Here is a 57,671-nt window from a genome sequence, read left to right as displayed (position 1 = left end):
TAAAAGTTAACGATTGTTTCATAGAGCACTCTCCTTTTTGACGAAAAATGTCGAAATTTTAGTTTTTTTCATTATAGCATATGTTATTAGAAAATAAAGAAAAATAAAAATGGGAATAATTTCTTAATGCACTTAAAATACCGTATTAAGTGGATTAAATTATATAAATCCCCAAATTTCATAAAATCAATTAATAAAAATACACAGATATTTTAAAATTAAACATTCGTACATTGAAATTTCAATAAATAATTATCATTTTTTCCTAGAAGACTCCTTCCTCAAGGAACTCCAATGAGAAATGAATCGTGTCACTATTAGTTGAAACAGAAGTGCAAGAACTTCCAAAAACAAATTCTTACATTGAAATGGCTGTAGAACTATAAGATTTTGCCATTTTGTCAGATGGAATGACCTAGAAAATTCCGAATTTTTTCGATCATTAGAAGAGAAGTTAGCGAAAGCACAACTTATTCTTTCTAGACGAACGAAAGAATCTTCTCGCTGGAATAAATAGCGAGTAAAAGTAGCTAGAATTCATGAACATATAGAAAATACTAGAAGATATTACTTGCACAAAATCTCAACTGATAACACTAAAAATCATGATGTTATCGATATAAAGGATTTGTAAGTATTGAATATATTAAAGAATCATAGGTTAGCAAAAGCAATTAGTGAGGTATCATGGTCATAGTTTCGAGCCATGTTAGAATACAAACCCAAGTGGTACGGCAAACAAGTCATTGTCGTATTGAAAACATTTGCTTCGATCTAATTATGATCTTGTTGTGGGCATCAAAACAAAGACGTTTAAACTCTATGATACTGCCCTACTTGTCGTACACACCATGATAGGGAGATTAACGCAAGTATCAATCTAAAGAATGAAGCGATAAGGCCTCTAACCGTAAGGACTATGGAGATATCCTAAATGAATTGAAAGTGAGGATAGTTTAAAACTACTTTCTACTTTATCCCTCTCAAAATAATTAAATTCAATGAATAAAATTTAATTATAGAAAAATAATAATAAAAAAACGGACTATTATACATATTAAGAGGTGAACTCATGTCCTTAATTGAAGAAACCTTAGAAACTAAGACAGATAAAACCATTGAAAAGATCCAAACGAGTAACTTACAAAAACTTAAAGATATATTAGATAACATCTTTGATATTAGTGCAGATTTGATTGAACATCCTTTGCAATTAAAAACAAACACGAATATTTTATTATATTATTTTGAAGGCCTTACAGATGGTGTTGCATTAAAAAGCAATGTTGTTACACCATTATTACAAAACGTAAATGAAGACAGTCAAATATTTAATTCTAATATTATTGCTACTCATACCAAAATAGTATATACATGGAATGAAATTAAAGAAGGATTACTTGAGGGTCAATGTGTACTGTTTATGGAGGGAGAAAAGCGGTCACTTCTAATAAATACAAAAGGCTGGGCAGAGCGATCCATTCAAGAACCGATTTCAGAAGTTACTATTAAAGGCTCACATGATGGTTTTATTGAGAATGCCACAAAAAATATAGGCCTAATTCGTCGATATATTCCTTCTACAGAGTTAAAAATCAAAAAGCTGACGATTGGAGAACGAGCCACTTCTTCAGTCTATTTAATTTACTTAGGTGATGTAGCAAACGCAGATGTAGTCCAAGAAATAGAAACTAGAATCTGTAATATTAAAACGGATGCGGTATTGGGTATTGGAGAACTATCTAATTATACAAAAGATCAAAATTGGACTCCTTTTCCACAGTCTTATTTAAGCGAACGTCCGGACGCCATTTCAAATCATATACTTGATGGGAAAGTAGCAGTATTAGTTGATAGATCTCCTGGCGCGATGATTGTCCCAATGAATTTAATTGGATTTTTTCAGACTCCAGATGACTATAATATACATTGGCTCATTGCATCGTTTTTTCGTTTATTACGATTTGCAGGATTTATTATAGCGATTTTTTTACCCGCAATTTATATTGCTATCGTCTCTTTTCACTTTGAAATCATTCCTATAGATTTATACACTTCTATCGCAACGTCAAGAGTCAAAGTCCCTTTCTCTCCCCTACTGGAAGCATTTATAATGGAAATTACACTAGAAATGCTACGTGAAGCTGGTATTCGCTTACCACAACCAATTGGACAAACCATTGGGATTGTTGGAGGGATTGTAATTGGGCAGGCGGCTGTTCAAGCTGGTCTTGTTAGTAACGTTATGGTTATTATCGTATCTATTACAGCCATTGCTTCATTTATTGTTTCTAATTATGATTTATCAAGTTCTATACGCCTTATTCGTTTTCCAATGATGTTATTGGCTTACTTTTATGGCATTGTAGGTATTGTTAGTGGATTAATGCTCTTATTTGCTCATTTTGTTTCACTAACTTCCTATGGTTCACCATACGGATTGCCAATCGCGCCATTTCGGCTTCAAGAGTTAAAAGATTCTTTTGTAAGGTTTCCTATTTCGATGATTAGCACCCGATCGAGTACTGGACAGCCGAAACAAGAAAAGAAAAAAGAAGGTGGTTCGCATGGGGAATCTTAAATTCAAAAATATAACTTTATTCGAATTTATTATTTTCATCCATTCGCTGCAACTTGCATCTGGTATGTTAATTATGCCAAGCCCACTTGCTACTACCGCTGGCACAGATGGCTGGATTTCTATCATTCTAGGTTGGATAACTACTTCGATAATTGGCTTATTTATTATATTAATGTTACAAAAAAATCCTAACAAAAACTTCTCACAGATTTTAAAAACATACTTTGGTAAATGGCTTGGGACAATTTTTCTTCTTTTATACGCCTTTTATCTATTTTTTGCTGGCTTTAATACTTTATTAAAGGCAACTGATATTGTAAAAGTGTGGATATTCCCTTCCATTCCCACTTATCAAATCACCATATTATTATTATTGCCTTTTATTATTTTAGCCCTAAGTGGGTTAAGGGCTCTTACTAGTTATTCTATGCTTGTTTTCTTCTTCACTACTTGGATGCCATTACTTCTTCTTTTTTCATTAAAGAGTATGTATGCTCCTTTACACCTACTACCGATTTTTAAAGATGGTATATACCCTATTGTAAAAGCAACGAAAGAAACCATTACCCCTTATGCTGGTTTAGAAATTGCATATTTTATTTATCCGTTCTTACAAAAAAAACAACAAGCTATTAAGGGACTACTAATTGCGAATACTGGAACCATGTTTTTCTACCTATATGTGACTATTCTTTCTTATATATACTTTAGTCCAGAGGGGATAAAAGACGTAATTTGGCCAGTATTTCATCTGTTAAAAGGGGTTCGTTTTTCTTTCATAGAACGATTAGAAATTATATATATTGCTTACTATTTAATTGTATTTTCCACTACAATATATCCATATTTATTTTTCAGTTTTGATTCTGTGACCATTTCACTTCAAAAAAACGCTCGCAATTGGGCGCTGTTTGGTTTTATGGTATTAATAGTAGGCTTATTTATTTTTCTAAACCCCAATGTGGATCAATATTTGTTTATATATTCTCTTATGGATATCTTAAATGTCGTTTTCTTTATTCTATTACCCATCTTATTTTTCGCTTACAGTATTCTTTTTACTTGGATTACTAGGAGGAAACAACTTTGATTCGAAAATGGATATGGATTGTAATTTGTTGTGTATATATAATTGGTTGTGGTCAGAGAATTCCTCTTGAGAAGGTTTCATTAATCCTGTTAATTGGCTTGGATAGAACCCCTAATGGAGACATAAAAGTTGGAACAAGCATACCACTCTTTCATCATAAACAGTCAAAAAGTACTATAGAACATTGGACACAAGCATCAACTGTATATACTGGATTCAGTAAGATAGATACGAAGTTAACAGGCTTCATGACAGCTTCCAAAGCTGAAATCATTTTAATTGGGAAAAAATTAGCGCAAGAAGCAAATTGGTTGCAGGAGCTTGATTCTTCTTACCGTGATCCTTACGCTACCATTAATGCTAAAGTAGTACTTGTAGATGGACCTGCAGAAGAAGTTTTTAAAATTCATAAGCCTAGTAAACCATCACTTTCATCTTATATAAATGGTGTAATTGAATCGTCAATTCAAAATAACCAATCCGTCTCTTCTACAATTCAACAATTAATGAGAGAACAAAATGAAGAAGGAATGACGCAAGCCGTTCCAATTATCAAAAAAACAAATAATGAAATTGACACGATAGGAATTGCACTTTTAGATCGACAAGGAAAATTTTTAACTCGTATCCCTAAAAAAGATGTTAAGTTCTTCAATCTTATAAATAAGTCAAAAAATACAGGCCGGATGATACTACACCTTGCGCTTCCTCCTAAAAAATCCAACAAAAAAACAAACACTTCCATCTTCGTACAGAATGCGACAAGGAAGATAGATGTTAATTTTAAAAACGGGAAGTTTGTATTTAATCTAGATATAAACGCTAATGTAGCCTTAGTAGAAAAAAACAATGCGAATTTAATTAAAGAGCATTATGATAACAAAAAAAACATAAATAATTTAGAAAACGCTATCGGAAAAGAAATTAATAAGGAATTACAAAATATGTTGGATGAAATACAGCAGAATAAAATTGATCCAATCGGATTATCCCTATATGCTAGAGCATTTCAATATAAAGAGTGGAAAAAAGTAAAAAATGATTGGTTGCAAGCGTTAGCAGAGGCTAAAATAAATGTAAAGACACACGTCAAAATAAAAGATACTGGGACCATTAGAAATTAAAGGTCCTGTTGCTACGAAAATTTGAAACCAACGAGCTTTTCTTGGAGAGTGGATGCAATCGAAATGGGATTATCATACATACTTGTCGATCTAAAATTTTGTAGTACCCCCAAAACCATAATTTTCTTTTTTGGAAAATCTGAAACTTGATGATAGTATTCATAATGATGAATACTATCTTATGAAAAGAGTAATAAAATTAGAAGAACACAAGTCCGGACAACATATGGTTTATTTTAAATATGCCCCTAGTGACCGAGAAAAATTTCTTTTGGAAAAAATATTGGAGCATAGCATATGGAGCTATGAAAATGAATCCCAGCGACTTAAGGATTGTTTAAAAACCTGTAACCTATTATTTGTTAGTGGCAAAAAATAATCTTATAGGAGAGGCTAGATAAAAGTATCTTACAATGAATAAATCCATATGTAAAAAATATACAGGAATGGTGCTAATGAGAAAAAAAACTAAATATCAAACTTGGATTCGAATGAAAAGACTGATTGTATTTTTAATAAGTTCAATAATTCTTTTATTTATAACGTTATCTCCTATTACTTTCTATCTGCGAATCCTATCAGGGGTTATAGCAATACCTTTTATTTATATAACGTTTATACTTTCTTATTCTACTTACCAATTCGCAACATTCGGAGAGAATTATCAATCCAAAATACATGATTTAATTGTTAAAAAAGTGAATTGGGATGGAAAAGGAAAAATACTAGATATAGAAACAGGTAGTGGATCATTGATTATTAAGCTTGCAATGGCTTTTCCTAAATCCTTTTTAACTGGAATTGATTATTGGGGGGAAAATTGGGAATATTCACGGGATCAATGCCAACAGAATGCTGAAATAGAAGGTGTGTCTGGTAGGATTAATTTTCTAAAAGCAAGTGCCGCCGAGCTCCCCTTACAGGATAATGAATTTGATATAGTTGTAAGTTGCCTAACATTTCATGAAGTAAAAGATACGAAAAATAAAATCGAAGTAATTAAAGAGGCTTTAAGGGTATTAAAACCTGGTGGCGAATTTATCTTCTTAGATTTATTTATGGATGAAAAAATATTTGGGGATACAGAAGAGTTCTTAAATGACCTAGAGAATCTCGATATCTGTAAATTGAATAGCTGCAAGCTTGCTGAAGAAATGAAATTACCAAGGCTATTATTAAATAAAAAAGTATTGGGGAATGCAATGATTTTGAGTGGCAGAAAATAGAAGTGTACTAATTGCTTGCTAAAATAGCGAAGATTTCTTTAAATAAAGGTAATTGGTGTATTTAACAACGTGAAGTAACTCTATATTTTTTAATTATTAAGTGACCTTAGACTTATTTAAGTAATCAAACATAAATTCTTTAAAATAGTGTAGCGAAGCACTTTACATAAAAGTTAATTTTTTTTCATATTTTTTTCCGAAGCAATAGTGATACCTCATTGCTATCAAGTTACGGTTTTTTAAGACTTCTTAAGCAAAAGATTTATTTCTCTATGATTAGTAATTTTGAGAAATCAGTTTACTTTTCTTAAGTTGATAGGTATGGAATCACCATATCAACAAAGGCAATTGTACGTTAATACATATTTTAGGAACAGGTTAATTAACTCACTGTTCACTATCCATCTGGTATTGTTAAATATATTAAACCACCTCCTGATATTCGCGAGGTGGTTTATGTCTATTTATTCACAATTCTATTATATGAATTAACGGTTAATACATAGTAAAGAAGGTAGATCACGCCATATGTTGTCACAGCATACATAAATGAAATGATATCATGCTGTATGTCCATGCTAAATTGTAAGGATACAGACATTGTTAACATGCCTGCATTTAGTATTCCAATAATTAACGGAAGAAGAAATACAAATAACGTTTGTTTTGCTATCGTAGTTCGTATTTCTTTTCTATTTACACCAATTTTTCGTAAAATTTCATAACGATTTTTATCTGAATGTGCTTCTGTTAGCTGTTTGAAGTAAATAACACTTCCTGTTGCCACTAGTAAAACTAATGCTAAAGAGCTAACTACAAAGATTTTCATTCCTGTAAGTGCCTTTATTTTTTTATACTCTTCATAGAACGTACGCATATGCGTATCCTGCCCAGCTAATTTTATTACTATCTTAGAAGTTTCTTCTGTTGTTTTCTCATCTTCCACTTTATAAGCTTTATATGTGATTGGACTGACTTGTTTTGCAACAAGATTAAACATCGCATCGTCAACGACAATATATAAAAGCTCCGTTCCAGAGGCTAGTTGTATCGATTTTTTTTCGAGTTTCTCGAGTTTAAAAGTATAATTCCCCTCAGATAGCTGAATATTCACTTGTTGTCCCGTGAAATTAGAAACTGGTTGGTTAAAAAGGTATTTTTTAAATGCGATAGCTTGCTCACTAGCTAGTTTTGGTATATCCCCTAATTTTAGAACTTTGTTCATTTTATGAAATCCATTTTCTGAGATCAAGTTAACGGAAAGATCATCTTTATCTTCGAATGGTGCTGAAGTACTCCCTTTCACTTGAATAACCGGGATATCTAATTGTGCTATAATCGGATGATCTTTGTCTTTTGAAATAACCCGTTTGATTTGATTGTCAGATGTTTCGTCTTTTGAAAGATGAATATAGCTAAAAGGAGCTGTTCTATGAGCATCTTTTTCAGTAATCGAGTATTCAGAGAAACTTGCCATGAGATATGGCAGCGCTACTGTAATTAGTAATGCGATAACTGTAAGCATAAGGGCATTTCCTTTTATACGATACAACAAGTGAGATATTCCAATGATGTTAATTCCTTTATAGTAGTTCGGTTTATTGTTTTGTGCACGTTTTAGCAAATACACAGTTAAAGAACGAAATAATAAATACGTTCCAATCGCAACAAGAGGCATAGAGAGCATTGCTGCCCCGTTAAACATAAGCCAATAACTACTTACGAGTAAAATAATCGAAACTACGGCGGAAACGATAGATGCTTTCGGTACTTTCTCCCCTTTTTTATCTGCTTGGAATAATTCAATTAATTTAAAGCGATAAATTAAAAGATACGATTGAAGAGATGTAAAAATTGTAATGACCGTAAATGTAATAGTGGTAGTCATAATTGCTTCCATTGGAATACTAAAACTTACATCGACCGGAGCCCCTACGAGCTTAAGAAGCAACATGATAAACAATCTGGATAATATGATGCCTAATACGAGCCCGCATATTAAAGTGATAGCCCCAATAATTACATTTTCAAAAAACAGCATTCTTGCGATGTTTTTTTTCTCACACCAAGTAGGGAGTACATACCTAATTCTTTTTTTCGTTTTCTCGTGAAAAATACATTAGAATATCCGATGAAAACTGCTACGAATCCTATTAAAGCGAAAGAGGTTTGTGACATTGTACCTTCTATATTATTAACGGCATTTTTAATTTCTGGTGTATACAATAATGAGTTGAAAGTATAGCAAATCACGACACTAATCACCATAGAGAAAATGTAGAGAAGGTAATTGTTTAAATTGCCTTTAATATTTTTTTTCGCTAAACTAAATAACGTCACTTGTACCACCTCCAAGAATGGACAAAACATCTAATATCTTTTTGAAAAAATCTTTGCGGGAAGAATTCCCCTTTACGAGTTCGGTAAACAGCGTACCATCTTTAATAAATAAAACGCGTTTACAATAGCTAGCAGCAAAAGCATCATGTGTTACCATGAGGATGGTTGCGTTATCTTCTTGGCTTAAATTTTGTAAGCTCTCCAATAAGTCTGCTGCCGATTTTGAATCGAGTGCACCAGTCGGCTCGTCAGCTAATATTAAGCTGGGTTTAGACACCATTGCACGTGAAGTAGCTGTACGCTGTTTCTGTCCCCCTGAGATTTGATACGGGTATTTGTCTAAAATAGAACGAATACCAAAGCGCTCTGAAATCTCATTAACTCTGTTTTCTATTTCTCGTACATCCATTTTTGCCAGTGCAAGTGGCAACAATATATTATCTTTCACTGTTAACGTATCTAATAAATTATAATCTTGAAAAATGAAACCGAGTTTATCCCGCCTGAATGCAGATAATTGTTCTTCTTTCATATTTAGTATGCTCGTTCCATCAATCAAAATCTCACCGGATGTCGGCAGATCTATGGTCGCCAAAATATTTAAAAGTGTGGACTTTCCGGCACCTGAAGGTCCCATAATCCCAACAAACTCACCTTCTCGAACAGTTAAATCAATATCATGTAATGCAGTAACCGTATTTCCTTTTGCTCCATACATTTTTTTAATTTGTTTTGCGTCAACTATTAATTTCATATATATTTCCTCCATTAAAGAAGTTATTTTTTCTTTCAGGCTTTATTCTATATGATGTAACCCTTCAATAACCTTACAGTTCTGTCACCTTACAACAAATATCCCCTTTTTCTTAATTTTTCCCACTATAATGTGATATAGACGATTATGCCATCGTAATTTAATGTAGCAGTATGAACACATAACATATAACACAAATTATCATTAATATAAGATTTTGGGGGAATAACCATGAAAATTATGATTATAGAAGACGAAAAAACGATTAGAGATATGTTAGGAGAGACAATAGAAAAATGGGGATTTACTACAGTAAAAGTTGAAGATTTCGACCAAGTATTATCAATTTTTCTTAAAAATAGCCCTCACCTTGTACTAATGGATATTAATTTACCATCATTTGATGGATTTTACTGGTGTAATAAAATTAGAGAAACTTCAAAAGCACCGATTATTTTTCTTTCATCTCGTAATACACCAATGGATATGGTAATGGCGATGAATATGGGCGGTGATGATTTTATTAATAAACCGTTCCACACAGATGTGTTAATGGCAAAGGTTAATGCGCTCCTTCGTAGGACATATACGTATATAGAAGACATAGAAGTGCAAGTTATTGAGCATGATGGAATTGTGCTGAACCTTTAATCCTACAATCTGTCTTATGGGAATGAAACGATTACAATAACAAAAAATGAATTTATTATTTTAAAGCTTCTCATGCAAAATAAAGGAACAGTTGTAAGCCGAACAAAGATAATGCGCAGTCTTTGGGCTGATGAAAGATTCGTGGACGAAAACACCTTAACCGTTAACATTACACGGATACGCAAGAAAATTACTGACCTCGGTAAGAAAGGCTTTATTACTACTAAGAAAGGATACGGGTATATCATTTTATGAGCTTTTTTCAATATTTAAAAGATAAACGATTCTTTTTCATACTGTACTTCATATTAATGTTGTTTGTTTCATTAATTATGGTTATAAATGATAGTCGGAATCTTGTGATTAAAAATCTGTTCTATACTCACGTTATTTGTTTCCTTTCCGTAAGTCTGTATATTACTATTGGATATTATTATTGGAGATCTTTTTACCTGGAGCTAAATAATCTAATAGAGAATCGACAGGAAGACTTTCCTATAGAATTGATTGAACCACAAAATTATCAACAAGCTTTATATGTCAAAATGATAAAAATAGTACAGGATAATCATTCTAAGCAACTTCAAAAGTTGATTCACGAGAAAGTGGATCACCAAGATTTTATTATGTCCTGGGTTCACGAGGTAAAGCTTCCAATTTCCGCAAGTAATTTACTCATCGAGAACAGTACGGGAAAAACAGTAGATTTTCTTATAGATAAGTTTGAAGATGAGTTGAACAAAATTGATAATTATGTGGAACAGGCTCTTTACTATTCACGGATTGACTCGTTTTCTAAAGACTATTTCATTACAGACGTACAGTTGAATCCAATCATTAAACAAAGTGTAAAAAAATATGCCAAAATCTTTATCACGAAACGAATTCACTTTCATATGGCGGAAGTGCAGAAATTCGTTCAAAGTGATAGTAAATGGCTTGCATTTATCATCGACCAAATTACTGCAAATGCTTTAAAGTATGTAAATGAAGGTGGAGAGATTTTTTTCCGTTTTGAGGAGGATCATGAAGAAAAACGCTTGCTTATTCAAGATACAGGCATTGGGATAAAGCAAGAAGACATACATCGTGTGTTCGAAAGAGGATTCACCGGTTCTAATGGAAGAACACATACAAAATCTACTGGGATGGGACTATATCTTGTAAAACAAATGGTTTTGAAATTGGGACATGATATTTCTATTCAATCACAAGAAGGAAAATATACAAGGGTTACCATCCATTTCCCAAAAATAAGAAATTACTATCATTTCCTGTGAAGAGTAGAGCAGGAATACTGTTAGTATACTTTTAAAAATTATTAAAGTATTTCTATGTGTATAAAGAGTTACCCCATAGAGAAAGACATCCAAAAGTTATCAATGGTTCTAATTCGCCTTTTTAATCACCTACAGCAAAACGGGCGAAAATCTCATCGATATGAGAAAAAAATTGTCTTTAATATATTAGGTGCCGTTTCCGCTTGTACCATGTCTGATAATCGAGCGGAAATTTAATTAATGTGTAATTAGTTTTAACATATACTAATTACACATTAATTAATAAGGAAACAAAGAATAATTCCCTTCTATTAAACCGGAAAAACTTCAATTTTTGTTGGCTGTGAAAACCTACGTTCTAATTCTCTTTTAATCATATTAACAGCAAAAACCTCTGAGGAGGCATAAACTCTAGTTACCTTTTTTATAGCAGTATTACCCGTGACTAAAATATAACTTACCGAATACGATGAAATCATATATTCACCCTTTCAATGTAACATGTTGTTATAATATATGATCCTTATCTTAACTCTATGAAAGAAATGTAAATTAATATAAAATTTCCTTTTTAATTCATAGCATATACTTAACTAAATATTAATGAAAAAAGGCCTCTTTTCTCGTTGAAAAGAGGCCTTTTACCGTATCATATTAAGGTTTTTCGGGTACTAGTAATAGTAAGCAATGTACTGGGATACAATTTATTTACTATGCAATTAAGTATAGCATGTATATATCATAAAAGGCTGTGTCAAATTTACGAATAAATATAGTATCAAAATACTTATAGCTAACCAAGTTCTGAAGTTAAACTATTTTCATACTTCTGCAGTTGACTAAAATTTAAATGAAACTTTAAATTGAAATTAATTATCCATTGTTCTTATCTCTTCGGGAGTATCTTTGTATTTTTTATTTTCTTTCAACAATCTATAAAAATCACTTTTTAATATATTTTTTTCGCGTTCTAGTTTCTTTTGATGGTTAGTTAATTCATTTATACGCTTCGCACTTTCTTGTATATTTAAATACATGCTCATAATCAACCTCCCAATAAATTATGCTTAAATATATGAGGTTTTTATACAAAAAATACGGGGGAATTTTTCTATAAAGAGAGCTTTTCTTTGGTAGTCATTATAACCTTGCTATCTGGAGTTTATGTGGAAACATAAAAACTTCATAGGAAGATCATCTTTACTTCATATCAGCTTCAGGAGCATGCGATGATTTATGTGCATAATAACACTAAAAAGAAAGAGGTAATCCAGATGTCACTTGAAACAAACATTATTCTTTCTTTATTAGATATACAACTATGAATTGCTTATTATCGGGATAATAGTCGCATACAAGTAAAATAAATTCAGCATCATACTCAAATAAGTACGCAAGTGTAAATAAAGAAAATTAGACATTTATACATATTTTGTATATAAATTAACCAGTTCCTTATATGTTAAGGAACTGGTTGTTGACTTATTAGAAAAAGTTATATTTTATTAATTAGTTCTTGGATCTTTAGTTTTCGTTATTGGAAGTTAAAAGTGCCTATGTTTTAAAGTTCTGTGAAGAGTTTTTTCCATTTTCGTGCTATTTCACTATCTGTATTTATACCCTTAGAATCTATGAAGGTTTCGCATTGCCAGATCTCAGCCCCAATTAAATGCAAACCAGTAAACTTTTCAATAAACTCAATAAAATTATCTGCTACATAAGTGACTGAATCTTCTTCATGATCCCAGTAAACAACAGCTGCATCTTCGTTATTAGAATTCAAATCTAAAGCAAGATAATCACCGTTGGGGACGGTATAGAATGCTAATTTTTGTCGTAAGTTTTCACCATAATTATCTCCTACATCCTTTAAGCTATCTGCCACTTCTGCTAAGTCCTCAATCGAATCTAAATTCCAACATAATTCACCTGCAAAGATATCATCAAATTCGGCTGGTATAGAAAGTTCATCTGGAAAGGACCATCTAAGCTCTACTTGCTTTGAAAATTTCACTAAAACTTCTTTGAAGCTAATAGAAAGAGGATAACCTAATTGTTGTTCTGTTAATTTAATTTCTTCTTCTGTTGCTGATTTTTCAACAACGAAAGATTCAATATCCCCTTTATTTTTTCTATTTGATGAAACGTTTCGTTCCAGTTATTAATCCAATTTCGACTGTTCAACATATCCAGTCTTCTCTTTTTATGTATTTATAAGATTAGATTATCATGGTAAAGCTTATTTGTATTAAAGTTTTTTTATGAATACTCTATTCATTTCTAGTTCACATAACGTCTCATTATCGGTAGCAAGGAAAAAGGAGAAACCCTACTCTTACAAGGGAACCTCCTTTTTTTGTTCTATCAATCTATGCAATTTTCAATACCTTCCAATTATAGTACGGTTTTAGGTTTCTGGTTTGTTACTAGCGGTACCCATTAAATAGCAAGTGTAGAGATTGCTTGTTTGTAGATTAAATGTTGTTTACCATGAACCATCATTAGGACGGTAAATTTATCTCTTGCAAGAATCTTCCCACGTACTGGAACGCCATTCTTTAAAATTACTGTAACTCCCCCTCTTTTCTCTTTCAATTGTTCATACATATCTTCTTGTAAATTAAACATGAAATGCGTACCCCTTGTTTCTTTGTATTTACTTTTCTTCTAATACCTGCTGCTTTTCACTGTTGGATATTTGTGATTCCCATTCACTCTCTATTTTTCTAAACCATTTTCCTATTTTGCTTAGATAATATCTTTTTATTTCACCATTAGGAATCCAAATTTCACGTTCCTGTATTTGATTCATCACTTCATGAAGAATCTCATCATGTTCATACTTTCTAGGTTTTCTATAATGTGTTTTTACAAACTGTGTATATTCTCTACGTAACCAATTAGAAATATGTTGTCTTTGTCTTTGCTTGAGATGTGACCATTTTTTATTTGTTTGAAGTGTTTTTCCATTTACTTTTATGTGGTTTTTCATCGACACTCATCCCCTTTTACTAGCAAAACGAATATATCACTATCGTATCACATTTAATTCGAAATACTGCTCTATATACATATTTCGCAAGAAATCTATCCAAAATATATACAATATATTCTCCATTTAGGTGATTAAGTCTACACAAGATTAAATTATGTGAAATTATTATTTTAACTATAAAAAAAGCCCCTTGAAAGGAGCACTTATTTTACAAGGTACTGTTCTATTTCTTTTATTAATAGCTCTGCACCTTCTGGACTTAATGAGATTTTACCCTTTGCTAATGCTATGTTACAATTTGACACTTCTCCTGTTAATGCACAACCATGACCAGGCTGATACTTCTGTAAAATGATGTCTTCCCCTTCTACAAAAATTTCTAATGGTGATTTTTCTTTAATCCCAAGCGTATTTCTAAGTTCCTTTGGAAGTACTACACGTCCTAATTCATCTACTTTTCTAGTCATTCCGGTTGCTTTCATCTATTATCTTTCCCCATTTCATTATTAATTTGTACCCAAGTTATTCTTTACTATTGTAACAGGATTTCTCCATATATGAGAAACATAATAATCCCAAAACTAACAATCATAAACAGAAATTCTTTAAATCTTTGCTGAAAGGAAATACGTCCTTCTTCCTCTTTTCGCAATACTGCGTAAAATAACTATTCTTTTATGGATTAAGGCATGAATTTCCTGTCAAGGAGTTACTTCAACTCGTTAATATTACTCGTATATCCACATAAAACATATGTGCATAATTAGACAATCATTATTAAAACCCTTTCACATTCGAAATTTATTTTAATTAAATACATGTACATAAATAAACGCTGTGCATAATCACTATACATTATGCACAGTAACTATCCCGTATCCTTCCCAATGTTTCATTCGCATAATTTTTGTTCTAAAACATAAAAAAGAGTATTTCACACAATAAAAGATTAGATATATTTAGGATCATTATTATTTTTTAAAATTTAATTATCATTTATCGTTTATTGATGCCCTTTTTGAGGCGACATCAGCTGTGTTTGTAACAGGACTTGCAGTAGTTGATACAGGGAGTACATTTACTGTATTTGGACAAATTGTTTTACTTATCCTTATCCAGCTTAGTGGTTGGGTGTTTATGACAAGTGGAATTTTGATGTTTCTTATTTTAGGGAGAAAAATTGGGATAAAGAAGAGACTGTTACTTCCGGAGTCCATTAATTCTTTGTCTTTGCAAGGGATTATAAGATTAGTACAGCAAATTATTTTGATTAAACTTGTGATTGAATTAGTTGGAGCAATTGTTTTAGCGATTCGCTGGTCATATGAAATGCCTTGGCCAAAAGCAATATATTATGGGTTATTCAATACGATTTCAGCATTTAATAATGCAGGGTTTGGATTAGAATCAGACAGTTTAAGTAAGTCGGTAGGAGATCCTGTAGTCAATATAATAATTACGTTCCTATTTATAAGTGGTGGAATTGGTTTTATTGTAATTTTAGATGTGATTAAGAAAAGGATATTCATATATTTCTCACTGCATACCAAACTAGTTTTAGTAGCCACACTGTTTCTTAACATCATAAGTTCCATTATTATTTTATTTTTAGAATACAATAACCCTGCAACATTAGGCAAATGACCATGAGTTCTCAAGTCTATATAATTGCATTAATGTTTATCGGGGCATCCTCTGGATCAACTGGTGGTGGCATTAAAGTAACAACAGCATTCCTGCTTTTATTATCCATTACAGCAATCATAAGAAATAGAGAGGATATTCATATATTTAAAAGAAGAATTCAAAAAAATTTAGTGAATCGAGCAATCGCCATTGCTACGACAGCTATTATGTTTATCATATTTTTCTTATTAACAATTACTTAAAAAAGTGCAGAATTCTTACAAATTTAATTCGAAACAGTTTCTGCATTTGGTACGGTTGAACTAAGTGCAGGGTTAACAGGTGATCTTACTCCTGTAGGACGTATTTTAATTACATTGATGATGTTTATTGGTCGATTAGGACCATTAACGATGGCATTAGCGCTTGCTATGGCTAAAAATGAGCATAATAAAATTCGTTATGCGGAAGAGAAAATCCTAATTGGTTAAATCAAAATCATTTCCGTACTCCAGATAAACAAAGCAAAGAGGTAGTTTAAGTAGTTATTTAGCTATTTGAACTACCTCTTGTTATAAATTTGTGAGTGGCTCTTAAAAGAAGGAACCGTTGCCGTACCCCACGTACAGTTGAAGATGGAGTTTGTTCAGTAAAAATAAAAAGGAATAATTTGTATACCTCAATTATGGGAAGGGATGCGGCCTCCAATCACGTCATTGGAATTATGTTTTCATTTGAAAGCTTAGACTGCTTTAAAATTAGGAGAAACTGCTTTAAGGCAAGAAGAAGTATACCCTTTTATATTCCTTTTACAACAACAAGGAATAATTGTTAATTCTCTCCATAATCATTGGCTTTTTATGAATCCATTACTTATGTTTGTACATTTTAGTTCAATTGCCCCCCTGTCATTTGCAAAAAAAGTATCTTATACTTTTCAACAAGTTATAAAATGAAGAAAATATAGCCCTTTAAAGATAGAAATTTGTTATTTTATATATAATCTTTTTTAGGTATTATTGTGGAGAAATACATGTAATTAGATAAAGAAGTACGATGATATATAATATTAGAAACCAAATACTTATACTTAAACATTATGAATAACCTTTTCCTCTAAAATACTCTACACGCTTATCTACCCGTCTTTTCTTTTTATATTCTGTAGTCATAAGCAATGCGCCCAACACTAACAAACTATTACTTATAATAATCCAAAACATAGATACATGTTGCGTTGTTAATAAACCGGGAATAATTGCAACACACATATAAAAGATCCGATGAAAGAATACAGCTATACAAACTAATAATATAGTTAATAAAATCAAGAAAAAAGAAATAAATATTTCCCTATTAAAAAAATCCCACTGAGATTCTACATAAAAATAAGCTGTAGCTTGTATTCCACATACTAAAAAACCTAGTATATGACCAAAAACATGAATTTTATATCTATCTTGTCTCCTTCCCAATTTCCAAGCTGAATTTATAAGAGTACCCGTTAAAACTCCAATTAATATAAATAATCCTATGTACCATAATTGCCTACCAATAGAAATATCAACACCATAAAAGCTATAGATCATAAAGGTTATGCACAGTCCTATCATTGTAATAGACAAAAAAATATCATATTTTTTATATAAAAATTTCTTTTGCAAAAACAATGAGCTTATTAACATGCAAATACATGATACTAAAGCAATATAAATAAAAACTTTCAAATCTCTCCCTCCTAAATGGTAAATTTCATTATAATCTTTAACTTAAGTCTTATATTCATTCACATATAACTACCGTACCATAACCAACTAATTCTAATTACAATTTTGTATTACTCATCTTTTATTAAAAAATATGTTATAATAGATACCCATCACTATCTACCTAAAGGGATTGTATCCTTTTAAAAGACTCCTTATATAAGGAGTCTTTTTATGTTTACTTTTTATTTTATAATAAGATTGAAAAGACTACATTTAAAAATACGAGTTCAAGTTGCTGTATTAACTAAATTTCATACCAAAAAAACCAATTCTATTATAGAAGAACTGGTTTTTTTGAGTATAATGAATAGAACTGTATCTAAGCTCTTAAGGAATTTAATCTTATATAACTAATTTACCATGAATAAAAATAAAATTCAAAAATAAATCCGTGTTTTTTTACTTATAGCAACAATAAAATATGAAATTTTGCATATTTTCTAATTAATCACCAGAAATAGGAATGGATGAGTTATAATAATATAAATGAAATTCCCTTTCAGTTTCCGATGAACTATACTTTAGTCTGGTGTTGGTACGAAGTCTTTTAAAAGATTTCGTACTTTTTTTCACTTTAAAATCTTTGAAACAAAAAGATCCATATCTCCCTCTCCTCTATATTATTTAGAGTAAGATTTCAATAAGAACCTTCACAAAATAACGTATATCATAGAAGTTCTTATTATAAATAATTTATATTAATGATAAGGAGAATTAAATGCATAAATTTATAATTATTATATTAAGTCTTTTGTTAGGTTTTGTTACTTTCATGATTCCAGTTATATCAGAATGGATACAAAACTCAGTATTTTGGTTAATAGTAATTATTTTGTTATCTTATTCTTATAAAAACAAAAATAATAATAACCAATCTAAATAAAAATATTAGAAAGATCTCAATAAAACATAGAAGATATGATAAAGAGTGTTAGAGGAAAAGATTTTATAAAAAGTATGAAATTGTTCTTTATAATTGATTAAATATATTAAAAAACCAATTCTGGTGTGAAGAATTGGTTTTTTTGAAACAAGGAAATATTTACTTGTACATAATCATTATATCAAATTAACCATACTATTGTTATAAAATCCTGAAAATCAGGTTTTATTATGGTAAGATTATGGAGTTATATCTTACATAAATTTGTCTACCATTAATAAAAATCTAAAAAATAGACATTTGATCTTTTTTTACAACAGATAAATAGATAAAATTCCCTTTCAGTTTTCTATGAACTGCACTTTAGTCTGTTATTAGTACGAAGTCTTTTAAAAGACTTCGTACTTTTTATAATGAATGGAAGCTTTGAAAGTGGCAGTCTTGCTCCATTCATTAGAACAAACGTAGAAATTGTTAATACAAATAGTCATTCTGGCATCTATAGTGCAAGCTTAATGGGAGGGGAAGCTAATGCTCAGCTTATATAAACAATCCCTATACCTCCTTGAATTTCTTATTTCACTTGCCAAAATAGGGGGAGCTCAAAGTCCACCTATTACTATTAATCTTGCTTACCTTTATGATTCTCTTTTTTTGGAACAAGGCTTAATTATGAGGATTCCATCAAATCATCTTCCAAATGGTAATCCAAGTAATTGGTTAGAGCTTTATCAAATTGTTTCTCCGTCTCCACCTTTAGCAAATAAAGTTATGTTATTTATTTACAAAGAAGGACAAGCTGGGAGTTCCAGGGTACTTATAGACGATGTATCTTTACAATAATGTTACAACTTTATGGAACGGAGCAACAGAAGTTACAGGGGCAACGGGAGACACTAGTTCAAGGATAGCAAACTATTTATATGTTTATGATACAACTAATCAATTAATTTCAGTAGGAAGTGCCGTTATCTTCAATACAACTGGACCTAAAACAGGATCAGCATTGACACATGTAGCAGGTACTGAAAATATTATAATTAATATAGCCGGAACATATGTAGCTGAATTTAATTTAACAGCAGTACAGGCAAATCAATTTTCTTTTGCACTAAATGGTACACCAATTCTAGGGGGACGATATGGTACATCTATAAACCGTATTCAAACCACAGGTAATGTTGCTTTCACAGTTACAACTGTCCCATCTACACTAACTTTGGTTAACAATACCTCTACAACAGGAACTGTAACCCTTTTAAATAATGGAGAAGGAGCTTTAACTGCAGTGTCTGCTAGTATAAGCATTTTTCAGATAGGATAAACAATCCATTTTTTATTAGGAGCATATTAGCAATCCCTTCTTTTTAGAATCACTTATAAAAATAAATTCAATTCAGAATATTATTTGATTTATTTTTATTTAGGGATCCCGCCGATCCAGTGACATAAAAACCATTCTAAGACATTTTGGGGATTTTAATCCTTGATTTTCATAAGCTAAGGTTTTTCTATGCTATAAAAAAGATGAAAATTTTGGATTCTTTTATATCAAAAATGTTCATTTTTGTTACGTGAGAGAGTTACAAAAAAAGACAGCATATATATTAGATAAGTGTAATATATATGCTGTCTTTTTAAAAATATGAGTTTATATTAGTATTCAATTCATTAGTTAAATTTATTATTTTTTACACTTCCATAATGATTGGGAGAAGCATTGGACGACGTCCCGTTTCAGTATATAAGAATGGACTTAACACTTCTACAAGTGTTTGTTTGATTTGTGCCCAATTTATCACTCCCTCATTTAGTAAATTAGATATACATTCATATACAATATTCTCTATTTTTTTCATCAGTTCTTCTGAACCTCGCATATATACAAACCCTCTTGTAACAATTGCGGGAGAAGAGACTAATTGCTTTTGTTTACTATCTAAATTCAGACTTATAATGATAATACCTTCTTCAGATAGTATCCTACGATCACGTAATACAATATTTCCAATATCACCTATACCGCTTCCATCAACATATATAGCTTGAGAAGGAATCGTTCTACTACTGATTCTTGCTTCTCTTTTCGAAATTTCTAATATTTCTCCATTATCCATAACAAAACAGTTTTCTAAGGGAACACCACATTCACCAGCTAATTCCACATGCTTTTTTAACATACGATATTCTCCATGAATGGGCATGAAGTATTTCGGTTTTAAAAGTGAGAGCATTAATTTTTGTTCTTCCTGTGCACCATGACCAGATGTATGAATATCACTTATTTTGTGATGGATTACATTTGCACCTACTCGGTATAATTGATTAACAATCCTGTTAACACTTAATACATTTCCAGGAATCGGAGAGGAAGAGAGCACAACAGTATCTCCAGGGATAATTTGAATGTAGCGATGATTTCCATTTCCGATTCGAGATAAAGCTGCCATTGGTTCCCCTTGACTACCTGTACATATAACGGTTATTTGATGACTTGGAATATGATTTATTTCATTTATTCCAACAAATGTTCCCTCCGGAGCTTGGATATACCCTAAGTCTTTTCCTATTTGAATTGTTTTTTCCATACTTCTTCCTACAACTACAATTTTACGATTATATAAAATAGAAGCTTCTACAACTTGTTGTAATCTGTGAACATTAGATGCAAAAGTTGCAAATAAGATACGTCCTTGTGCTTCTGAAAAAATCTCATTTATGGATTGCCCAACCTTTTTCTCTGACATCGAGAAACCAGGAACCTCACTATTTGTACTGTCGGAAAGTAAACACAATACACCTTCCCTGCCAATTTCAGCAATCTTGTGTAGGTTTGCCTCTGTACCAACAGGTGTAAAATCAATTTTAAAATCACCAGTATGTACAATATTTCCGTTTGGAGTCGTTACTACTACGCCAAACGCGTCAGGAATACTATGTGTAGTTCTGTAGAACCGAACTTTCGTGTGTTGAAAGTAAATCTCTGTTTCATCTAGAATATTTTTTATTTCAACATGACGAATATTATGTTCCTCTAACTTGTTTTTAATGAGTGCTGCGGCTAATTTCCCAGCATATATTGGTACTTGTATGCACTTAAATAAAAAAGGAACTCCACCAATATGATCTTCATGTCCATGTGTAATGAACAGACCTTTTATCTTATCTTTATTTCTTTCTAAATATGTATAATCGGGTATAACATAGTCAATCCCCAATAATTCTGTTTCAGGAAATTTAAACCCAGAATCAATAATAAGAATCTCATTGTTGTATTCAACAACATACATGTTTTTTCCGATCTCTCCAAGTCCCCCTAAAGCAAAAACCTTTGTTTTTCCAACTTCTAATTTCTCCATGTTCCAACTCCTTTATATCTAATTATAAAAATTCCTGATTTAAAAAGAACAGTCTTTAAAATCAGGAATAGTATGAACTTTATATGTTATTTCACAATAAGTACGGGGCACTGTACCCTTTTTGCAACTTTATGGCTTACACTTCCTAGTACCATTTCTTGTAAAGCATTAAGTCCTCGACTACCTAACACGACTAAATCAAAAATTTCTCTATTCGCATAATCTACAATTGTTGGTCCAGGTTCTCCATGTAAGATTTCATAAGATACACCATTCGATACCAATTTCTCTTCAATGGGTAAGAGTCTCTTACGTCGTGACAAATCTAATTCTTCTTTTCCTTGTGCATGAAGAACTTCGTTCTTTGCTTTTGAAGAATCAACCACAAATACAATTTCAACTTTACAATCATTTATTAAAGAAGCGATTTTGACTACCTCTTGTGTTGCACGTAGAGAATGTTCAGAGCCATCAACAGCTAATAGTATTTTTTTATACATGATTTTCACTCCTAATACTAGATTAATGAGATGAAGCTTTTCTATTTGGATTATTATATACAGCTAATTTTTCTACGAGTTTTTTACTAGAAGAATTTAAATTCTGTATAGTAACGATATTGCTGTTTTCACGATATTTAATAACTACCTTATCGATAGCCCCGACTGCTGAATCATCCCAAACATGGGTATTTGAGAAGTCAATAATAATACTCCTGTTTTTAACATTGAAATCAAATGCCTCTACAAAGCTTTCTACTGATGCAAAGAATAATTGACCTTCTACATCAAATGTTATAAAGGAGTCAATTTGTCGTGTAACTACTTGTATCTTTGAAATTTTAGCAACAAAGAATATTGCACTTAATAAAACGCCAGCAATTACACCTTTTGATAAATCATGCGTTGCAACCACGATAATAACTGTTACTAACATAACTGCTGCATCACTTTTTGGCGCTTTTACTAAATAAGAAAAAGAAGACCAATCAAATGTACCAATGGAAACCATAATCATAATACCTACTAGAACAGGCATTGGGATTTGGACAACTAAATCTCCTAATACAATAATAAGAAACATTAAAAACAATCCTGCAATTAGCGTAGATAATCTACCACGTCCACCTGATTTTACATTGATTACAGACTGCCCAATCATTGCACAACCTGCCATACCGCCAAAGAAACCATTGATAATATTGGCGATTCCTTGTCCTCTTGATTCTTGATTCTTATTGCTATCAGTTCCTGTCATATCATCTACGATGGATGCTGTTAATAAAGATTCTAATAGCCCTACAATTGCTAAAGCGATTGAATATGGGAAAATAATTTGTAGCGTATCAAACGTAAATGGAACGTCTGGAATAAAGAATGATGGTAATGTTCTTGTAATTGCTCCTAAGTCACCGACTGTTCGTAAGTCTAGGTGCATAAAAATCGCTACAGCTGTCAATAATACGATAGCTATTAATGGAGCTGGAATGGATTTAATGAATCTAGGTACGATATAAACAATTGCTAATGTAATTGCAACAAATACATATGTTAGATTGGAAATGCCGATAAAGTGTGGTACTTGAGCCATAAAAATTAAAATTGCTAACGCATTAACAAAACCAATCATGACCGCACGCGGAATAAATTTCATTAATCTTGCTACTTTACATACACCAAAAATAATTTGTATAACACCTGTCAAAATTGTGGCCGCTAATAAATAATTTAGCCCATGTTCTTTAACTAAAGGAACCATAAGTAATGCCATTGCACCAGTTGCCGCTGAAATCATTCCAGGACGTCCACCTACAAAGGCAATACTTACTGCAATACAAAAAGATGCATATAACCCTACCATTGGATCTACACCTGCAATAATGGAAAATGCAATCGCCTCCGGGATTAATGCTAGTGCAACTACAATCCCCGCAAGGATATCTGCTCTAACATTAGAAAACCATTCTATTTTTAATTTTTCTACCACTGTTTTATACACCTCATATCATATATTTTGTGGCTTTTAAGTCTCATAAAAGCCGTGTTCACGATTTAATAAAAACAGTCTAACATTTATCATCCCAAAAAGGAACCTTTTTGAAACTAATTTTCCGACGCCAAGTTATGGTATGATAAAAGAAACATCTTAACTGTTAGGAGAGCATGTATGTTAATCGGATATATGAGACCATATCAAGATGATCTAAAATGCGAGGAACAAATAAAAAACTTAGAAAAAGTAAATTGCAAAAAAATCATTTCAGAGGAACATTCATCAGCAAAAAAAAGAACACAACTTAAAAGTATGGTAAGCAATCTAAATCCAGGTGATAAGATAATCGTTACAAAACTTTTTACATTGGCTGATTCAACACGCCATCTAGTAGAGTTAATAGAACTGATTGATTTGAAAAACGCTTATTTTCAATCTCTTGATGAGGGAATTGATACGAGTAATTCAGCTGGATATCGATTTGGTGATATTGTAAAGCACCTGGTTAATTTTCAAAGTGATGTGATAAGCGAGAAGACAAAAAAGGGGTTATATGAGGCGAAGCAAAAAGGAGTCACTCCCGGCCGACCAAGAAAGCCTGATGAAAATGTAAAACATGCGATTGTTATGTATCAAAGTGGAGAATATAGTCTTGCTCAAATAAAAGATGAAACAGGAATTAGCAAATCCACGTTATACAGATATTTAGAAAATTAAACATTAATTATATTTGGCATTGAACCTAATTAAATCTAAAAAATTATGTAGGAATGTAGATACTCACTATGAAAATCAGGAGTATTTAAAGTATTCTAAGAAGAAAAATCGAGTGAAAAGTTACGTTAAATACTTGATATCTTAACTAAGTAAACAATGTATTTAACGTATTCAAAGTAGTGATGTCTTTGCAATGAGAAGGTATTGAATAACCTTGCTTGGATAAACCGTACCTCTTGAGAGTGCTTTAAGGTGTATTAGTTGCCTTGAGGGCAACTAATGGTTGTAGAATTCGATACTGCGAGGATTGTTGTCAAGTACGTTGTTTACATGTATTCAATGTAAAACCCTTATTAAATCAAAATTTATTACTCTTAAGTATAGATAATACACGTATCTCGGCTGAACCCCAGATACAGCAATAGACATATAAAAACGCTATCCTTTCCTATGCTTCTGCAGAAAGAATAGCGTTTTTTAACTTTAAAGTAGATTTCGTTTTGTTAGCTTGATAGCAATGTATCACTACCTCATTTAAACAAACTTTCCTTTTCCACACTGAACGCACACCTTTTAGGATCATACTATCCGTATTTCCAAGTTTAGAAGATCACTTGCAAAATTCTGTTTTTTTAACCAGAACCCAATCATAAGGGGACTGGAAAAAAATTCATTTGAAGAAAGTATAAAAAAACAATTTAATTTTATATACTTTCACATAACTGAATTTTCCCACTATCCATCTTGTAAACCTTATCACATAACACTTGAATATCTTCTGAATTATGGCTTGATAATAATATTGTAACACCTTGATTCTTTTGTTTTTTTAATAAATTACGAATCTCATGTATACCTTGTTCATCTAAGCCATTCATCGGTTCATCTAATATCAATAATTTAGGTTTCTCCATAATGGCCTGCGCAATTCCTAATCTTTGTTTCATTCCCAAAGAATACTTCTTCACAGGTTTAGAATCGTTAGGATCTAAACCTACTAAATGTATATATTCTTTAATCTCTGCATCTGATAACTTATTATTAATTGATGCTAATAATTTTAAATTTTTAAATCCTGAATAACTTGGTAAAAATCCTGGTATATCTAACAATAAACCAAGATTTTTAGGAAATTTTCCTTTTCCAATACTTTCTCCAAATACAATTAACTGTCCTTTATTTGGAGAAAGTAAGCCACTAATTGTTTTAAAAAGAATACTTTTACCTGATCCGTTTCTTCCAACGACACCATATATTTTCCCTTCCTCAAGTTCTAAATTAATATTATTTAAAATATATTCATTATTGAATTTTTTATACAGCTCTTTGATAATAACAACATTGTTCATATTTATCCATCTCCTCCTTGACTTATTAAAATTTTTTCGAGGCGCTTCGTATAGACTGCTGTAATTATTATTAAGGTTACATTAATAGCAATAAATAGGTAAATATAAGACCATTGTAGAGTAAAGTTCCGAGCATCATGCATTGTTAAAAATCCGTGGGTAAAAGGAAGCCAATTTTTCAGATATGGATAAGTACTACCTATTGTAATTGACAAATACACTCCCATCATGTTTACTGCAAATGCAGCTGTAGGATTTTTTAAGAACAAGGATATACAGAAATTAACTAACACAATAAAAAAAGTACCTAATACTAGCAATAAAAATTGATGAATTAACAGGGATAATGAATTATATTTATTTAGTAGTATTAACAATGATGTACCTTCAAAGCTGGTATGTGATCCATGAAAAAAATTGAGTAGTATACTTTGTTCAACAAACCCAATTGTGTAGTATATAAAAATTAGAACAAAGCTAGAAATTATTAAACTGGATATCCAGATAGGAAAACTCCTTATCCTTGATAGTTTGTATATGATATGTTCTTTAAGTTCTTTATTTAGTAAAAAACCAATTAAAATAATAATAGGAACCTGATGAAACAACCAGGTCAAAAATCCTACTCTTATATTTTTGGGTCCATAAAAAAATAAAATAAGATGATTTATGGAAGACGTCTCTTTATCATATCCATAAAAATTAATGGACAAATAAAAATGCAGAGCAAAAATTAAACATATTCCCAACAGAAATTTAAATGAAAAGAAACTTATTACGATGCTTTTTATAATTTTTACAACCCTCATCTGTTTCTCCAATCAAAATCAATTCTATTGACCCTTAATTTACCAATTAATACTACAATTATAATTAATACTATCCAGTATGAATAAGAAAAGTACAAATAACTAGATAGCCCATTTGTTTTGAATATAGAGTTTAATGGTAACGCATTATAAAAAGCAGTAAACTTGTACAAAACAGAAAGTCTACTAAGATAAATAACAATACCAATAGTGTTATACCCTAAAGCAATTACTAGACTTATGATAGGATTTCTAAAATAGAGACTACTAATAAAAATAATTACCCCCAATGTAAACAAGTATAAAAATACTAAAGTTATATTGTGTACTATGAGAGTTAACGGAGATAACTTATTTAATACATCTTCTCCATAAGCCTGTACAGAATAAGCACTCCAGCCAGCATCAAATTTTAGCGTTGTGATTGCTTGAAGAATATATACACATAACAGGCTTACGACATATATAAAAGCCATAATTAAAATTGTAAACAGAGTTTGACAATACCACTGTAATCGATGTTTTAATCTTATTAAAACATAGTTTGAAAAAGCAGAAGAAGCTATGTAATAGTAAATAACTACTGTAAATAAATTACCTAAGATGTATGATAAAAGAAAAAAATCATTAAAATTAAATATTATCCAGTCATAAAATGTTTTATCAAGAGGATTATCAATAAATTTTAAAAACTGTATCAAACTGATTAAAATGTTAATAAACACAAAAAAATATACATATCTTTTGTGAAATGAAATTTTAATTAATCTTAATGAAAGAAATGGGTTAAACATGATCTTCCCCTTTCTTTAAAGCTCCAAACAGAAAAAGACCTATACCTATAAGGAAGATAATAATATAGGAAATCAAAACGGTAGATAGCTGTAAATCATTGTAATAATCCCAATCAAATAATATACCCAAATGGAAGAATTTATTAACTTGTACAAGAATTGTTCCAGAGAAAAGATAACATAAAAAAGGGGTCAGTACAGCTAAATATTTATTTTTAATAAAAGTGGAAATCCCCAAACCTAAAGTTGAAAATACAATACCGCAAATGAATGTATTTAATATTAGAATAGCTGTATACACAATTGGAGATTTATCATGAATCTCTTTAAAAATTACCGTTTCATGTGAAAATACCCCATTTACATTTGGACCATATACTATTAATAAAGTGAAAAAAAGTATTAAAAAACTAACTGAAAGAACAGCACCACTTACTATACCATTTACAAACAATCGAATAAAACAGTATTTTACTCGTCCTATTCGAATATGAATGTAGTGTGCAACTCCAGATTGCAAATCTATCACATAAGATGCAGCAAAAGGTAGAGAAACAATGATTGGAAAAACCAAACTGATTATACTCATTGTTCCAGAAGAATGTGCAGCCAATAAAGCATTTAAAAAGTTGTTATCAGGATCTATAAAGTATAAATATTGCCAACATCCAGCAAATATACAAAGTATAGCTAAAATAAAGCTTAATAACGTACTTTTAGATAAAAAGGCTCGTTTTAATTCTTCTTTTAAATACATAGTTTCCTTCATATTTTACTCCTTTATTTTCAGTAATTATTAAAATAGGAAGATGTCTTCAAAAAATTGAAGACATCTTTTGGTTATAATCTATCAGGGCTCCAATATCCATTAGTCTTAGTTGAAGTCCAATTATTTATTGCGGTTGAGATGTTTAAGTGACAGCCTTCTCCGTTCGAATTGCTGGCATTATAATATTTCATATATTTCTTTCCACCAGAACTATATGAAACTTCACTAGTTAAATTTTTTCTATAAGTATATTCTTCAACCCAACTAACTAGTTTTCGACCTCCTTCAACATAAGAAACTTCATTGGTAGCATTTGAATCGCTAGATTGCTTTGTTGCAAGGTAAGTTTCATAGTCAGTTGTTACGGGTATAGTTGCAGAATATTTATACGATGTCGCAGCATCAGCCAAAGATGAGAAACCTACAATACCAGCACATAAAGTCATACAGCCAATTAATTTTTTCGTATTTCTAATTTTCATAATAATCTCTCCCTTTAAATTATTCTATTCAACTATATCATATATAAAGAAGTTAAATAACCTTTATTTTCAAAAAAAAATAAAATTATCCAATCATTACTTTTTGCTTTCTATTGTAAAGTTCCTTTACATTAAATTGGATGAAGAATTTGTTACTCACTATTATGCAACCATAAGTCATTACTGTAATTCGCTGCACGCCGAAAAACAGGATTTTCTTTCAGTACTTCTTTTTGATTCAGATAGTCATGAAAGTTTTTATTACTTTCAAATTACGTGGCACACAAAACATAACCAAGTTTTTGGAATCCTGTAGATCGATCACCTTTTTCGATGGTGATATTTAATTACATAATGAGTTATATGTTTATAAAAGTCGTTTCTCCTAATTTGTGAAATGTACAAATTGATGCTGGTGCCTTGTCTGTTGTTAGAATCGATGATTCGCGAGATACTTTCACCCTCTTCTCTCTATAAATACATATACAGCATGACAATCCCATTTTTTAAAAGTTGTATATCCAGTGTGTGTCCATCTTTATCAATTCCACAATAGAAGTATCACTATTCCGCTTTCACTTTGGTACAATAAAATGACATAAAGTAAGTTTTAAAAACAAAGATAAATAATAAAAAAAGTTACTCTTTTTATATAACATAATTATGAAAGAGTAACTTTTTTTATTAAAATATTTTTAGTTTAATTCAATCTTTGTATCGTTTTTTATCTTTGTTTCACGGGATATTTTTTAAAAAATTCTTCCCTTTTCTCTTTTTTCATAATCAAATTATTCAAAATATCGTCTTCCCACAGCTTCTTATTTTTAACATACTCGTCTAATGAATGAGGTAATTCTTTAATTAATTCCTCTCTAGAAATTGAAAAAGAGTAATACTTCTCTGATTCTAATTCTAGAGTAACTTTTTGAACGTTTTTAACAAGTATAAAGATTGCTGTGGCATTATATAGAAAGTTATTTTCTATATTATTATCATTTAACCAATACGTATTTAGCTCATCTTTGTTCAAGTTTTCTCTATCCGTTTTTATTCCATATACGACTTTTATTGATTGATCAGATAGTTCGATTTCTTTGTATGTAGAACCACCAGGTAAAGAATTTACAATTGAACTTATAGCAGAATTATTACCCACAAGTGTTTCCTTGTATTTTTGTAGATCCTCAACCTTTGCTTCATTTATTGTTTTTATTTTCTCTTTTTGACTACATCCTGTAGTTAGAACGAAGATACACGAAATAATAGCTAAAGTCCTTTTCATTCTCTGCACCCTTTCTTCCGATACTAACTTTATCGAATAACAAAATCAGTATTTGAGGAAATATCCTCATTTAAAACTTTTTCTAAATGATTTTGCTTCACTTTGAATATACCATTATTTGCAAAAATATAATTTTCATTTTTCATGTTTACAAATCCATAAATCGTATTTAAATGTAATTCTAATATTTTTTCATTTTCATATGTTTGACGATTATATATCTCTAGAAATGATTCATTAGGTGTCCCAGTAATAACATATATTTTTTCCTTATCCACCTCAATAAATTTAGGTGGATACTTCGTAGGAATTTTCGAATTAAATTCTAGGTTAAGTAAATTAACACAATATATAAATTTAACCTCTTTATTTTTCTTACTTTTAACTTTTATATTATCTAATATTTCTCTAGGTAAAATCCATAATTTTCCCTCTTCTATTGTCGCATTAAGGTCATACCCCTGTTCAAGTATCTCTTTCTGTTTTAATGTCTCTCCATTTTCTAATGAATATAGTATTGTCTTATTTGTCCTCATCAATATATAAATCTTATCTGAGTCCTCATCTAATATTAGTCTCTCTGGATCCCCTTCCAACTTCCATGCTTTTAACGGTGTATCTAAATTTTTTAAGTTGAATTTTTTTAAGTACACGCTATTGTCATCTGCATAAACCAAAACATAAAGATACTCCTTATTCAAGATAACTTCATGTACTCTTCCTTCTAACAATCCTAAATTTTGGATATCGGAGGAGTTTTGTAAATATACTTGATATCCATATGGTATCGTCTGTTGTGTAACGACAACTGTTTTATTTTCTTTCTGATTATAATAGGAAGTAGAATAAGGGTCTCTCTCTTGTTTAATCTGAAGAATCTTTGTGAATTTTTCTTGATTAAAATTAAATACTTTAATGACTTGTTTTTGGCTATCTTCTGATAAATATGCTATAGAATTACCAGAATTTTTTTCAATACTTGAGCCTACAGTATTCTTAGTTCCAGTAAAGAAAAAATATGTGAGGATTGCACCCGATAATAGACATGCTAAAACTGGAAATATAATTTTCTTTTTCATGATGCATTCCCTCTGATAATTTCTATTATACTAGTCGAAGAGGCTTTCATTATTGGTCTAAAACTAGAAATAAAGCTTACAAAGATTATTAAGATAAAGCTTATAACGACTTGCTTTATATCCATTGTAACATTGAATTGAAAATTAGAAAGATTGGACTGATTCATAAAATAGCTTATTACCTTTATTAGTATAAAACTTAAGCTTGTTGATAAAACAAAGGAAATTAGTGAAATATACAATACCTCAACAGCAAACAATTTGATTAAGTGATTACGCTCATATCCAACGGCCCTCATAATACCTATTTCCTTATATCTTCCTCTGAGTGATTGACTTATAATTGAGGCAATGCTTATCCCGGAAAATACCAATAACAAAGCAATAACAATTCCTCCTATAGCAATGATAATTTTAGCAACCATAGGAATTGATTGTGATGATTTTAAAGAATAATTTGTATCATATCCCATATCTTCAATTTTTTTAGCTACTTTTGTAATATCTTCAACATCCTTGACAATAACCGTTCCAAATTCATAGGTAAGATTTTTACGATAATCCGCTAAAGAAAGTCCCACAAATTCTGCATTAAGGCTCTCTACATAGTCAATTGTTGCTAATGATATATCTTCTGGAAAACTATTTATATAAAATTGATTATATAATGTTGAAATTTTGGCATCCTTAAGTTTTCTAATTCCCTCTCCTTCTTTTACTTTTATAGTATAGTTAACCTTAACGCTATCTCCTTCTTTAATTTTAGTTGTTAATCCAGAATTAAGAATAATTTCATCCTCTTTAATTACATCTTTCTTTCCAGAGGTAAAAAAATGGACTGCCTTATTATCAACTCCTATTAAATTTGTAGTTATTTTATCTTGATCATGTTCTAATCCTACAAAAGACTGTACTTTAGGGAAGGTCGATGCTACCCCTTCAATTCTTTTTATGTTCTCAAAACTATGAATATCCATAGTTTTGTCTGGTGTTGCTATAACTTCAATAAATTTTAAGCTATCATTTTTAATAACGGTATTGTTCATACTATCGGTTATACTAGTAAAGAACCCTGTTACCATATTAAACACAATAATAGCCAGCGTTATAATAATAATAGGAGATAATGTTTTAAAACCATTCCTAAGAAAGTTATTCTTACCTAACTTAAGGTAATCACTTAATCTCATAATTTAAAATAACCTCCTCTAATACACCTTTTTTCATCACATAATAATGATCAGTATAATCCTTAAAAACGGGATTATGAGTCACTATAACTAATCCTACCCCTGAATTTGTTAGTTTTTTAAATAATTCTATTATTTTAATTTCATTTTCCTCATCGACATTACCCGTCGGTTCATCCGCTAATAATAATTTTGGGTTTGCAGCTAGGGAACGTGCAATAGACACCCTCTGTTTTTCTCCGCCTGATAAAGAGCTAGGCATATGTGTAATACGATGAGATAACCCTACTAATTCTAATAATTCTCTTGCTTTTTTTTCTCTAGATTCTTTACTAATTTCTTTATGAATTAATAATGGGAGAGTCACATTTTCTAAAGCATTAAGGTTAGGGAATAAATTAAAATCCTGAAATACAAACCCAACTGTTTTTGCTCTTAGCTTGGATTTTTCTTTTTCTTTTAGCTTATTAGTTAGTTGCGAATTAAGATAAATTTCTCCTTTTGTAGGTCTATCAAGTAAGCCTAAAAGATTAAGTAATGTACTCTTCCCGGAACCTGATGGCCCCATAATAACGTTCATTTGACCAGGATTTACAGTGAAATTTATATTTTTTAAAATTTGAAGGTTTTCTGTTTTAGTAGAAAAACTTTTTTCAACATCCTTCAATTGGAGTAACGGTTCTTTATACATTATGCTTAGCCTCCGAAAGTATTTGATTAACATTCATTAAAAAATAAGTCGAGTAAACATCAGCAAATTTATGTTGTGTACTTAAAGAATAACCAGACTGTTTAAATAAGCGTGTTATTTTAGAAGCAGTTTTATTTTTATCATATGGAATTTCTAAAATTTCTTGTAACATTGTTTTATAATATATTAAGTAAGCTCCAATCTCCGAATTCTCATCGGCATCTACTACTTCTATAAAATTTTTAGTTTTTATTAGCTTGTCCTGATAAAGTTCTGTACTTGCTATCGTTTCCAGGAATACCAATGTAGAAATTTCTCCATTTTTTCCGAAATAACTTTTTTCCGTTTCAATTATACTATTGAGAATTTCAGGTGTATTATTAGGTAGCATGTTTACAGAAATTTTCTCATCTAAATTAATTAGAGATTTTACATAGAAACTCCAACTCATTACATTATTACGATTAATGGGTAGTTTGATTTTCTGTTTCAACATTTCTATGAGCTCTTTTTTTTGTGAATCATCTGGAGTTGAATCTGCTAATTTATAGAGAGTGACATAACTATATACTTCAAAAGGATCTTGCTTCATAAGTTCCTTCATATTTAGATTTTTAATAGTATTAAGTATTTTCACATCGTGATTACTAGAATTCGCTACTGTAAATTCTTCTGAAATCCTACCTACTAAAGACGGGCTTAGCGGGTTATTGTATGTACTAAAAGTAGGAAGCATTCCATCATCATACATATACGTAGAAAAATCTTTCATTAAAATTTCTTTTTCTTTCTCATTTATGTCGGCATTTAAATTTTTTAGTATATTATTCTTTATATATTCACTTTGTATATCTGATAAACCAAATTGATATTTTTTAATTTTATCTTTAATAGAAGTAGTTATTGAATTATCTAATTGAATATACTTTTTATTATAAAGTTCTACTAGACTATTTAGAGACATAAAATCATGGATTTGATAAGTTTGTTGATTCACAAGACTTTCTACTTCTTTTATATCTATTTCAACATTTGTCTTAGAACCTAAAATTTCATCAATTTTTGTGATAGTGTTAATAACGGTTAGATCTTTCAACGGTATTTGCTTAATCCATAATTTTATTTGGTTGGTATCGATTTTATCCAATTGTTTGTACACATTTGCTAAATATATCATCATATATGTTTGCTGAAGTTTTACCTCAATATATTCAGGTTTATCTTTATAAGGCTTGAATTCCTCTGAAATAAAATATCCATGATCTATATACGTACTATTTAACAAGTCTATAACATGTTTTTCTATTCCTGAAAACTTTGTTTGTTCTGTTTCACCTATGCACAATTCTAACGATTTTTGTGCTCTATATACTCTTTCAATGCCAGTAAAAATAAGATTTTCTGTCTCTGCGGAAAAATCCCCCTTTTCAGTCACCTGTTTTAGGTGTTTACAATAATTTCTCCCAGGTGATTCGCCTAATAGGTATACTGTTTGGTAAGCATAATAAGTTATATACTCATCCTTTGAAGCTTCTACTGCATTAACAGGGTTAAATAATGTCTCATCCCCCCAACTTCTCTTTAATACATTTGCACTTTCCTTTTTCTGCCTTTCTAGTTCTTTAATGAGATTGGTATTTAATTTTAAATGTTCTCCTTTCTCATCCGAATTAACATATATGTATATAGTAAAAGAAGCTACCACCATTAGTAGTACAGGAAGAATAACGCTGAATTTATAACGCATCTTTCTACCTCAATTCGTATATTATAATAGGTAAAGAAAGTGAATGTATGATAGCATTCACTTTCTTGTGGTCACAGTTATTTCAATAGCTTACTTTAATACAGTCTAAAAATAGAAGAAGATGCCGAGCGTTTTACACCTTTTGCTAAGAATGAAGCAGTGTTATCCCCACCACCGCTTATTGGAATACCTGAGATATTGTAGGATCCCGCATAATCAGAAATCCACGTGTTTGTGTTTGTCCAAGTTCCAGTCAAAGTATTTCCATTAGATGTACCACCACTAACACCACCAATAGATACACCTAATCCATTTGCTTTTATAGCCCATGCTGTCTTTACCCAATCTGCATTTGGTGGATTGTTTCCAATAAATTTAGCACTTACTTGATATGATTGTTTCTGATTAAATGCTGTAGCACTCATCCAAATATTAGATTGAATACTATTACCAGGTAGTTGAGGAATATTTTCTGTTACACTATCTGAATATGCACTTGCAGTGTCAGCTCCCCCAAAAGACAGTGCCCCAGCTACTGCTAATGTACCAATAAATGCTACAACCTTTTTTTTAATTTTCATATCTGTTCCTCCCTTGATTTACAAAATGGAATTTACTGTAACCAAATCCAGACTAACATAATAATTTTTATTTCTTTATTTTTTTAATTTTTTAAATTATCTAACCAAATTTTATCAATACGAAATAAATGTATCCTTCCGCAAATATTATGGTATATATTGTCGAAATAAATAAAAAACTGACTATAAAAGTAAAAATCGGTCTGTTGAATTATGGAGTATAATGTAATAAAAAATTTTTATTGTAGTATACTGCAGAAAATTGAATGGTCATTTATTATCAAAATCTCCTTAGACTTGAGGTTTGTGTAGCAACGGAGCCAAAACTTCCGCTAATGATATTTATCGTACATCATCAATAAAATATGTTATTGATTTTTTTAAAAAATCGAACTTTTCTGTTTCAGGAGAAAAAATCATCTAAAATCAAACCATTTTTATCACTTCTAATGTCCGATAATGCTTGTTGCCTGTTTCTGTTCTATCGCTAGACAAAAGCCTTATACGAAAAACATAATAAATTAGTTACTTGATAAATTCTCTTCCTTCCCTTTTATGTTTTTATTTATGAGATTGCTGATTTTAATGACAGGACTTTCTGATTTAAAATAAAATCAAAAAGCTTCAGCGTATACGCTATTTTTAGTATCAGGATTTATTATCTTTGTTGCAGTCTATACTTTCAGTTTTTAACATATATTTACCTAGAAAAAATCAAGTTAATATAACCTACCATTATTAGAAGTAAAAAGAGCTAGTTTTTTAACAAAAATAATTATCCATACATATAAAATGAGATTATTTTACTAACTATTTTTATTTATAAAAAGTCATATATTTTTTATATTCTTCATAATAATGTAAACAATTTTGTAGGGTTTCTGTGTGGAATTCAAATTTATAACCAGCTGGGTATGTTAAATAGATAGACCTTTTATCCTGTTCATCGCTTTTGCTTGCAGTATGGAAGAAACTTATCCAAAGTTGAGAAATAAAGGAATAATAGGTGTCCAATTTATGGAGTTACTTGAAATGAAGAAAACAAAGTAGAACATAACTTATAAATGATAGGAGACTCAATTTGCTTAGTGTATATTTTCGTTAAAATGTAACGGTATTTCAAATATGAAAAAAATAAGCAGTTTCTTAAAATTTATCATAAGTTAATAATAAATTTTAATGCAATATTACATATTGTTTATAATAAAAAGCAGATACTCTAAGGTGCTTTTTTTTGACTTTAACAGTATACCAGCTATCATTTTTACATAGTTGAGTGCAATATTTATTAAGATAGCTTTTGGTTAATCTTCGATTTACTTCAAAATCAATTGTATTTTTTTGTTTACTTTCATTCAATATACCATCAGCTAGAACTTTAATACTTGCTCCTATACTTAAAGCAAATATTACTCCTCCTATTTTAGTCTGATAGAAATTAAAAGGTGTTAAGATTCCAATGATAATTGCAACCCCACTAATCCCGCTACTTAAAATTTCATGCGGAACTAGGAAAAGATTAAAAGAAAGTGCCGTAATGACAGAGCCAAAAATTATTCCAAGTAATCGATACATACCTTCACCTTCCTTTACCAAAAAATAATATATGAACTTTATTTTAAACAGAATTAAATATTTAAATGCAAGGCTATGGTATGAAATTCATTTAAAGATGTCTCTTTATGTTCTTTAGATTAGATTCCCCATTGAATTACGTTCATTCCTTTCTTATTTTATTAGTTTGCTTACTTTCAGTTGCATTAAAGTTTTAAAAGTAATTAAAATGAAAATTATTTAAATAGACTTAATACGTATTAACATGCTAACGGCCATTAGAGGGAATTCTTCTGAATTTCCTTGTTAATAAGAATTTCTATAACTTGACTTAATATTAAATAATAATAATTATGGGAAATACCTAAAAAGTATCTTATTAATACCGTTTAGGTATAAATTGTAGGAAAGAAAAGGAAATCAAATGGAACTGAGGCATATCCGATATTTTTTAGCTCTGGCAGAAGAACTAAACTTTAGTCGAGCTGCTGAAAAACTACACATTGCTCAACCACCTCTTAGTAAGCAAATAAAAGAATTAGAGGAGGAAATCGGGGCACAATTATTTCACCGAACAAAGCGACATGTTGAGTTAACTAGTGCTGGAAAGGTGTTTTTAAGTAAAGCTTATCAAATCCTCGATCAAGTTGAACAAGCGTGTATCAGCACGAGATTAACTTCTACGGGATCTGAAGGCGAACTGGTAATGGGATTTAGTGGCTCAGTGAACAATCTTATTCAAACCATTCAAAAATTCCGTGAACAATACCCTAAAGTCGGAATTGTATTATAACAACTAAGTACCCCTCTTCAAGTTAAAGCTTTGCATGAAAAAAGGATTGATATAGGTATCGTAGCCGCCCCAGTAAGTAGTAATAAAATTCATGTAAGACCAATCCAAAAGGTATACGTAAAGGCTCTTATTCCCGAAAAACACATTCTTGCTTCTAAACGAGCAATTTATATTCGTGATTTAGTAAATGAGCCCTTTATTTTGGCAACTAAATCAACAGCTCCATTTTATTATGATACTTTTATGAGGCTATTCAAAAGTGCAGGATTCGCACCCAAAATCACCATGCAGGTAAATGATCTTCAAACTGTTTCATCATTGGTCGCAAATGGTATGGGAATTGCATTGTTACCCTCATCACTTCATCCATTACGTGGTATCGTACAACGTAAAGTTGAGGATATAGATGTAACAATTGAAGCCTCATTTGCATGGCGAAAGGATAATCACTCTGAAATACTAGATAAATTTTTAAATATGTATGACTCTAAAAAAGGTACGTGATTAGTATAGAAAAGGAAAATTTGTTTACATGGAGGCATTATCAGCCTGAATTAATCCAATTAATAGTAAGTTTGGTACCTATGGTACAATTTGAGCTTCCGTAACCTGATGGTATGCGACTTAAAAAACAAAAGTACATGAATAACATAGTAGAACAAGAGCATTGCTTAATTAAGAAGCAATGCTCTTGTTCTATGCTAGAGTTTAAATATTTTGACACATCTACACCATTCTTTCTGAAGTAGAAACCGTTCACATGATTAAAGAGAAAAGGTGAATATACAAGACTCATCTGTTCAAAACCATCAAGCATTCATCTATCAATTGTTTGAACTTGTAGAAAAAATACAATCCCACTAAGAATCTATATACTTTATTATCTTTTATTTTTACACCAAAACCATGTTAGCCCCTATATAAACAATACACCCCTTCTCTTCATTTTATTATTTCTTTTTACATATTGATTTAAGACCACATTTAATAACATCATAGAAACTTAGAGATTGTGCCATATGACCTGGATCTATATATTTTCGTATAGCCCGAAGAACTTTCTTAGGTTCCTTAGAAGAAAAGGTGAAAATCCCATTTCTCCTCGTTTCAATTGCATAACGTGGAATCCATTTCCCCTTAAACATTACAGAAGCTATAACATAATCTACTTCCTCCCACGGAATTTGAATAAATTTACGCGTATCACGAGAATTATAAAATTCAAACCCTTTATCACCAATCATAATTTTCCCATAGTCCGTAAGTCCCGTAAAAGCGGTAGCATCTATTACTAAATCTACCTTTGTATTAATTGATTGAACCATCATATCCACTCCATTTCATTTATCCTATTTATAATTCGTAACTTCAAACAATTAAATCAATACAAAAAGTGGCTGAAGCGATAATCCCCAGCCACTTTTTGTATACGAACTATTATCGATTCACAGACTACTAACCTATACTTCAATCTCAACAATTCCTAAATAATAAATTTTAAGAATTGAAAACGTGAGCAACTTAAATTATAAAAGTCCGATTACGTGACCAACTACCCCAACTACGAATAATGAAAGAATAATAACAATTGGGCTGACTTTTTTCTTCAGCAACCACATACAGAAGAATGTCAGAAGCAATGCTGCTAAACCAGGAATTAATTGATCTAAGTTATCTTGCAAGGTGGTCACTTTCGTAGGTGACAGTGCCATTCCTGAGTTTACTTGTTCAAAAGATTGACGAATCCCTTCACCATTTCCAGGAAGTTTGTCCCACTCAACATACGCACCTTTATCTAACTGAACTTCAGATACAACTGGCTTGAATTTAATTGATACCCACCGTTCCACCAAGGCTGCAAGTACAAACATACCAAGGATTGATGCACCTTTTGTAATATCTTGTAATAATCCACCTGAAAGATCATCAGTGATTTTAGAACCGGCTTTATAACCAAACTCTTGTGTATACCACATAAATCCCCAACGAACCAGATTCCAAGCTAAGAAGAAAAGGATTGGCCCAAGGATATTCCCCCCCATTGCTAATGATGCTCCTAAAGCACCTAACATCGGACGTAAAGTAAACCAGAATACCGGATCACCAACACCGGCTAAAGGACCCATCATCCCAACTTTAACCCCCTGAATTGCCACATCATCAACTTCTGCACCATTAGCACGTTCTTCTTCAAGTGCTAATGTAACTCCTAGAATTGGTGAAGCAATATAAGGATGTGTATTGAAGAATTCCAAGTGACGTTTTAATGCTGCTTTTCGATCTTCTTTTGATTTATATAACTTTTTAATCGCTGGAATCATCGAGAAGGCCCAACCACCATTCTGCATACGTTCGTAGTTCCAAGAACCCTGAATAAATGTAGATCGCCATGCAACAGCTAAACGATCTCTTTTTGTTAATTGAATTTTTTCTGCCATTTGTCTTCTCCTCCTGAATTAATAATCGTTTAAGATATCGTCAAGCGGGTCACCAGAGTTGCCTCCACCACCATTTGAAGAACCACCCATTTTAGAAAGACTCAAATAAATAAGAGCTAAAGCCACACCCAATGCACCAAGAGCAATAAGTGTTAATTGAGAAATCGCAGCTATTACGAAACCAATAATGAAGAATGGCCATACTTCTTTTGTTGCCATCATATTAATAACTAATGCATAACCAACAGCAACAACCATTCCGCCACCAATAGCCATTCCATCAGTTAACCATGCAGGCATTGATTCCAAGAATCCTTGAACGCTTTGTGCAGGGATAAATAAAAGTGCTCCGGCAGGAATTGCAATTCGGATACCTTGTAAACACACCGCAGCGATGTGTAACACTTCAATTTTTTTTATATTTCCTTCTTCAGCTGCCGTATCCATCATGTGTACAATAGGAACAGCAAGTGTACGAACAATCATTGTTAAGAAAAGTCCTGCTACTGCAAGTGGTACCGCTACTGCAATTGCTGATGCAACACCGCTAACACCTTGTCCGCCTAATACTAAAATGATTGCTGATGCAACTGATGCTAATGCAGCATCTGGTGCTACGGCTGCTCCAATATTTGCCCATCCAAGTGCAATCATTTGAAGTGTACCGCCAAGAACAATACCAGCCTCCAGGTTACCTGTTACTAAACCGATTAGTGTACATGCCACTAATGGTTGATGGAATTGAAATTCATCTAATATTCCTTCCATACCGGCTAGAAATGCAATTAGTATCACTAAAATTATTTCTATAGTAGACATTATGATCCCCCATTTCATTAAATTTTCTATGTAACTACGATAATTCAACCTTCGCTTTTTTTAGAATATCATCCATATTTGCACGAGAATCATTAGGTACTTTACGTACATCAAAATGAATGCCTTTTGCTTTCATTTTCTCGAAAGCCTCTACATCTTCTCTTCCCATAGAAAGAACCTTATTAACAACAACCTTTCCAGTTGAATGAGCCATAGAACCAACGTTAACTTCTTTAATATCCACGCCACCCTCTATAACTCTCAGGACATCTAGTGGGTTTTCAAATAATACCAGTGCGTTAGTATTACCAAAACGGGGATCTTTTTCAACTTCAATCATTTTGCTGATTGGAATAACATTGGCCTTAACCCCTGGTGGTGCCGCCTGCTCGATTAATTTTTTACGAAGATCGTCTTTAGACACTGCATCTGAAACTACGATAATACGATTTGGTTGTGTAGACTTTGTCCATGCAGTCGCTACCTGACCATGCAATAAACGAGAATCCACACGGACTAAAACGAACTTGATTTTTCCATCACCAACTACTGTACCGGGAGCAAGTCTGCCATTTGCTTTTCCATCTTTTGCAACTGCGATATCAGTATTTTCTTTGGGTTCCAGCTCTTCAGGTTTAATTCTGACCCCTTCCTTCGCTGTTTTAATGATATGTGCTGCGATCTCTTGAGCAGACGTAATTGATAAACGGGATGCATAAGCTTCAATCACCATTGGTAAGTTCAAACCAGCAACGATTGCCCAATTGTCTTTGTGTTCTTCATACAAGCCATTAGCTTGATTGAATGGAGTACCGCCCCATAGATCGACTAAAAATAATACCTCATCTTGATTATCAAAAGTTGCAACTGCTGCTTCCATTTTTGCTCTCAAATCGTCTGGCCCTTCGTTTGGCATTAAGGTAACAGCCTTAACATTCTCTTGCTCTCCAAAAATCATTGCGCCAGATTGTAAAATGCCTTCAGCAAATTGGCCATGGCTTGCTAGGATAATCCCTACCATCTCTCTACCTCCTAAATATTTCATCCTAATTTTTTCTGAATTGACGCAACCAACACAACTTTTCTTCTTCGTTTCATCAATCTTTAACTATTAAAAACCAACTTTTTCTATCTTTGAGAAAACCACCTCCTAGGCTATTTAAATCTCACTTCTTTTATAAAATTTTGTTTACTACTAAAAATGAGTTTGTGAATCTCCAATTCATCATTTTTCAAATCATTACTTAAAACACATAATTTCTTAAGTAAAAGGTTCATAATCTTATAAAATAACCTACTATAAGAAAACGCTTTCAAAATATAGAAAAAACATACCGTTGAAAATCATTGTTTCAAATACACTTACCCTAAACCTAACCCACTATAAATAGACTGAATTGCGTCAAACCAAAATAGGAGTAAAACTCCATTTGCGAATTGCCTCATTGATAAGGAAAGCGTTTATCTCGAAAAACATGATTATCAATGCAAACGAACATGACAGAAAACAATTTAAAGTTCTTTCGAATGATAAAAATACCATGTAAGTTTTTATTACGCATATGTTACTTACCAAAAGTTCAATAGAATGACAGAGTATACACATTGCTCCTTTTCCCAACTAAAGAAAAGCACTGTTATTCGCATAATGAAATCGATTCCATTTGCTAAAAACATTGCCATTCTATCTGATAAGATGATTTATATCGCCTGCATACAAAATAGCAAACAAAAAAAACAATAACCCCTTCTTACGAGTCAGAAGTTGGCTAAAGATAGCTATCTAGAAAACAGTTTATAGTTGGAGACAGAAATTTGATAAAAGAGTTGATTCGTCGCAAAAGAATATTTGGCATTGGTGTTTTTGATCTTGGTTAGATTGGATATTTGCTCAACTTTAAAGAGAGTATGTATCAAATAATAATATTATTTGTAAAAAAACAAATGAATATAACAAGATAAAAGCAGCTCGTTTATCAGTTCTCAAAAGAATAAAACCACTATCATCCTCTACAACAGTTATATATTCATTATATCTATTGTGAATTTTTTCACAATAGATATAAATTGAACATTTTATGAATAAAACACTCAATTTCTGGTAGCATCACACATCCATCTACTTAAAGTATATATTTAAGCAAAGAATGATCTGTTTATTATATAGGTTTTATTGAAAATCTCATTATATTTCTATAGGAATAGAAAAAGGTTTTATTATGGGAATAGAACCTAAGATTTTCCCCATTTATACACGTATCTTGACTGAGTGCCATGTACACCTCGAGTTATTTTATCTCACCATATAGCATACTTTCTGTATATGCGAAAAGGAGCAAAACAAAAAGCCGTACCATAGTGATGGACGACGCTTTTTCACACATTCACATATTTTTCAATTATATATATGTGTATTATAATTCACTAAAATTATTCTTACTTCGTACGCCTTTAACTCTTCTTTTTCTTCACAAAAGTAATTAATATTAATATTGGTGGAATAATCAAAATATAAAAGAAATTAGCTGTTGTAGCTATATTTCCAAAGTGACTTACCTCTTCTTGACCATTTGGGAATATAGAAATCATATATACAATGGGCATTAAAATAAAAACAAATGTTTGTTTCTTTGTCTTCTTAAATGCAGATGTTAACACAATCACCACCATATCAATATAGATTATAGTAGTCGAGAAAATGGTAATAATCCAAGTCATAAAAAAAAAGGCATCAAATCTTTCTAAAAACTCCCCAATCTCTACTTCTTTTCCTAATTCTACAACCGGATACACCAACTCTTGAACAACAGATTGAGAAAAAACACATATACAAATTAAATAAGTAATTGTGTATAACATTACTACTACTAACAACGCATTTACTACATATACTGGAGCTTTTTTAGGGTTACTGACTAAGAAACTATAATATAATACAACCTCAAATCCTAAGAAAGCAAAACCAGAATTTTTTAAGCCACGAATATAACCCATTGGTGGTGTTTTTAAAATCGGAAATAGATGAGTGAAATCAATATTATTTATATTCAATATAAATGATATGATTAGCGATACTATAACAACATATAAACCTAAGATGCAAAATTGTATTAAAGCCATTCTTGATCCACATAAACCATACGAAAGAACTAATACAAAACAAAATGCAATAACTTTAACATCTGTATTTTCCATTAAATAAAGATTTACTATTACGGAAATACTTCTTATTTCATAAGCAGCAATACAAAGATAAATACATATCGCTATTACCGAAAAAAGAAATGCCACAGGTCTTGAAACTAATGCACTTGTGTATTCATAAAAGGACATTTGCGGAAAATAAGCAGCTAATTTTGTAGAAATCCAGCCAAGAATAACAACTATAAGACCTGTACCAAGTAATATAACCCATCCATCCGCAAACAAGGTCCCACTTGCAATAGTATTTGGTAACGAAAGTAAACCAATCCCACAAATATTACATATAACCAAAGTTGCTAGTTCTATCAGAGTAAGACTTCTATGATACGAATTAGATTGCATCTCAAGGTCACCAACTTTAAAAGAATATAAGTTAGCTTTTCCTTTTACATGATCATTATGCATAAAAATTCCATATCTCATCAATTAGAATGAAATACACCTCCATTTAAATAATTAACTTATAATGCTATTGCTGAAACTATACGCTTCACCACAATATATTTTTTTTAAGTTGATGGATGTGTCGCTGTATCCCTATACGGTAGATTAAATAATAGAAAAGCACCTCTCTAGCAAAGAAGAGGTGCTTTTCATTATATAACTTTTTTTATTTTTTGAGGTGATTGTTTCGTTTGAGTAATGATATTCTCTTTTCGTAATTCTTTAAAGAGAGACGTGACCATAAGAACGACTACAATAGAGAATGGTAAAGCTGCTATGATCGCTGCAATTTGCAGTGCATTTAACCCACCAGCTTGCAAGAGAATGGCTGCAATAGCTGCAATTGTTAATCCCCAAATAAGTTTCAAACTGTTTTTCGGTGATAAGTTACCATTGCTTGTTTGCATAGCAACAACAAATGTTGCGGAGTCAGCAGAGGTAACGAAGAATGTTGCGACTAAAATTAGTCCAATAATGGTCAAAAATGTTGAGAATGGTAAATGCGAAATGACAGCGAACAAACCAATTTCGGCACCATTTTTCGCAATTTCATCAGCAATTCCAAGTGATTGAAACATTTCCATATGAATAGCTGTACCGCCAAACACAGCGAACCAAAATGTACAAATGAATGTTGGGATTAATACGACGCCGATAATAAATTCTCGAATTGTACGTCCGCGAGAAACACGGGCAATGAATGTACCGACGAATGGAGACCAAGAAATCCACCAACCCCAGTAAAAAATAGTCCAATTTTCAATCCAAGAAGAAGATTCTTTGCTAAAAGCACCTAAATTTAATCCCATGCTTGGTAATGCTCCAATATAAGAGCCTAGTGTGGAAGTAAAATACTTCATGATAAAGACAGTTGGCCCTAAAATTAAAAAGGAAACGAGTAATATTCCAGCGAGGGAGAAGTTTAAGTTACTCAAATATTTAATCCCACGATCTAAGCCAGTTTGTGCACTTGTTAAATAGAATACAGTGAAAATGGCAATAAGTACGAGTTGTGTACCAATTGTATTATTAATAGAAGGGAATAAATAGCTTAATCCTCCAGCGATTTGTTGTGCACCTATTCCTACGGATGGTACGATTCCAAATACAGTTGCTAAAACAGCCAAAATATCTACTGTTTTTCCAATAGGAGAATGTTTCGATCGATTAAATAATGGAGTAACTGTAGCGCCAATTGTACTACCTTTTTGTTTTCGGAATGTAAAATATGCAATTGTTAGAGCGACCATTGCATAAAGTGACCAAGGGAAGAGACCCCAGTGGAAAAATGAATATTGCATAGCAAGTTTAGCGCTTTCCTCAGTTCCAGGTTCACCAGTAAGCGGTGATCCAAAGTGTGAAATGGGTTCAGTAATTCCGTAAAAGAGAAGTCCGATGCCCATTCCCGCTCCAAATAACATGGAAAGCCAAGAGAGGTAACTATATTGCGGTTTTTCATCATCTTTACCAAGACGAATGGAGCCATACTTTGAAAATGCTAAATAACCAGCTAAAACAATCATTGTGGTCATAAGTAGAGAGTAAAACCATCCAAACTTATTGAGAATAAATGCGTTTAAAGAAGAGGTAACATTTTGTAAATCATAGCCTTGTATCCAACTTGCTGGAATTACACCCCATATAATAAATAAGGTTGTAAGCAAGATGGAGATATAGAATACACTGTTTTCTTTTTTTATCATAGAATCCCACCTTTTATTTAATTAAATTAACAATTATATTTACAATAACAATAACAGGGTTAATTGTCAAAAAATTCGTTTATCATAGGTGATATACGGAGTCCTATCACACGCTATCAAGCTAACATTTTGAAGTACCCCCAAAACGAAAATTTCTTCTTTTCATAGGTGTCTAATGGAATTTAGTTTATTTTTTTGTTATGGGGAACAATTAATTTCTTAAGTTGATGGGCATGTGGCGCTCCCCTAGGTATTATTGTAAACAACACCTAGTATATCAAAGACTATTTTTCTCATATTGATCAAAATTTCTCCCGTTTTACTGTAGGGGGTTGAACAGACGAATTAGAATCTTGGATAACTCTTAAGTGTTTTGCTGTATAGCTTGGAAATGGATATGAAAAAAAAAGTAGTTTTTAATCATATATGCCCATATTCTTGTTTAGATATTGATTAATAAACTACATTTATTAATTCGTTCAGTATAATAATAAAAAAACTCAACTTTAGTTAAGTTGAGTTTTTTATGCACGTTAATTAAACTACACAAATTGAAAATACTTAAGTGGTGAATAGATTAATTGTAGTTTAGGCTATACGGAACAGAATGAACTACAATTTAAATTATAGCATATTTCTCAAATAATCCTGTGACATCTTATTGAATATTTAAAAAGTTTCTGTACAATTACTAACCCTATTATTTTAAGTACATTCTTATAGTTGTAAACATATAAACTAATTTTCAATTAGCCTATGATTGTTCCAATCCACCGAATAATTATGAACAGAAATACCTTTACTTACATCCTTAATATTGCCACCTACCCACCAGCCTGCACCGCTACCATGAACTCCATTAAAAAATGATGTCCAATCCATTCGATAATCATCAGAATTTCTAGTATAAGTAATTTTAAAAGTAGATATATCTTCCGATTTATCTGCAATAACAACTGCAATCATCCCTGGAGAAAATCCATACGATGCTAAAGCTGGCATTTCATCACTAGATATAAAATTATCTTTTGCCCATGTTGCTGCATTTCTCGACTTCATGAAAAGTTGATTTCTATAAATAGAATCATCAGAGTCTCTATTATATGGACCATAGCCTTGATTCATTGTAGAAATGAATGGTATTCTCCATTGAACTTTATTAGCAGTATCAGTTTCTAATACTGTTTTATAGTCTGGTTGATCATATGATGTACTAGTTGACCAATTCATACCTCCTGATCCTCCACCATCCGGTTTATCACTTACTTTTATTTCTCCACCTATATTATAGCCGATAGTAGAAGTTATAGTTTTTGTATCTATCGTATTTATTGGTGAAACTTTATAAAATTGGGAATTATCATTTGTTAACTCCATTCCAATGTTATAAGATGAAGCCCATTTTAAAACGGCTGACATATATCCGGCTTCATGTCCATATTTATCTGTTAATCCTTCTACTGATTTATTTGCACTAATATTACTTCCATCGGTTTTAATGACAGCAATTTGTTTATTACTGTATGGATCATCAATTATTGAAACTAACAGCGATGTTTTTATTTTTGCTTGCTCATCAAAAAGAGTAGAAAAATTATTATATACCTTTGCATTTTGTCCATTTTCTCCAATATCCACAATACTTTCTATCTTTGTATCAGCGTGTGCTGTCAGTATATTTAAGGTAAAACAATTCCACATTATAATAGAAGTTATAGTAATTTTTTTTAGCATACATTTTTTATTTTTCATTTAAATACCCCTTTGCATTGTATGATCAATAGTAAATGTGGTTAACTAATTACTTTCTAATTGAAGTTCAATATATTAATTACTTAATAAAACAATTGAAAACATATAGCTCCTATAATTCCTCCTATGGTACTACCAATTATGGGAATCCATGCGTATCCCCAATCCGAAGAGCCTTTATTACATATTGGTAAGATTTGATGTGCTAGTCTTGGCCCAAAATCTCGAGCCGGATTTAAGGCAAATCCAGTTGTTCCACCAAGAGATAAACCTATAGATACTATTAACGCTCCTATTATTATTGGAAGGAGTCCATCTGTAACTTTATTATGACCCATAGCTAAAATTGAAAATAGAAATACCGCAGTGCCAATAATTTCACTTAACAAATTGGACGGCCAGCTTTTTATTGCAGGGCTTGTAGAAAACACCGACAATATAATTTCTTGATTTTTAGTTTCTTTCCAATGCGGAAAATACTGGAGCCAGACAAATATTGAACCTAAAAAAGCTCCAATCAACTGTGCACCAATATAGGAAGGAACTTCACTCCAAGGGAATAGCCCTATACAAGCAAAAGCAATTGTAACTGCAGGATTCAAATGTGCACCACTTATGCTATTCACTATATAAATAGCAAATGTAACTGCTAATCCCCAGCCAAGCGTAATTGCTACCCATCCGGAATTATGTGCTTTGGATTTTTTCAGCAAAGTACCTGCTACAACGCCGTTCCCTAATAAAATAAGAATCAAGGTTCCAATTAATTCCCCCATAAATGGAGACATATTTACGACCCCCTTTGTTATTTCAAAAACCATTGTATAAACACAAGGGCATCATCAGCATCTTCCCCATCAAGAATTACTTGTATTTCTGCTCCTCTTTTTACTGCTAACCCCATTAATTGAAGAATACTCTTTGCATTAATTTTTTTATCGTTAAATATAAATTCAACTGAACAATTATAATCTTTTAAACCATTTACAATTTCACTTGCTGGTCTTGCATGAATTCCATCCTTACGAGTTACAATTAAATTTTTTTCGATTCTCATAAGATAAGCTCCCTTTATATTTTTATAATATTTTTCGCCTCAAGTGCAGCTATATATATTTCCTCTAGTGCTTTGCCACATCCTGATTCAACAACTGCTACATAAGAGCCCTCTACTAATGGTGAATCTGCTATTTTTATTTGATCTAGTCCCTCTTCAGCTAACCACTCTATAGCTAATTCAGTATTAATTAGAGCACTCCCCAAATCCAGAAATACAATTACACCTCGTTCATTATAAATAGACTTAATAGCATCTTTAATTTTACTGGCACTTGTCCCGATCCCATCATCATCTGTTCCTCCTGCAGAGACAATGGAAACATCAGAACTTAACTGAGTTAGCAAAACCTTTAATCCTTCTACTAATTGATAACTATGAGAAACTAAAACTATTCCCACATTACTCATCACAATTGCTCCCTAATTTCATTAATAATATCCTTTTCACCTATAAGAGATAAACATAGTGTTTCAAAGATAATAAAAGATGAGACTGCTCCAGGATCTAAATGACCAATAGACCGTTCTCCTAAAAAAGAAGCACGCCCCCTTTTAGCTAGTAATGGCTTAGTTTTTTCCATTTGCTCTCTTGCAAATATGATAAGACCAAAAGGTTTAATTTTTTCTCCATGTCGTTGTATATATTTCAAAACAGGTTCCCAAACATCAAGCATTGTTTTATCCCCTATCTTAGTTTTTCCTCTTAGACAAATACCATTTACAGATTCTTGCAAAGCATGGCCAAGTTCATCTATTGTAATTTTATTTTTTCCTTTTAACACTTTACCAGCCCTTAAAAATGCCGTTCCATATAGTGGGCCTGATGCACCCCCAACTTTTGAAATGAGTACCATTCCAATATCATGAAATAAATCTCCAATATCATCATAAGCGGTATATAATATTTTTTTTTCAACTTCTTTAAAACCTCTATCCATATTAATACCATGGTCTCCATCACCTATTAATTGATCAAGTTGCGTTAGATTTTCTTTTTGATACTCTATTTGTTTGGCTGTGAGTTGCATCCAATTGATAATATGTCTTGGTGTAATATTCATGTTGGTTCCTCCTATTGTACACGCCAATTAGTTGTATTTGCCGGCTCATTAAGTAAATCAATTAGTTGCTCATCTAGTTTTAATATAGTAATAGAAAATCCGGCCATATCAATTGCTGTCATATATTCTCCAACGTATGTTTTACAGATATCAATACCAGCTTCATTTAAAGTTGTGCTAATCTTTTTATTTAAAATATACAATTCCATTAATGGCGTCCCACCTAAGCCATTTATCATGACAGCAACTTTGTCACCAATTTTTAATTGTATATCACTTAAAATACGTTCTAAAAGAAGTTCAGCCATTTCATTAGCCGATGTCATACTGATACGATGAGTTCCAGGTTCACCATGGATACCCATGCCGATTTCTACTTCGTTTTCACCAATTTCAAAACCGGATGTACCAACTGCCGGTAAAGTACACGTAGTTAATGCCATGCCCATACTACGAATATTAGCAATCACTTTATTTGCAACATCTTCAACTTCTTTAAGCGAGGACCCTTTTTCAGCCAGTGCTCCAGCTATTTTGTGTACAAATACTGTCCCAGCAATTCCTCTTCTTCCGGTAGTATGGGAGCTATTCTCAACAGCAACATCATCATTAACAATTACTGTAGCAATCGGTATTCCCTTTACTTCAGCCATTTCAGCAGCCATTTCAAAATTCATTATGTCTCCTGAGTAGTTTTTTACAATTAATAAAACACCACTTCCATTATCTACTTTTTGGATTACTTCAAAAATTTGGTCTGGTGTTGGAGAAGTAAAAACTTCGCCTACTACTGCTGCATCAAGCATCCCTTTACCAACAAACCCTATATGCGCTGGTTCATGCCCACTCCCACCTCCGCTTACAATTGCTACTTTTCCTTTAAATGGACTATTAGCTCGAATGATTATATTTGTATCCGGCAAATTTCGTAGTTTATCAGGATGCGCAAACAACATTCCATCAATCATGTCCCTAACTATTGTTTCTGGATTATTAATAAATTTCTTCATAAGCTCCTCTTCCTTTCTCTAAAAATTTCTTACACTACTTTTCAAGCAATTATTGTGCCAATTTTTATTTCGTTGAAATTACAATAATAGTTTGAACTTTTAGCCTATCTATAGGTAAAAAATATCATCTTGTTTGGTATTTTTTACCCATATAGGATTCGAGGTTGTATTTTCTTACTTTAGCTGCCACAGTTTTATGAGTTAACCCTAATGCTTTCCCTACTGCATTAAAACTTGGATAAAACTGAATAACATGTTTCAAAATCTTTTGTTCATATTCGCTCATAGTTAAAACTGTTTCTGTATTCTCAATCTGGTTATTTATAATACTATTTTGCTGAGAATTCATATTAATATTGTCTGGTAAATCTCCAATTTCAAGTACATCATTCTCACTTAGGTTCATGGCCCGTTCAATCACATTTTGCAGTTCTCTAATATTTCCAGGCCACTTATACTTCATCAGGGCATGTAAAAAATCATCTGTATATGAATGTATTTCTTTATTTAGCACGGTATTGAAGTGTCCCCTGAAATATTCAATTAATGATTGAATATCTGCTTTTCTTTCTCTAAGTGGAGGAATATGAATGGGGATTACATTGAGTCGATAATACAAATCTTCTCTGAACTCTCTATCACGAACCATTTTTTGTAGATTTCCATTAGTCGCTGCTAGTACTCTAACATTTAGCTTTATAGTCTTATCTCCTCCAACCCTAACTATTTCTTTTTCTTGTAAAACACGTAGTAATTTTACTTGTAGATCTAACTTTAAATCCCCAATCTCATCTAGAAAGATTGTCCCGTTATTTGCTTGCTCAAACTTTCCTCTTCTCATATGAAGTGCTCCTGTGAATGCTCCTTTCTCATGGCCAAATAATTCACTTTCAATTAAATTAGGAGGAATCGCCGCACAATTCACTCGAATAAACGGCCTATCCTTTCTCAAACTAACTTTATGAATACCTTTAGCTATAAGTTCCTTTCCAGTTCCACTCTCTCCAGTAATAAGAATTGTAGAATCTGATTTTGCAACTTTATTGGCAATAAAGAGCGTTTCCATTAAAACATCACTGCATCCAATAATTTCCGGGAAAGATTCGTTTAGTTTTTTATATTTCGATAATTCACTCTCTAGATACTTTATTCTTTTCTTTTCACGGATCAATTGATCCAGCAATGATTGTGTTTCATGAAATGGACTCATTGTTAGAATGGTTCCACATAATTCTCCTTCTACCAATATGGGACTTAACTTCGCAATATAGGAATTTCCTTGTTTAAAATCTAGTAATTGTGGAATACATTTTTGATATTTGATGCAAAATTCCCACTTTTCAATCCCGAAAACGAATTGAACTTTGCCTGGATTATCTAAACTGTTAAGAAATCCCTCCATTTCAGGGTTGCAATATATAAAACATCCCTTGCAATCGGTTAGTGCTATTAAATCTTTTACGGAGTGTAGAATGAGTTCCAATTGTTTTTTTAGCTCTTTTACTCTTTTCAACTCTTCAATCAACTCTTCTACTGTAGATATATCTTGAAATAAAGCGACTGCTCCAACAATATTCTCATTTAAAATAATAGGAGTTCTGTTTGTTATAATAACTTGCTTACCCACTACTTGTTTTTGCGAAATCTCTTCTTTTCCAGTTTGTAGTACATGATGAAGCCTAGAATGAGGTATTACTAAATCAGCTCGTTGATTTAATAATTTTCCCACTGACATTCCAAGTAATTTTCCTCCCTCATTATTAACATAAGTAATAATGTTCTCTTTATTCACGACAACAAGTCCATGTGAGAGACTAGAGAAAATCTCTTCAATTGCTATAAAATTTTCCAAAAGAAGATGATCTGTTTGATTTTGTTCAATATAGTTAACCTTTTCTTCTTCCAAATAATTTTTTATCTCTTCTATAATAGACATACTTACCTCTTCCTCGAATTGAATAATAACTTTATCACCTTTTTTTATCTTAAAAGAAGCAACGGATAACAGGCTCGTAATAGGAGATTTTTTTCCTTTATATAAAATAAAAATTTTCTTTAAAATACGTGTATCCTTTATGGTAGTATTTAACTTTGCAATAAGTGTAGCTGCCGCTCGAACATGTAGGCCATTTGTAGTATGAATATTAATTTCAATCCTTTGCATTATAAGACCTCGTTTCATAATAATACATGCATAAAAATACATAAAATTCAATCAGTAAATTTTATGTATTTTTATTTTCATTATTAAAATTCCAAATTTCAAATAACAAGATTATTTATACAAAACCTGATAATATAGGTTTTTAATACTAATTTTACCATTTGAGCTTTCTTAAAAAATCGTATTTTATTTTTGATAATCATAACACTATCTCCTAACTCGTCATATAACAGACGAAAAATATACATAAAATATTCATAATTCTGTACACTGTATTTTGATAATATTATATTCAAGGCTAGATTTTTCAGCTTACTTACTAAAAAATCAAGGAGTGATTATCATGGAACGTATTCTAATTAGCCCACAAAAATATATCCAGGGAAGAAATGTAATTGAAAAAATTGGGGAGTATGTAAAGCCTCTAGGAACCAATTTATTAGTTATTGCAGATGAATGTGTTTGGCATCTTGTTGGTGAAAAAGTTATGGAAAGCTTTCATAAACAAAATCTAAGCTTTGAAAAAGTCGGTTTTAATGGTGAAAGTTCTGAAAATGAAATTTCAAGAATTGAGAAAATAGGAAAAGAATTTGGTGCTGATGTAATCATTGGTATTGGTGGTGGTAAATCAGTAGACACAGCAAAAGCTGTAGGAGAAATTCTTTCGGCTAAAGTTGTAAGCGTTCCCACTATTGCCTCAACAGATGCACCAACCAGTTCTCTTTCTGTTATTTACTCTGATGATGGAGTATTTGAGAAATACAAATTTTATTTAAAAAATCCGGATATTATTTTAGTAGATTCCCAAGTCATTGCACAAGCCCCATCTAGATTTTTAGCTGCTGGGATTGGAGACGGAATGGCTACATGGATTGAAGCTAGAGCAAATTTAGAATCACGAAAACCCGCTATGGCTGGAGGACTCTCTACCCTAGCAGCTGCTAAGATTGCAGAACTCTGTTGGGATACCTTATTTCAATATGGAGAAGCTGCTCTTTTAGCAGTTAAACAAAAAACAGTTACTCCAGCAGTTGAAGCCGTAATAGAGGCAAACACCTTGCTTAGTGGCCTTGGATTTGAAAGTGTGGGGTTAGCTGCAGCTCATGCCATCCATAATGGTTTTACTGTTTTACATGATAAGACTCATGATTTGATGCATGGAGAAAAGGTTGCATTTGGCACATTAGTACAAATGGCATTGGAATCTTGGACAACTGAAGAACTATATAACTACATTGATTTCTGTATCAAGCTTGGCTTACCTACTACACTTGAAGATCTGAACCTAGGTGATGCAAGTAAAGAAGAATTGATGAAAGTGGCTGAAGCTGCCTGTCAAGATGGTGAAACTATACATAATATGCCATTTGAAATTTCACCAGAAATGGTTTTTGATGCAATTATTGCTGCTGATGCTTATGCTACTGAGTATAAATTAAAAAAATTAGTTCAAAATTACAATCCCAAAAATTAATTAAGTGTATATTACACATTATTTAATTTTATATGTGTCCTTTTAAGAATTTAGCAAAATTACAATACTATATATTAAAAACTAAATAAGCATTAAAATTGTATATATCATGAAATAATCTGAAGACTTCATCCAACATATAAGAGCACGAAATATTTAAATGAATCATAGCATTATGTCAAAATTAATTTTGTAACTGAATTTTCACACCAAAGATAAATATAGAAATAAAAAAACCTCTTTATGAGGTTTTTTCTAGTCCTATACTTTTGATAAAAAAATAAGCTGTTTTTATTATAAACAATAGGTTAGCAACACCATCTTAACATATAAAAACCAAAAATCTATGTGTCAATTTTTCAAACATCCTATAGTTTTTATGAGAATACTAAAAAGATATAATTCATAAAAAATGTAGGAGAAGTAAAGGACTTAATTTATGCTGCTTCCAGTTTACCTACTCAACTAAAGTAAGACAATTTTAGAAAACCTAAAAAGAATATTCTCATTTTATTACTAAAGAATACAACAAATTGTTTAGATTTAGTAATAGAAGTAGTTAGTCTTGTACTCAAGATAAAAATTTTTTAGCCAAACTAGATTATTAGAATCGACACTTTTGTGTACATTTATATTACTTCTAGCTCACTATTCATCCCCACCTTACAAAAATGGTATATATATGTACATTTTAATTCGATTTTCTGTAGTTTATGAGAAGAAATATATTGTTTTTGGATGAATATTATTATATTTCCCTCTAATTTGTTTCATTTTTTGTAAGTTGTTATCCTACTAAATGAGGGTAATCATCACGTATAAAAGTATCAGTATTGGGAGTTACGGCAATAATTCTTCAAAATATATATTAAAAGAATTTTAATAATGCCAAATATAATTTCTTTTTTTAATTATAAATTAGAAGTGAGGAGATATTATTATGATTAGAAAGAAACATCCATTTTGTACTCTAGCAAAAACAGCTGTTGCATTAACTATGATCATTCCTACATCCCAAGCCATTAGCCATACGTTTGCCTACGCTCAAGAAAATATAGCGAATTCTCAACAACAAGTAGCGCCATTTTGGAATAAAAATAAAGATTATCCAGGTGAATCTTACGTTACATATGAAGGTAAGATTTATCATTCTGTATATTGGGTAAATGCAGGTACATTACCTACCCAACAATTTAGCGGTTGGGAATTATATACTGGTTCAGAATATATAACTGACAATAGTGATCCAAATGATTTATTTGGTGAAGGAATCACTTGGCCAACTCATGTTTTTGCACCATATGTAGATAACGGCATGAATCCTCAAAACCTATTAAAATATGCCCAAGAAACAAATACTAGTTTCTTCACGCTTTCTTTTATAGTGGCTGATAAAAATGGAAATCCAGTATGGGGAGGAAGTCATACCCCTATTGGAGATGGTAACTTAGATGATCAAATTAAACAAATTAGAAAAATAGGTGGAGATGTTAAAGTATCTTTTGGTGGAGCAAATGCTGGTAATATCCCTGGATTAGGTGCAGATCTTGCCGCAGCTATTACAGATGTGAATAAATTAAAAGATGCTTATAAAAGTGTAATTAACACATTACATTTAACACACATGGATTTTGATATTGAAGGCGTCTTAGTTGCTCACCCAGAATCTATCGAAAGAAGATCGAAAGCAATTGCGTTATTACAAAAGGAATTAAAAGCTGAAGGTAAAGATGTAAAAATTGGTTATACCTTACCAGTAATGCCATATGGCCTAACTAATGATGGACTAAATGTAATTCAAAACGCTATAAAACATGATGTAGATTTAAATTCAGTTAATATTATGACTATGGATTACGGGCAACAAAACCAACAAATGGGACAAGCTGCAATAGATGCTATTAATAGCTTGCATGGACAATTAACTAATTTATATAAAGGTACTATTAAAGATTCTGACATTTGGAAAATGATTGCTGTTACACCTATGATAGGAAAAAATGATACTCAAAATGAAATTTTCACATTAAATAATGCAAAAGAATTGTTCCAATTTGCCAAAGAAAAAGGTATTGGGGAAATTAGTATGTGGTCAGTGTATCGTGATAAAAAAGCTACTGAAAGTTGGCAAATCGGTCAGGCAACTGGAGATGCTTCTGGATTACCCGATGTAGACGACGGTGCTTTTTCTAAACTATTTTCTGCTTTTAATAGTAGTACTGAAATTGACGTAATCGCTCCAACAGCTCCTTCTAACCTACGCTCTGCTAGTCAAACAGCAACAACTGTTGAGCTACAGTGGGAGGCTTCCACAGATAATATTGGTGTGAAAGAATATGAAGTTTATCGTGATGGAAAAAAAGTAGGAACAACAAAAACAACACGTTATGAAGATGCGGGATTACAAGCCAATACAAAATATAATTATACAATTAAAGCTACAGATGCAGCAGGAAATAAGTCAAAAAGTAGCAATGAAGTTTCAGTTACAACAAAAGAAGAGAATCCAGAACAAATAGCTCCAACAGCTCCAACAGGATTACAAGCATCAGAAACTACTACAAACAGTGTTCATTTAATATGGGAAGAATCCATAAGTAATGTTGGTATAAAAGAATATGAGATTTATCGTAACGGTACGAAAATAGCTACAAGTCCTTCAACTTACTATACAGATGAAAATTTACTGGCTAGTACAGAATATAGATATATGGTAAAAGCTATAGATACTCAAGGAAAAGTTTCAGTTGCGAGTAATGAAATCAAAATCACAACAAAAGATACCCCCTCTTCTGAGTATAAGGCATGGAATTCGTATGCTGCATATAAAAAAGGAGATAGAGTAGAACATCAAGGTAAAATTTATGAAGCAGTTCAAAGTTATCAAGGATACGGTGATCCAAATTGGATTTTCTCATTAGCTTTATGGAAAGTAAGTGAACTACCCGCCACTTAACATCCTAACGGACTGTTTGAAGTGGGGGCTTCTCGGTTAGTCGTTACTTTTGGTAGCTAACGAATTCGTCCTAAGACAGC

The 57,671-nt window shown here is 31.6% G+C and carries 48 protein-coding genes and 10 pseudogenes (1 of these 58 running past the window's edge); 20 read left to right on the top strand and 38 right to left on the bottom strand.

The annotated features are described in order from the left end of the window. On the bottom strand, positions 1–22 hold the start of the coding sequence (gene brnQ / locus MRP26_RS27600; protein WP_242807228.1) for a branched-chain amino acid transport system II carrier protein. The gene continues 1,304 nt to the left of window position 1, outside the view; only the first 22 of its 1,326 coding nucleotides appear in the window; the start codon lies at positions 20–22; the stop codon falls past the left edge of the window. Between the two features lie 286 nt (positions 23–308). Between brnQ and MRP26_RS27595 the strand changes: the two are divergent. The 5 genes and pseudogenes from MRP26_RS27595 to MRP26_RS27575 form a co-directional block, all read left to right on the top strand. Next, a pseudogene (locus tag MRP26_RS27595) lies at positions 309–934 on the top strand (RNA-guided endonuclease TnpB family protein); the annotation flags it as partial. Between the two features lie 138 nt (positions 935–1,072). Continuing rightward, a complete protein-coding gene (locus MRP26_RS27590; RefSeq protein WP_242807226.1) occupies positions 1,073–2,581 on the top strand; it encodes a spore germination protein in 1,509 nt (502 codons plus the stop codon). Next, on the top strand, positions 2,568–3,671 hold the full coding sequence (locus tag MRP26_RS27585) for a GerAB/ArcD/ProY family transporter (protein WP_242807224.1): 1,104 nt from the start codon (positions 2,568–2,570) through the stop codon (positions 3,669–3,671). Before MRP26_RS27590 ends, MRP26_RS27585 begins: the two co-directional genes overlap by 14 nt. Then, positions 3,668–4,795, top strand: a complete 1,128-nt coding sequence (locus MRP26_RS27580; protein ID WP_242807223.1) for a Ger(x)C family spore germination protein — start codon at positions 3,668–3,670, stop codon at positions 4,793–4,795. Before MRP26_RS27585 ends, MRP26_RS27580 begins: the two co-directional genes overlap by 4 nt. Before the next feature lie 455 nt (positions 4,796–5,250). Then, positions 5,251–6,021: a class I SAM-dependent methyltransferase gene (locus tag MRP26_RS27575; RefSeq protein WP_242807221.1), complete on the top strand. Its 771-nt coding sequence runs from the start codon at positions 5,251–5,253 to the stop codon at positions 6,019–6,021. Positions 6,022–6,481: 460 nt separating this feature from the next. Here MRP26_RS27575 and MRP26_RS27570 read toward each other — a convergent pair. Together MRP26_RS27570 and MRP26_RS27560 are read right to left on the bottom strand one after the other, a co-directional pair. Continuing rightward, positions 6,482–8,361 (bottom strand): annotated as a pseudogene (locus MRP26_RS27570) (FtsX-like permease family protein). After that, a complete protein-coding gene (locus MRP26_RS27560; RefSeq protein WP_242807215.1) occupies positions 8,348–9,115 on the bottom strand; it encodes an ABC transporter ATP-binding protein in 768 nt (255 codons plus the stop codon). The pseudogene MRP26_RS27570 and the gene MRP26_RS27560 overlap by 14 nt, the downstream one beginning before the upstream one ends. Before the next feature lie 231 nt (positions 9,116–9,346). Between MRP26_RS27560 and MRP26_RS27555 the strand changes: the two are divergent. The 3 genes and pseudogenes from MRP26_RS27555 to MRP26_RS27545 form a co-directional block, all read left to right on the top strand. After that, positions 9,347–10,021, top strand: a pseudogene (locus tag MRP26_RS27555) (response regulator transcription factor). Next, positions 10,018–11,046, top strand: coding sequence for a sensor histidine kinase (locus MRP26_RS27550; RefSeq protein WP_242807213.1), 1,029 nt, complete (start codon positions 10,018–10,020; stop codon positions 11,044–11,046). The pseudogene MRP26_RS27555 and the gene MRP26_RS27550 overlap by 4 nt, the downstream one beginning before the upstream one ends. A gap of 75 nt (positions 11,047–11,121) precedes the next feature. Beyond that, a pseudogene (locus tag MRP26_RS27545) lies at positions 11,122–11,283 on the top strand (IS4 family transposase); the annotation flags it as partial. A gap of 632 nt (positions 11,284–11,915) precedes the next feature. Here MRP26_RS27545 and MRP26_RS27540 read toward each other — a convergent pair. The 6 genes from MRP26_RS27540 to MRP26_RS27520 form a co-directional block, all read right to left on the bottom strand. Further along, positions 11,916–12,089: a hypothetical protein gene (locus MRP26_RS27540; protein ID WP_242807274.1), complete on the bottom strand. Its 174-nt coding sequence runs from the start codon at positions 12,087–12,089 to the stop codon at positions 11,916–11,918. A 518-nt stretch (positions 12,090–12,607) separates the two neighbouring features. Next, positions 12,608–13,081 carry an SMI1/KNR4 family protein gene (locus MRP26_RS27535; RefSeq protein ID WP_242807272.1) on the bottom strand — a complete coding sequence of 158 codons (474 nt, stop codon included), beginning with the start codon at positions 13,079–13,081 and terminating at the stop codon, positions 12,608–12,610. Between the two features lie 29 nt (positions 13,082–13,110). Then, the gene (locus MRP26_RS30860; RefSeq protein ID WP_276576187.1) at positions 13,111–13,233 is read right to left on the bottom strand and encodes a hypothetical protein; all 123 of its coding nucleotides are present in this window, start codon (positions 13,231–13,233) and stop codon (positions 13,111–13,113) included. 252 nt (positions 13,234–13,485) lie between these two features. Then, positions 13,486–13,674, bottom strand: coding sequence for an RNA chaperone Hfq (hfq, locus tag MRP26_RS27530; RefSeq protein ID WP_242807211.1), 189 nt, complete (start codon positions 13,672–13,674; stop codon positions 13,486–13,488). Between the two features lie 28 nt (positions 13,675–13,702). After that, positions 13,703–14,038, bottom strand: a complete 336-nt coding sequence (locus MRP26_RS27525; RefSeq protein ID WP_242807209.1) for a transposase — start codon at positions 14,036–14,038, stop codon at positions 13,703–13,705. Positions 14,039–14,244: 206 nt separating this feature from the next. Further along, positions 14,245–14,523: an AbrB/MazE/SpoVT family DNA-binding domain-containing protein gene (locus MRP26_RS27520; protein WP_242807207.1), complete on the bottom strand. Its 279-nt coding sequence runs from the start codon at positions 14,521–14,523 to the stop codon at positions 14,245–14,247. Positions 14,524–15,031: 508 nt separating this feature from the next. Between MRP26_RS27520 and MRP26_RS27515 the strand changes: the two are divergent. Next, positions 15,032–16,158, top strand: a pseudogene (locus MRP26_RS27515) (potassium transporter TrkG); the annotation flags it as partial. A gap of 309 nt (positions 16,159–16,467) precedes the next feature. Next, positions 16,468–16,623 carry a DUF1259 domain-containing protein gene (locus MRP26_RS27510; RefSeq protein WP_242807270.1) on the top strand — a complete coding sequence of 52 codons (156 nt, stop codon included), beginning with the start codon at positions 16,468–16,470 and terminating at the stop codon, positions 16,621–16,623. Between the two features lie 141 nt (positions 16,624–16,764). Here the strand turns inward: MRP26_RS27510 and MRP26_RS27505 are convergent, their stop codons facing one another. Next, on the bottom strand, positions 16,765–17,394 hold the full coding sequence (locus tag MRP26_RS27505; protein WP_242807205.1) for a hypothetical protein: 630 nt from the start codon (positions 17,392–17,394) through the stop codon (positions 16,765–16,767). 1,456 nt (positions 17,395–18,850) lie between these two features. On the opposite strand from MRP26_RS27505, the gene MRP26_RS27500 reads away from it, so the two are divergent. Together MRP26_RS27500 and MRP26_RS27495 are read left to right on the top strand one after the other, a co-directional pair. After that, complete coding sequence (locus tag MRP26_RS27500) at positions 18,851–19,162, top strand: NTTRR-F1 domain (RefSeq protein WP_242807203.1); 312 nt, start codon at positions 18,851–18,853, stop codon at positions 19,160–19,162. After that, positions 19,146–19,643 carry a hypothetical protein gene (locus tag MRP26_RS27495; protein ID WP_242807201.1) on the top strand — a complete coding sequence of 166 codons (498 nt, stop codon included), beginning with the start codon at positions 19,146–19,148 and terminating at the stop codon, positions 19,641–19,643. Before MRP26_RS27500 ends, MRP26_RS27495 begins: the two co-directional genes overlap by 17 nt. A gap of 367 nt (positions 19,644–20,010) precedes the next feature. Here MRP26_RS27495 and rnjA read toward each other — a convergent pair whose 3' ends face one another. The 3 genes from rnjA to MRP26_RS27480 all read right to left on the bottom strand — a co-directional run bounded on the left by rnjA (position 20,011) and on the right by MRP26_RS27480 (position 23,664). Then, positions 20,011–21,678 carry a ribonuclease J1 gene (gene rnjA, locus MRP26_RS27490; RefSeq protein WP_242807199.1) on the bottom strand — a complete coding sequence of 556 codons (1,668 nt, stop codon included), beginning with the start codon at positions 21,676–21,678 and terminating at the stop codon, positions 20,011–20,013. Positions 21,679–21,764: 86 nt separating this feature from the next. Next, positions 21,765–22,178, bottom strand: a complete 414-nt coding sequence (locus MRP26_RS27485) for a universal stress protein (RefSeq protein WP_242807197.1) — start codon at positions 22,176–22,178, stop codon at positions 21,765–21,767. A 22-nt stretch (positions 22,179–22,200) separates the two neighbouring features. Next, complete coding sequence (locus MRP26_RS27480; protein WP_242807195.1) at positions 22,201–23,664, bottom strand: SulP family inorganic anion transporter; 1,464 nt, start codon at positions 23,662–23,664, stop codon at positions 22,201–22,203. 180 nt (positions 23,665–23,844) lie between these two features. On the opposite strand from MRP26_RS27480, the gene MRP26_RS27475 reads away from it, so the two are divergent. Next, complete coding sequence (locus MRP26_RS27475; protein ID WP_242807193.1) at positions 23,845–24,387, top strand: recombinase family protein; 543 nt, start codon at positions 23,845–23,847, stop codon at positions 24,385–24,387. A 704-nt stretch (positions 24,388–25,091) separates the two neighbouring features. On the opposite strand, the gene MRP26_RS27470 is transcribed toward MRP26_RS27475, so the two are convergent. The 10 genes from MRP26_RS27470 to MRP26_RS27425 form a co-directional block, all read right to left on the bottom strand. Continuing rightward, entirely contained in the window at positions 25,092–25,736 is a 645-nt protein-coding gene (locus MRP26_RS27470) for an ABC transporter ATP-binding protein (protein ID WP_242807191.1), read from the bottom strand. A gap of 805 nt (positions 25,737–26,541) precedes the next feature. After that, complete coding sequence (locus MRP26_RS27465; protein ID WP_242807189.1) at positions 26,542–27,339, bottom strand: hypothetical protein; 798 nt, start codon at positions 27,337–27,339, stop codon at positions 26,542–26,544. Further along, positions 27,332–28,108 (bottom strand): hypothetical protein, encoded by a 777-nt coding sequence (locus MRP26_RS27460; RefSeq protein WP_242807187.1) that lies wholly within the window; start codon positions 28,106–28,108, stop codon positions 27,332–27,334. Before MRP26_RS27460 ends, MRP26_RS27465 begins: the two co-directional genes overlap by 8 nt. Positions 28,109–28,179: 71 nt before the next feature. Continuing rightward, a complete protein-coding gene (locus MRP26_RS27455; RefSeq protein WP_242807185.1) occupies positions 28,180–28,590 on the bottom strand; it encodes a hypothetical protein in 411 nt (136 codons plus the stop codon). Between the two features lie 724 nt (positions 28,591–29,314). Next, the gene (locus MRP26_RS27450; RefSeq protein ID WP_062822260.1) at positions 29,315–29,872 is read right to left on the bottom strand and encodes a DUF4825 domain-containing protein; all 558 of its coding nucleotides are present in this window, start codon (positions 29,870–29,872) and stop codon (positions 29,315–29,317) included. A 29-nt stretch (positions 29,873–29,901) separates the two neighbouring features. After that, complete coding sequence (locus tag MRP26_RS27445) at positions 29,902–30,951, bottom strand: YncE family protein (RefSeq protein WP_242807183.1); 1,050 nt, start codon at positions 30,949–30,951, stop codon at positions 29,902–29,904. Beyond that, positions 30,948–32,141, bottom strand: a complete 1,194-nt coding sequence (locus MRP26_RS27440; protein ID WP_242807181.1) for an ABC transporter permease — start codon at positions 32,139–32,141, stop codon at positions 30,948–30,950. Before MRP26_RS27440 ends, MRP26_RS27445 begins: the two co-directional genes overlap by 4 nt. Then, complete coding sequence (locus MRP26_RS27435; RefSeq protein WP_242807179.1) at positions 32,128–32,832, bottom strand: ABC transporter ATP-binding protein; 705 nt, start codon at positions 32,830–32,832, stop codon at positions 32,128–32,130. Before MRP26_RS27435 ends, MRP26_RS27440 begins: the two co-directional genes overlap by 14 nt. Continuing rightward, positions 32,825–34,579 carry a hypothetical protein gene (locus MRP26_RS27430; RefSeq protein WP_242807177.1) on the bottom strand — a complete coding sequence of 585 codons (1,755 nt, stop codon included), beginning with the start codon at positions 34,577–34,579 and terminating at the stop codon, positions 32,825–32,827. The genes MRP26_RS27435 and MRP26_RS27430 overlap by 8 nt, the downstream gene beginning before the upstream one ends. Before the next feature lie 95 nt (positions 34,580–34,674). Then, the gene (locus MRP26_RS27425) at positions 34,675–35,160 is read right to left on the bottom strand and encodes a hypothetical protein (protein WP_044783193.1); all 486 of its coding nucleotides are present in this window, start codon (positions 35,158–35,160) and stop codon (positions 34,675–34,677) included. A 618-nt stretch (positions 35,161–35,778) separates the two neighbouring features. Here MRP26_RS27425 and MRP26_RS31155 point away from each other — a divergent pair. Beyond that, a pseudogene (locus MRP26_RS31155) lies at positions 35,779–35,853 on the top strand (DUF3953 domain-containing protein); the annotation flags it as partial. Between the two features lie 123 nt (positions 35,854–35,976). Here the strand turns inward: MRP26_RS31155 and MRP26_RS27420 are convergent. Further along, positions 35,977–36,108, bottom strand: a pseudogene (locus MRP26_RS27420) (metallothiol transferase FosB); the annotation flags it as partial. Positions 36,109–36,336: 228 nt separating this feature from the next. Continuing rightward, complete coding sequence (locus MRP26_RS30855; protein WP_276576186.1) at positions 36,337–36,735, bottom strand: YitT family protein; 399 nt, start codon at positions 36,733–36,735, stop codon at positions 36,337–36,339. Positions 36,736–37,138: 403 nt separating this feature from the next. On the opposite strand from MRP26_RS30855, the gene MRP26_RS27410 reads away from it, so the two are divergent. The 4 genes and pseudogenes from MRP26_RS27410 to MRP26_RS27400 all read left to right on the top strand — a co-directional run. Continuing rightward, positions 37,139–37,507 carry a LysR family transcriptional regulator gene (locus MRP26_RS27410; RefSeq protein WP_242807175.1) on the top strand — a complete coding sequence of 123 codons (369 nt, stop codon included), beginning with the start codon at positions 37,139–37,141 and terminating at the stop codon, positions 37,505–37,507. A 24-nt stretch (positions 37,508–37,531) separates the two neighbouring features. Continuing rightward, positions 37,532–38,011, top strand: a pseudogene (locus MRP26_RS27405) (LysR family substrate-binding domain-containing protein); the annotation flags it as partial. 5 nt (positions 38,012–38,016) lie between these two features. Further along, positions 38,017–38,122 (top strand): annotated as a pseudogene (locus MRP26_RS31150) (IS6 family transposase); the annotation flags it as partial. After that, a pseudogene (locus MRP26_RS27400) lies at positions 38,116–38,371 on the top strand (IS6 family transposase); the annotation flags it as partial. The pseudogenes MRP26_RS31150 and MRP26_RS27400, both read left to right, overlap by 7 nt. Positions 38,372–38,457: 86 nt before the next feature. On the opposite strand, the gene MRP26_RS27395 reads toward MRP26_RS27400, so the two are convergent. The 13 genes from MRP26_RS27395 to MRP26_RS27335 form a co-directional block, all read right to left on the bottom strand. Further along, positions 38,458–38,835 (bottom strand): DUF956 family protein, encoded by a 378-nt coding sequence (locus tag MRP26_RS27395; RefSeq protein ID WP_242807171.1) that lies wholly within the window; start codon positions 38,833–38,835, stop codon positions 38,458–38,460. Positions 38,836–39,033: 198 nt separating this feature from the next. Continuing rightward, the gene (locus MRP26_RS27390; RefSeq protein ID WP_000818327.1) at positions 39,034–39,945 is read right to left on the bottom strand and encodes a PTS system mannose/fructose/sorbose family transporter subunit IID; all 912 of its coding nucleotides are present in this window, start codon (positions 39,943–39,945) and stop codon (positions 39,034–39,036) included. Positions 39,946–39,963: 18 nt separating this feature from the next. After that, positions 39,964–40,764: a PTS mannose/fructose/sorbose transporter subunit IIC gene (locus tag MRP26_RS27385; protein WP_000103758.1), complete on the bottom strand. Its 801-nt coding sequence runs from the start codon at positions 40,762–40,764 to the stop codon at positions 39,964–39,966. 34 nt (positions 40,765–40,798) lie between these two features. Next, positions 40,799–41,785, bottom strand: coding sequence for a mannose/fructose/sorbose PTS transporter subunit IIA (locus MRP26_RS27380; protein ID WP_242807169.1), 987 nt, complete (start codon positions 41,783–41,785; stop codon positions 40,799–40,801). Positions 41,786–43,215: 1,430 nt separating this feature from the next. Then, positions 43,216–44,391, bottom strand: a complete 1,176-nt coding sequence (locus MRP26_RS27375; RefSeq protein ID WP_242807268.1) for a GerAB/ArcD/ProY family transporter — start codon at positions 44,389–44,391, stop codon at positions 43,216–43,218. 173 nt (positions 44,392–44,564) lie between these two features. Continuing rightward, positions 44,565–46,115: a glycine betaine transporter OpuD gene (gene opuD / locus MRP26_RS27370; protein WP_242807167.1), complete on the bottom strand. Its 1,551-nt coding sequence runs from the start codon at positions 46,113–46,115 to the stop codon at positions 44,565–44,567. Positions 46,116–46,853: 738 nt separating this feature from the next. Beyond that, positions 46,854–47,867 (bottom strand): beta-channel forming cytolysin, encoded by a 1,014-nt coding sequence (locus MRP26_RS27365; protein ID WP_242807165.1) that lies wholly within the window; start codon positions 47,865–47,867, stop codon positions 46,854–46,856. A gap of 83 nt (positions 47,868–47,950) precedes the next feature. After that, positions 47,951–48,655, bottom strand: a complete 705-nt coding sequence (locus MRP26_RS27360; protein WP_242807164.1) for an MIP/aquaporin family protein — start codon at positions 48,653–48,655, stop codon at positions 47,951–47,953. Positions 48,656–48,672: 17 nt separating this feature from the next. Beyond that, entirely contained in the window at positions 48,673–48,924 is a 252-nt protein-coding gene (locus MRP26_RS27355; RefSeq protein WP_242807162.1) for an HPr family phosphocarrier protein, read from the bottom strand. A 14-nt stretch (positions 48,925–48,938) separates the two neighbouring features. Further along, entirely contained in the window at positions 48,939–49,334 is a 396-nt protein-coding gene (gene dhaM, locus MRP26_RS27350; RefSeq protein WP_242807160.1) for a dihydroxyacetone kinase phosphoryl donor subunit DhaM, read from the bottom strand. Further along, positions 49,334–49,987: a dihydroxyacetone kinase subunit DhaL gene (gene dhaL, locus MRP26_RS27345; protein ID WP_242807157.1), complete on the bottom strand. Its 654-nt coding sequence runs from the start codon at positions 49,985–49,987 to the stop codon at positions 49,334–49,336. Before dhaL ends, dhaM begins: the two co-directional genes overlap by 1 nt. Positions 49,988–49,998: 11 nt before the next feature. Then, positions 49,999–50,997, bottom strand: coding sequence for a dihydroxyacetone kinase subunit DhaK (gene dhaK / locus MRP26_RS27340; RefSeq protein WP_242807156.1), 999 nt, complete (start codon positions 50,995–50,997; stop codon positions 49,999–50,001). Between the two features lie 124 nt (positions 50,998–51,121). Further along, on the bottom strand, positions 51,122–53,161 hold the full coding sequence (locus MRP26_RS27335) for a sigma 54-interacting transcriptional regulator (RefSeq protein WP_242807154.1): 2,040 nt from the start codon (positions 53,159–53,161) through the stop codon (positions 51,122–51,124). Between the two features lie 343 nt (positions 53,162–53,504). Between MRP26_RS27335 and MRP26_RS27330 the strand changes: the two genes are divergently transcribed. Further along, the gene (locus MRP26_RS27330) at positions 53,505–54,635 is read left to right on the top strand and encodes a glycerol dehydrogenase (RefSeq protein ID WP_242807152.1); all 1,131 of its coding nucleotides are present in this window, start codon (positions 53,505–53,507) and stop codon (positions 54,633–54,635) included. Positions 54,636–55,575: 940 nt separating this feature from the next. After that, a complete protein-coding gene (locus tag MRP26_RS27325; protein WP_242807151.1) occupies positions 55,576–57,591 on the top strand; it encodes a fibronectin type III domain-containing protein in 2,016 nt (671 codons plus the stop codon). Positions 57,592–57,671: the final 80 nt, after the last annotated feature.

This window comes from Bacillus sp. CCB-MMP212 (assembly GCF_022748145.1).
In the GTDB taxonomy this organism is placed as follows: domain Bacteria; phylum Bacillota; class Bacilli; order Bacillales; family Bacillaceae_G; genus Bacillus_A; species Bacillus_A cereus.
The sequence above is the reverse complement of the archived record's forward strand: the minus strand, read 5'-3'. Positions and strand labels throughout refer to the sequence as shown.

What these genes read in the sequence shown, in the direction of transcription:
- MRP26_RS27590 (WP_242807226.1), top strand. Translation starts at nt 1,073, where the DNA reads ATGTCCTTAATTGAAGAAACCTTAGAAACTAAGACAGATAAAACCATT.
- MRP26_RS27585 (WP_242807224.1), top strand. Translation starts at nt 2,568, where the DNA reads ATGGGGAATCTTAAATTCAAAAATATAACTTTATTCGAATTTATTATT.
- MRP26_RS27575 (WP_242807221.1), top strand. Translation starts at nt 5,251, where the DNA reads ATGAGAAAAAAAACTAAATATCAAACTTGGATTCGAATGAAAAGACTG.
- MRP26_RS27560 (WP_242807215.1), bottom strand. Translation starts at nt 9,115, where the DNA reads ATGAAATTAATAGTTGACGCAAAACAAATTAAAAAAATGTATGGAGCA.
- MRP26_RS27550 (WP_242807213.1), top strand. Translation starts at nt 10,018, where the DNA reads ATGAGCTTTTTTCAATATTTAAAAGATAAACGATTCTTTTTCATACTG.
- MRP26_RS27540 (WP_242807274.1), bottom strand. Translation starts at nt 12,089, where the DNA reads ATGAGCATGTATTTAAATATACAAGAAAGTGCGAAGCGTATAAATGAA.
- MRP26_RS30860 (WP_276576187.1), bottom strand. Translation starts at nt 13,233, where the DNA reads ATGTTGAACAGTCGAAATTGGATTAATAACTGGAACGAAACGTTTCAT.
- hfq (WP_242807211.1), bottom strand. Translation starts at nt 13,674, where the DNA reads ATGTTTAATTTACAAGAAGATATGTATGAACAATTGAAAGAGAAAAGA.
- MRP26_RS27525 (WP_242807209.1), bottom strand. Translation starts at nt 14,038, where the DNA reads ATGAAAAACCACATAAAAGTAAATGGAAAAACACTTCAAACAAATAAA.
- MRP26_RS27520 (WP_242807207.1), bottom strand. Translation starts at nt 14,523, where the DNA reads ATGAAAGCAACCGGAATGACTAGAAAAGTAGATGAATTAGGACGTGTA.
- MRP26_RS27500 (WP_242807203.1), top strand. Translation starts at nt 18,851, where the DNA reads ATGCTCAGCTTATATAAACAATCCCTATACCTCCTTGAATTTCTTATT.
- MRP26_RS27495 (WP_242807201.1), top strand. Translation starts at nt 19,146, where the DNA reads ATGTATCTTTACAATAATGTTACAACTTTATGGAACGGAGCAACAGAA.
- rnjA (WP_242807199.1), bottom strand. Translation starts at nt 21,678, where the DNA reads ATGGAGAAATTAGAAGTTGGAAAAACAAAGGTTTTTGCTTTAGGGGGA.
- MRP26_RS27485 (WP_242807197.1), bottom strand. Translation starts at nt 22,178, where the DNA reads ATGTATAAAAAAATACTATTAGCTGTTGATGGCTCTGAACATTCTCTA.
- MRP26_RS27475 (WP_242807193.1), top strand. Translation starts at nt 23,845, where the DNA reads ATGTTAATCGGATATATGAGACCATATCAAGATGATCTAAAATGCGAG.
- MRP26_RS27470 (WP_242807191.1), bottom strand. Translation starts at nt 25,736, where the DNA reads ATGAACAATGTTGTTATTATCAAAGAGCTGTATAAAAAATTCAATAAT.
- MRP26_RS27465 (WP_242807189.1), bottom strand. Translation starts at nt 27,339, where the DNA reads ATGTTTAACCCATTTCTTTCATTAAGATTAATTAAAATTTCATTTCAC.
- MRP26_RS27460 (WP_242807187.1), bottom strand. Translation starts at nt 28,108, where the DNA reads ATGAAGGAAACTATGTATTTAAAAGAAGAATTAAAACGAGCCTTTTTA.
- MRP26_RS27455 (WP_242807185.1), bottom strand. Translation starts at nt 28,590, where the DNA reads ATGAAAATTAGAAATACGAAAAAATTAATTGGCTGTATGACTTTATGT.
- MRP26_RS27450 (WP_062822260.1), bottom strand. Translation starts at nt 29,872, where the DNA reads ATGAAAAGGACTTTAGCTATTATTTCGTGTATCTTCGTTCTAACTACA.
- MRP26_RS27445 (WP_242807183.1), bottom strand. Translation starts at nt 30,951, where the DNA reads ATGAAAAAGAAAATTATATTTCCAGTTTTAGCATGTCTATTATCGGGT.
- MRP26_RS27440 (WP_242807181.1), bottom strand. Translation starts at nt 32,141, where the DNA reads ATGAGATTAAGTGATTACCTTAAGTTAGGTAAGAATAACTTTCTTAGG.
- MRP26_RS27435 (WP_242807179.1), bottom strand. Translation starts at nt 32,832, where the DNA reads ATGTATAAAGAACCGTTACTCCAATTGAAGGATGTTGAAAAAAGTTTT.
- MRP26_RS27430 (WP_242807177.1), bottom strand. Translation starts at nt 34,579, where the DNA reads ATGCGTTATAAATTCAGCGTTATTCTTCCTGTACTACTAATGGTGGTA.
- MRP26_RS27425 (WP_044783193.1), bottom strand. Translation starts at nt 35,160, where the DNA reads ATGAAAATTAAAAAAAAGGTTGTAGCATTTATTGGTACATTAGCAGTA.
- MRP26_RS30855 (WP_276576186.1), bottom strand. Translation starts at nt 36,735, where the DNA reads ATGTATCGATTACTTGGAATAATTTTTGGCTCTGTCATTACGGCACTT.
- MRP26_RS27410 (WP_242807175.1), top strand. Translation starts at nt 37,139, where the DNA reads ATGGAACTGAGGCATATCCGATATTTTTTAGCTCTGGCAGAAGAACTA.
- MRP26_RS27395 (WP_242807171.1), bottom strand. Translation starts at nt 38,835, where the DNA reads ATGATGGTTCAATCAATTAATACAAAGGTAGATTTAGTAATAGATGCT.
- MRP26_RS27390 (WP_000818327.1), bottom strand. Translation starts at nt 39,945, where the DNA reads ATGGCAGAAAAAATTCAATTAACAAAAAGAGATCGTTTAGCTGTTGCA.
- MRP26_RS27385 (WP_000103758.1), bottom strand. Translation starts at nt 40,764, where the DNA reads ATGTCTACTATAGAAATAATTTTAGTGATACTAATTGCATTTCTAGCC.
- MRP26_RS27380 (WP_242807169.1), bottom strand. Translation starts at nt 41,785, where the DNA reads ATGGTAGGGATTATCCTAGCAAGCCATGGCCAATTTGCTGAAGGCATT.
- MRP26_RS27375 (WP_242807268.1), bottom strand. Translation starts at nt 44,391, where the DNA reads ATGAGATATGGAATTTTTATGCATAATGATCATGTAAAAGGAAAAGCT.
- opuD (WP_242807167.1), bottom strand. Translation starts at nt 46,115, where the DNA reads ATGATAAAAAAAGAAAACAGTGTATTCTATATCTCCATCTTGCTTACA.
- MRP26_RS27365 (WP_242807165.1), bottom strand. Translation starts at nt 47,867, where the DNA reads ATGAAAAATAAAAAATGTATGCTAAAAAAAATTACTATAACTTCTATT.
- MRP26_RS27360 (WP_242807164.1), bottom strand. Translation starts at nt 48,655, where the DNA reads ATGTCTCCATTTATGGGGGAATTAATTGGAACCTTGATTCTTATTTTA.
- MRP26_RS27355 (WP_242807162.1), bottom strand. Translation starts at nt 48,924, where the DNA reads ATGAGAATCGAAAAAAATTTAATTGTAACTCGTAAGGATGGAATTCAT.
- dhaM (WP_242807160.1), bottom strand. Translation starts at nt 49,334, where the DNA reads ATGAGTAATGTGGGAATAGTTTTAGTTTCTCATAGTTATCAATTAGTA.
- dhaL (WP_242807157.1), bottom strand. Translation starts at nt 49,987, where the DNA reads ATGAATATTACACCAAGACATATTATCAATTGGATGCAACTCACAGCC.
- dhaK (WP_242807156.1), bottom strand. Translation starts at nt 50,997, where the DNA reads ATGAAGAAATTTATTAATAATCCAGAAACAATAGTTAGGGACATGATT.
- MRP26_RS27335 (WP_242807154.1), bottom strand. Translation starts at nt 53,161, where the DNA reads ATGCAAAGGATTGAAATTAATATTCATACTACAAATGGCCTACATGTT.
- MRP26_RS27330 (WP_242807152.1), top strand. Translation starts at nt 53,505, where the DNA reads ATGGAACGTATTCTAATTAGCCCACAAAAATATATCCAGGGAAGAAAT.
- MRP26_RS27325 (WP_242807151.1), top strand. Translation starts at nt 55,576, where the DNA reads ATGATTAGAAAGAAACATCCATTTTGTACTCTAGCAAAAACAGCTGTT.